Origin of the sequence: Bacillus sp. PPSBB_2, from assembly GCF_045291115.1 — a bacterium.
Taxonomy (GTDB): Bacteria; Bacillota; Bacilli; order Bacillales; family Bacillaceae_G; genus Bacillus_A; species Bacillus_A cereus.
Window position 1 is genome coordinate 3254195 of the sequence record NZ_CP147983.1, and the last position, 57671, is coordinate 3311865.

A 57671-nucleotide genomic window follows, 5' to 3' on the forward strand; every position below is an offset into this window, starting at 1 on the left:
CTCGTAGAATATAGTTTAGATCAGTATTTCTGCTTTCTAATTACCCTGATTTTAAAAAAAATAGATAACAAGATTCCTTACGGAATTTGTTTCGATATTATTGAATTTCCCAGATACAATGGATGTATGGAAAGGATCCATCGGGAATTTGCTCATTTCCCCTGTAGCTCTGTCTACGATAAAAAGTCTGTTACCCGAGCCATTGCTATCACTACCAACACACTAGCTGTTTCGATAACTGATTGGGCTTTTGGATAGTAGTTCAAAAGGTAGCCCCCAAAAGTTGTCATTGTATTCTCGTAGGCGAGGTTGTGGTTACGCAATGAGCTTCTGGGAAATCCCATAGTATCGAAGCATATTCCAAATAACCAATGAAAGGAGGTCCTTCCAAATGAACTTATTTGTCGGATTAGATGTCAGCTCTGAGAAACTAGATGTGTGCTTTTTATCAGACGATAACCAATTGACAATTCTTCTTGAAGCGAGTCTCGGAAATGACGTGAAAGGCGCTCATCAAATTAAACAAAAAATTTTAGAATTTCAAAATGTGTACTCGTTTTCTCAAATCGTCATAGGCATGGAGTCAACTTCTATGTACAGCTTTCATCCTGCTACATTTTTTAATGAGGATCGAGAATTAAAGCGTATAAATACCGTCGTTACCATCGAAAATCCTTTTCGCATCAAGCAATTCAGTCGAATATTTGATGAAGATAAAACAGATAAAAATGATGCGATGCGAATCGCTGACTTTTTAAGAATCCAAAGATTCACTACGTCTCCCATTAAAGAAGAGAAATATATGGCTCTTCAACGTTTAACTCGCACACGTTACCAATTAATTGGACAACTTGTAGAAACGAAACAACATTTTCTCGAAAATTTAACTTACAAATGCAACACGCTCACGCGTGAGTTAAAGAATAGCGAAACTCCTTCTTCTGTATTTGGAGCTACCTTAATCGCTTTAATGACAGAAGATTATGGGTTAGAAGAATTAGCTCAAATGCCTTTAACAGATTTCGCCTCTTTGCTTCAAGAAAAAGGTAACGGCCGGTTTAAAAATCCAGAAGGATTAGCGAAAACGATTCAACGAGCCATTACTATGTCTTATCGTTTAGGAGAAGTCGCTCAAGAATCCATCAATATTATCCTGAGTATTCTTGCTCGCGAAATTCGTGCACTCGAAGCCAGTATCAAAGACCTTGATAAGGCAATTGAACAGCTCGTAATGGTCCTACCAGAATACCAATGCTTGACGAGTATTCCTGGTGTTGGAAAAGTGTATGCTGCTGGATTACTAGCTGAGATCGGACAAATCCAACGATTTGAAGACCAAACGAAACTAGCTAAATATGCCGGATTAAGCTGGAAAATCAAGCAATCTGGAAATTATCAGTCTGAAAATACGCCCTTAACCAAACAAGGCAATCGTTATCTTCGCTATTACTTAGTTGAGGCTGCCAATTCAGTAAGAAGATATTTGCCTGAATATCAAGCATTTTATCAAAAGAAATACAAAGAAACACCCAAACATCAACACAAAAGAGCCATCGTCTTAACCGCAAGAAAATTTGTGCGTCTGGTGGATACGCTACTACGTAACCATCAACTCTACACGCCACCAAGGAGCGTGATAGAAAAATAACACTTTGTTATTGACGCAATCTTGGAAACGGCCCGAAAAAATTTCATTTTTGGTCGGGTCTATTTCCGTATGCTGAAAAAATCGCACCTAGAAAAAATCAGTCTTGTTTTACTCTTGACTTATTACCACTAGACTTTTGCCATACTCTTAATAACTCCTCTTCCTTATTCCACGGAAAATGTTCAAAGCTCTTATTAAGAGGTTTATATACTGTAAATGGATAATGGTATAGTAAATAATAAGAAAACTCTCGCCAAATTAATTGACGTATAAAACTATTAACTTGTTTTTCAAAAAGACTACATTGTCTTTCGGTACTTTTATTTATTAAGTAATGAAACATTAGCTTTACTGATATTTGACCAAATGAAAGATACGGTGCCAACATCGAATGGACATTTTGACCTGGAAAATCTCTTCCTTCACTATAAGAGGCTAATTTGCTAGAGAAAAACTTCTTGAATGTTTTATATGCCCCTTCTTCTGTCGGATTCCATATTGCTTCCATATGAGAGGTCCACGGTATAGTCGGCAACAAGTGTAATTCTGAAACAGATAAGCTTGCTGGTAAAGAGCTTCCCCACTTTATACTCTGCACTCTGCTAATAGGTTTAGGTATTACCTGCTTTTGAAATGCATTGTAAAAAGGCGTAAACACCTTATATTCAGTGTTATCTTTCTTTTTAATAATCCACGGTTCTAATAATAAATGCGAATTAAATTCCTTACAGATAATACCTCTATCTTCTAACATCATTTTCATTTTTTGATTAGATTGTAATCTGTCCGGATCATAACAAATATTCCAATATACAGCCGTTATATTTAATTGTTCTATGAGAGAAAGTATTTCTTCTTGTGTCTTTCCTTTACGTATTATAAAAGTAGAGCCCAATGCCTCAAGTTGCTTCTTTACATCTATTACAGCATGGTGCAACCACCACTTTGCCGCACTTCCTATTGAAAAAGTTTCATCTTGTATATATACAGGAAGAACCTCACCAGACTGAACAGCCTCAAATAGCGCTGGGTTATCATATAAACGAAAATCTTTTTGAAACATAACAATAATTTTATTTTGCATGGCTATCCTTTCTAATTTTTAAAGCACAATTCATTCTTTATTAGAACAAATACTTCTGTTATTTTTAAATGATTATAAGAATCATTTTTTGTAATTGCAAACAAACTCTTCTATTCTTTAATGGATTTTTCCAACTCTTAATAAAGATAAAAATATAATGCACTTTGTACTTATCTTAAACTCTTATAAAATAAAAAAGAAAATGGAGAGAAAGATGAAAAAACAATTTTATAAACAATCAAACTTAAATACATCTATAGATTCAACAATCCTATGGACTTTTCAAAACCAAAATGCTATAAATACACTTTTGAATGAAGGTAAGCTTATAGCCGATCCTATTTTTGTTAATAAAGAAGATTACACCGTATATAAATACATTGTAAGACACATGAAACAGAAAGGTATTGACTTTATTATAGATTTCCCCATTTGGGCATGGCATTCATGCAATGGTTACCAAAAGAAGCCTACTTATGAGACTGCAAGAGAATTACTATCAGATATTCAATTAGAAAAAGAAATATACCTCATCGAATTCACATGTCCTAATTTTTTATTCATGTTAACAAACTATAGCGGATGGTGCGACATTTATTTTAAACTTACTGGCAATCCTAAAGCAAATGTAACAAATGATGAAGAAAAATACTTATTTAATCTTTACCCTACCATTGAGGAAGAATGGGAATATCATCATATCCAAGCAACTCTACCCTACCTAAAAAAAGAATGGATTATACAAATAACTGAACTTAGTAAAATGAATGGATTTAACAAATAATATTGTTTATGAATGCTTTATTTAAGCATTCATAAACATAACAAATAGTCACATGAAACTAATACATTTAAAATAGCGTTTTTTTATAATGGAACCCTAAATAAGCTCCTTACTACTATGATTTTGTATACATGCAGTTTACTCATTTAGTTTTGGTCTAGTTTGTAAATATAAATTCAAATCTGGACTTGAACCGTTAATAATTATATCTCGAACAATTTTAGAAAGTACCATACTATAAACTAATCCATTATCTCCATACGCATAGATAAAGTGACAATTTGGAAACTCTTCATACATTCCAATTATAGGTAAACCATCATGAGTACCACCATAAAAAGCACTTAAATAAAATTCAGGTTCAACTGTTATATTGGGAAAGAGCTTATTAAATTCATTCACTAATTTCTCTTTTTTATGGATTAATTTTGAATCTCTTTCTTGAGCAATGTTTGTATCTTCATCTAATCCACCTATAATAATCCTATTATCTGCAGTAGTTCTCATATAAATATATGGTCTCGCAGTTTCCCAAATGAGAGTGCGTTTATACCAAGAAGATAAATCTTCCACAGGATTAGTAACAATTGCATATGAGCTAATCAGTGTAGCGTTCTTTTCCTTTTTAAATTCCAATCCTTCATATCCTGCAGCCACAATTACTTTATTGGCAGTAATAGAATTGCCCTCCTTTGTATAAAAGATAGCACATTCTTTCTCTAACTTTTTGCCAACAATCTCTGTATCTTCATAAATGTGAACTCCTTTATTAGAGGCTTGTTCTAATAAACTATGTGTAAATTTATAAGGATTTATTTCACCATCATTATACGTATAAATAGCTGCACGTTTTTTAAATGGATATCTCTGTCCAATTTGTTGTTCTGATAACCAAGCCGCTTTAAAATCATGCTTATGTAAATAATACAGTTCCTTTTCTAATTTCTTTATATCCTCTTCATAACTTGCATAATATAAGCTGTCACGTCGTTTAAAGTCAGAGCAATAAGGCAAGTTTTGATCAGCATATTCAATATCATTAATAGCTTGTTCACATAATTTCATATGCTTAACTGCATACTCTTCCCCAAATGTATTTACAAGTTCAAAAAACATCTTATCACCTAAATATTGAATAAGTGCTGTATTTGTAAGGTTACTTCCATGTCCTACCTTTCTTTTATCAACGATAACAATATTTAAATCTGATTCACTCAAATAGTATGCTGATTGAGCACCCGAACTTCCTGCTCCTATTATTAGTACGTCACATTTTATATCTTCGTCCAAACGAGGATAAGAAGGTGTATTAGAAAAAGTCGTGTTCCAATATAATTTCCCTTTCTGTAAATCCATTTTAATTGCACCGTCCTAAATAAAATAGTTATATCCCCATCGGTATCTCCAAATCATTCTTACTATATACTTCTTATCAAAATTATCTTGCTATCATGAATAAAGGTTTTCATAAACCTAAAAGCCTTGTCTTAAAAATTTTTTTCGAAAAAACGTCAAATAATTTTTTATTTTTATTATAAAAAGAGCAAAAGATCTCCATTTATAGAAGATTTCTTTTACTCTTTTTAAAGGAAACAACTCCAAATATTTAACATATTATAGTATCTACCAAATAAAAGTTGCTTATCTATCGATAACTTACACATAAGAATGCATTTGTTTCACTACTTTATTAACAGAAACTTTAACAACCGTTTCTTTTTCCCCTGTTCTATCAATCTTGAAACCATAAACTTTAACATCAGACGGTACTAGTGGATGATGACAAATCATATCTATACTCTTCTCAATATTTTCACTAACATTTTCTTTTCCACTTAGCCATTCATCAAGGCTACCACTTGAAAATTCAGGCATGCAATTTTCAAAGAGATAGTCTAGTTCCCTGTTATTTTTTATGGAATCACGTTGAATTTGTAGATTAACTACATCCGTTTCTTTATCCTCTATTCCTACAACAAAAATTTCTTCAACATTTTCTTGATAAATAGCAATAATAATAGATCTCATTATATCTCCATAAGGATGTACAATTACAGAATCGTAGCTGTGTATAGTCAACATGTTTTCTTGTTGAATGTTAGTTACTTGCTGGATAATAGGCTCTATTCCGTGCTTAATGTCTGTTAACAATAAAACTTTTTTATTCTTTGAATTCATATGGAGCACTCCTTCTTCATTATTGTATTTATGAAACTTTTAAGCTAGTAACATTAGTTGATAATTCATTACATGATTGTTACCAGTTTTTCCAGCGTCCCTCTGGATCAACACTTGCAAGTCTAACCCATCCATTTTGAACTTTTTCTCGAAATGTGAAATCATTATTTAGCAAACGTTCTATATATTGAATAGGCGCTTGAATTACAATTAGTAAACGAAGTGGTGAATGATACGTCTCACTATCTGACTGCATAACGGATTGCCAAGGTAAGCCTGGCAACAAATCACTTGCATTTCCCTGCATAACACCTAGACCCGCCGTTACGGTTTGGGTTGTTTTGTTTCCACTACCATAATAATGAGGAGCTACAGTTGAAGCGTAATATTGTAGATTTATCCACTGAGCTACTGTTCCTGGTCCTGCAATAATGTTAGCTAATATATCGCCACTTTCATCCTGTTTCCAATCATAATTATGGAGGAAAGCCCTACCTTCTAAGTCACAATTCTGAGTTAATTCTCGTTGCCCGATAATAAAAGATGCATTACGAGCTAATCCCCATTCTGGACGTATTTCACTCCAATCTTCTGCAAATCGATGTGCCTCTTTACTCGCATTTTTTATTTTCGTTTTAAAATTTGGTAATTGCGTTAAACGCTCTCTATTTGCATGTTGACTCACATTTGGCATAATCGACTCGATACAATCAAATGCTTCTTGCGCAGTTTCCGAAAGTTCTGGGACGTAAATCCATTCCAATTCATCCACTGTTGTTTTATGTTCAGCTGCTGCAAAAATGGTATCCTCAGGAATTTTAATACCTTCAGCAAACAACGCTTCTCTCACTTCTGGAAGATTACATAAAGTAGCAAAAACTCTTGCATTGAATCCCCCTGCTGCTCCGCCACAAGCACCACACTCAAGTGCTGCAGCATAAGGATTGTTCGTACTTTGACTACTATGTCCGCACATTACAACTAAAGGAGCAAATTTTTCTGTCAGTCCCACCATTTTTAAAGCTTGACGCACATAGTTCACTTTTTCTTCTTTCGTAAAACCGATAGGTATCTCACCCTTTGTGTCATGAACATGATTAAGCGAGAATGTTGTATCAGGTTTTTGTAACATAGTTTTACGAAGGTTACGAATGAAACTACCAACTCCTCTTGGGACAAAACTTCTTGTCACCATCTGTAGACCAAGTAAAGGACCACTTAACTCAGGTAGCGCCATACTTGTCATTACGTTCTGTTTCATCGTTTTAAATGTATAACGTACCGAACTGCCTACCCTCTTACGCTGCTCATAAGATTTAAGTTCATTTTCATTTGTGAGCTCTTTTATTTGATGTTTCGGTTTGAGTATAACTGGCAAAGAAGGGTGGTTGTTATTACTACCTAGTTCACTAGTTGCAATTGGTAATCCAAAGAAACCAGCTATTCCAAATGTTTCAAACGGACCTAATTTTTCAAGGTGGCGACGAAATGGTTCTGAACGTACATCAATACAGAATGCTAATTGAGCTAATACACGCTTTTTATCATCGGTTGCACGTTGTGTAGAAGCAATCTTCTCTCTTAATTGCTCTGCATGCGTTTGTTCCCAAGCTTCCAGCCAAAGTTTCTTGCGAATATTTTCATCAAAACGATAAGCGAATACTAATAACTCACTTTGTTCAGTAGCAGGCATTTGTAACCATTCCCGTGTTGAAATATTCCCCCAATAGATCCAAGAAGCTATAAGTGGGACGATCGAAACTTTTTTCTCAACCTTTTGATTTTTTAAAGGTAAATAAGGTTTTACAATAGCCAGCTCCATAGAAATTCGAACTGCTAAATATTCTATGAGAAGTTCCTGTTCCTGAATTGCTTGTTGTGAGCGCCATCGTATCATTCCTGCCCACCCAGGCAAAGAAAGTAAGTGCCCTTCAAGGTAAGATTGTATGTTAGATTTAGAAATTCCTAGTTCAGATAATGCTCTCGCTAAAGCTACTTCGGCATCTTGTGGCCAATCTTTTAAAACTTTACGCTCATTTTTACTGAACGCTGGATCAAATTTAATAAGGTGTTGCCATGCACGATAAAAACCTTTCTCTCGATTTGGCATCGTCCAATTTGATCCGGATTCATCAAGATATAATTTACACCATTTAATGATATGATAATTAAGAACATCAGATAGGTTTTCACTATTTTGACTCTCTATAAGCGAACTTATTGGCTGCATAACAGAGGCTTGCATACTTGCTGTATTTATATAATTCATTTCTTCTGCCAATTTATTTACTTCTGGCGATGATAATAGACTAGAAGGTAATTTTTCTAACTTTAAAGCTGCTTGGCAAAATCGCTCTGCTTTCTCTCGCGGAATATGAAAAGATTGTGAATCTATCCAACGAGACAAACTCATTTGTAAAAATGATTCCTCAATCTCACCTTTCGCTTTTGCCGAATGAATCATGGAGGCACTAGGATAAATATCCACATTACGAGCTTCTTTTAACCAATTTGCGACTTGTTCAAATGATTGCTTTTCAAGTCCCATCCAAGGGTGGTGAGCTGCAAACGTAGAGATAGGCCAAAGTGGCGCAATAACTCGGCTAGCAGATGCAACTAAATCATTTATATTATTTTCTTGCATATCAATGTTTGTATCTTTCTTTAATATTGACGGTATGCTCATCACGAATTACCTCCCTTTGATACATAATGTTTCAGATAGCTTGGGTGACTTTCTACTGACTTTCGTCTCGCCTCACCTACTCGAACTAACCAAAGATAAAGTACAGCGAATAAAGTAGAAGATTGATGACGAGTAACGAAAGTACTAATAACACTACTAAATAGTAAAATACATATAACAAAGATAACGGCTGGAGCTGAAGGTTGAACACTTTGATAAATATCAGTATGCAACCATTTATAAAGAGAATTATGAACGGTAAAGTAAATGAGAGAAAATCCAATCAAAACAATTACGCCAGCAATTCGTCCCATTCTTCCCTCTCCAAAAACAACAAGCTGTTTCCATGAAAAGTATAGTGACCAGCCTAAGATTAACGCACTAACTAGTTGATACCCCTCTCCAGAAGTCATAAACCAGAAAGTAATTGCTATAAATAATCCTAAAACACGCCCAACTATCATCCATAAATTGGACATCTTTTCATTAGACTGATTCACTACCCCAAAACGTTGCACGGAAGAACCAGCTTGTAAAAATAGTGTAGCTTTAAACAAACCATGTAAAATTAAATGAATAATAGCTGCTAAATAGGCGCCTAATGCACATTGAATAAGCATAAATCCCATTTGTGCAATAGTTGAACCTACTAGCTGACGTTTATAATCAACTTGAACTAAACTAATTCCTGTTCCGATTAAGACAGAAATACTAGAGAAAATTAGTAAAATGATTTGTGCAATATCATCATGAAAAAGTGGCGAAAATCTAGTTAATATGATACCTCCAGCATTTACTAAACCCGCATGCATAATAGCAGAAATAGGAGTTGGAGCAACAGCTGATTCAATTAACCATCTGTGAAAAGGCCATTGTGCTGCTGGAATCATCACAGCTACTATAATCAATAAGTTAATTCCTGTTTTCTCCAATGTTCCAAATTGAGCTACATTTTCATTCGTTAAAACTGATGTTAACTGCCACTGTCCTGTTACTTGAAAAAGCCAAATGATAGCTGATAGTAAGGCAATCCAACTTATTATAAATAGGTAGCCAGAGATTTTAGTTGCTTCACTAACTACTTTCCACCCTTTATTTAGCCCTATAAGTAGAACCAATCCTATAAGCGTTGCTCCCCAACAAATGAGCATTAAGCGAAGATCATCACTTAACCATGCAACCGAAGATACACCTGTAGTACATGTAAAAAGTGCAAAGTATTTTCGATATGAGTGATCCCCCATTAAATAGCGTACAGAGAAACGCTGAATGATTAAGCCAATTGTAAGAACAAAGAAAGCCATTAACCAAGCTAAAGTATCTAGATGCCAAGGCCCCACAACTCTATCTCCATTGTTATTAACAAGTGCGAGTAAAGAAACCAATGAAGGTAAAGCAGCAATACCAATATGGATATGAACAAAACGTAAAGGTATCCTTGCATTTAAAAACAATAATCCACTTAGCCAAGAAGCACTAAGCGCCATAAAAAATAAAGTTAACAGTGTTGATGAACTCAGCGAAATTAACATGTTAAATACTCCCTTCTAAGCGAAAATAGCCTATAAAAATTCCTTTTCATTACGATAGTTTTTTTAATTTCAATTTTCATTCACTCTTTTTAGTACATCGTTTTTTCCCATAAAAAAAACCGACAACTTCCATAATTCAATGATTTTATATCATCATTGAATTATGGAGATTGTCGGTTTCACTTCAACTAACTTCAATAAAGTTTTTTGAAGAGCTCCCATTTTATAGAGGATAGTAATGTATGTATTACTCCTATTAAAAATAACAGTATATCTCTGATCTCCTAGATTATGCAATCAATATATCAATTTATGTTATGCGCTATCTTTCAATTAAGAAACTTTTTCATTTAGTCAATATTACATATTAAAAAAATGCTAAAGCCTTAATTATAGCAAACAGTTAAAATAAGCATCTATTAATTTTTTAAAACAATTATAAGATAAACTATATTAAGCAGTTTGTCAATTTATTTATCAGTTTTTTTGAGCGTTATTCCAATTAAAATTCAGTATACGTAAATAATTTCAAGTTATTAATTATTATCATGTTAATAAATTTAAATAAAGCGCAAAACTTTTAGGTTTCTTAATTATCTCCCACTAACCCTACGATGGTTTTAATTTTTAAAATTTTTCCTCAAGATTATGAAACAATTTAAAAATCATTACTCGTTCACCAGTACGGGAGCTTATATCCGTATGAAAACTTTTCACTTTTTCTCCAGTTAATTCTAGTATAATCTCTTTCAAATCTTCAATTCCAGATTCAACTAGCTCCGAACGATTTTTCTTTATCGTTAGCATACCGTCTTTTGTTTCGCAAACCGTATATTCAGCTGGCGTTAAAATACCTTGTAAATTTACGATAATCATATCCCGTAATATATCTGTCTTAACGGATATAGACCCGCGTCCTAGGTAGTCCTTTTCCCAGTGAGTAATTGCTTTGCTTATCTCTGATTCAATAGAGCCTTTTGAGTTTTTCATCTTTGTATCCTCCTTCAATAAAATGTAATTACATTTATAATTACAATAACAATATAATAATCTGGATTGATTTTATTTTCAATTATTGAGAAGAATTTATAGGAATCGTTGTCATGTATCCTTTAGTATTAAGATGAATTTTTTATATTGTAATATACGTTTTTTTGATTATTCCCCGACAAAATACTCTTACTATAAAGACTCTGTTGCATAGATTTCAAAAAAGGACATTCCGGAGAAAATAAGAAAACTCTTGTAACGTAATACATAAACGAAAGAGCCGATTTCTTTATAAAATAAGAAATCGACTTTTGGCTTAGTTATTGATTTAGTAATGGAAAACACCTTTTTAAAATAATTATGTTTATACTATAGACGTTGATCTTTCTGGAAGTTTAGTTGAAAATGATCCGCTTCATTGTATACCCCGAATTCATATCCTTTTTCCTTATAAAATTTAATAATTTCCGGAAGCGCTTGTAATGTCTGTAGTTTTTCATGCATTAGAACTACTTCCACATCTTCTGTTGTTGTACGCTTTACATTTTCTATAATTTGCTGTGGGTTACCTTTTAATTTCCAATCATTTGAATCTATCGTCCAATCCCAAACTTTTATTCCTGCTTCTACAATTTTGTTACGAATGTCCTGCCCCCTTAATCCTGGTGCAGATCCATATGGGGGACGGACTAGTTTAGGAGTTGTACCTGTAATATTATGAATAAGAGCTAACGTTTCTTTCATCTCCGTTACAAATTGTCCTTTTTTGTATAGCTTATCACTATTATGTGTCATACTATGTGCACCAATATAATGTCCTTCTTTTACTGCTCGTTTTACATTTTCCTGAAAACCAGTATTCTGTAAATTGCTACCTTGCATAAAAAATGTCGAAGAAACATGTTGCTCTTTTAGTACATCTAAAAATTTTCCAGTTAATTCGCTAGGGCCGTCATCAAATGTTAAATAAACAACCTTTCCTACTGGTTTTCCATCAGGTTTTTTCTGTTTTGCCGGTGGTGTTTCTTTTTTCTTTTCTTGTTGTTGTGTATTAACTGGGTTACTACTTTCATTCGCTACCCCTTTCGCTGGGATAGCGTTCCATTTTCCTATTAAAAAGAACGTGAATAAGGTCGTTGCTAAAACAACTCCTAGAGATAGTATTGCCTTCGTTACTACACTTGTTTTTTTCTTATTTTGTGATTCTTTCATTATGTTTCGATCCTTTCCCTACTCATTTTCATCTTCATTATTTATGCAGCTAAACATTAACTTCAGCTGATATTTACAATAAATAGATTAATAGAGGAAGGTGAAGATAAAATGCAGATAATGTCGAAATTAGTTAAAGAATAGCGTATTGCATCTACTCTTTAGAAGAATATTTATTTTTCTAACATAGTTAAATTTGAAAACTGGATATACATCCAAAATAAAAAATACTACTCTTTCTAAACAATATTTTCATATCAAGATAACAGCATACTGATATAAAGATAAAATACAAAGATAGCCGTACTATTGAAATTCTATTATAATTTTGTAATTGGAATTTATTTGAACCAAATGAAGAACTAGAAGAAATATTATTATGTGGAGGTGCCCCGATGAACCTTGTAATTAGAGAGTTAGAAACAAATGATTTAGATAATCTCCCGGAGATTGATGACAGTTTTATAGTGAATGCTCGGTTAATTCTTTCTCTTTCCAAAGGAAATAGACGTATAAAATATACAGTAGAAGACGTTCCGAGTTATGAAAAAAGTTATTTACAAAATCAAGATGATAATGAACAACTGCCTTACAATGAATATATAAATAAACCTAATCAAGTCATTTACATAGCACTGTTACATAACCAAATCATTGGATTAATGGTATTAAAAAAGAATTGGAACCACTATGCTTACATAGAAGATATAACGGTAGATAAAAAATATCGTACACTCGGAGTTGGTAAAAGATTAGTTGATCAAGCAAAGCAGTGGACAAAAAAAGGCAATATGCCAGGTATCATGCTTGAAACGCAAAATAATAATGTCGCAGCATGTAAGTTCTATGAAAAATGCGGATTTGTAATTGGTGGGTTTGATTTTCTTGTTTATAAAGGTTTGGATATTGAAAATGATGAAGTTGCAATTTATTGGTATTTGCATTTCAAATGAAACTGTTTTTAACATGAAACAACGTCAAAATAAAAACCCCAATCTCTCTATATTAAAATTGAGAAACTGGGGTTAAGTTACTTAACAATATTTTTCATTTAAAACAAGTAACTAATTAATAATCCTGCTGACAACAAGAAGCCGAAAATCGTATTTGTCATCGCTGTTGATTTCATTGCGATGCGCATATATCCAGGATCCTTTGCCCCTTTTTGGAAACTTTGAATCGCAGAAATTGGCTTTCTCAAACCTAGGAACATAACTAATGCCCAATGGCTTATATAACCCATTAATACAATTACGGCAATCCATAAATACGCAATGAAAAAGGCTATCGCTAGTGTTACGACAGCTTTTTCTCTCCCAAGGAGGATTACTAATGTCTTTCTTCCACCTTTAATATCTTCTTCGATATCTCGGATGTTATTCGACATATTGATTGCACCTACTAAAATTCCAATTGGAATGGAAATTAATACACTTTCAATCGTTACAGTATTCGTTTGAATAAAGAAAGCAATGAGTACAAAACATGTTCCCATTAACAATCCAGAAACTAATTCTCCAAACGGGGTGTACGCAATTGGTAATGGACCGCCTGTATATAAATAGCCAACCGCCATTCCAATTAAACCGATGACGACTAACCACCAGCTGCTATTCATACAAATATAAACTCCAATAATTGCTGCTACGACATATAATAAAAGCGCAACTGTTAACACATTTTTTGGCTTCAATCCATGACGGACAATTCCGCCACCGATGCCAACGGATTCAGCAGTGTCTAATCCACGTTTAAAATCATAGTACTCATTAAATAAGTTCGTTGCTATTTGCAATGCTAAACATGCAGCCATCATCGCAATAAATAACAGCCAATCAATTTTGGCAACATAAAGTGATGCCACTGTTCCTAAAATTACAGGAGAAAACGTCGCCGTTAACGTATGCGGGCGCGTCATCTTCCATATTAATTTAGCGGAACTAATTTCTTTTTCTGTCCCCATAACTCTGTTCAATCTCCCTACATTTTAAGTATAAATTACTAGCAGTATCTTTCTATCTATTTCCTGCCATGCATCCATTCATTATATCAATAAATGATTATCCTTTCTAACAAATCAACTTTTAATAAGATGAAAAATTATAAAATGAAACTTTACCATCTTCACATAATATTCTGTATTATTCCTAAGAGTGGTTTTAAAGCGATGCGATAAGTAAATGAAATACATAATAAAAAAGAGCCAATCTCCAACACAATAGAAGATTGACTCTTTCCTTTATTTATTCCCCTGTTTCAGAAAATCGCTTTATACGTTCTCCAATTTCATCTCGAACACGTTGAAATTCAGACCACTCTTTTCCTGCTGGATCATCAAATCCCCAGTGAACACGATTCACATGCGTCGGAGTAGATGGGCATACAGCATCCGCATGACTACAAAGCGTAACGACTAAATCAGCACTATTTAAAATGTTTGCATCAATTATATCTGATGTTTGATTTGTTATGTCGATATTTACTTCGTTCATTGCTTTAATTGCGTTTGGATTTACTCCTTAATACACAAGCAGTTATGCATAAAAACTTGCATATTTTAGGCTATTTAATTGTATTCCTTATTTTATTAAATTTACCCGTTAGTTCCATTCAAAAGGCCTCAGCCGATGATTAACTCAAGTACCGGTTTCGGATGACTCCCATGTGATGAAATTCGTGTCCTGCGATGCCGTACGCGAGGGCGCGTGCCGTAATGCTTAGGTTGTTGGCTGTGCCCTTACGGGTCCACGCCTCCGCCGGTAGTCCGCGCAGCAATGTGATCGTTGATTGCCGTACGGCCCGGTAGTCTTCGGCCAATTGCGCGGTTGTCCAGCTTCCGAAAGGAGGTATGAACAATTCCTGATCGAAACCGGTCAGAGGCGTCCGGTCCCCTCTTGCAAACCGGAGCAGGCGGTAGGTCATGACGCGTTCCGCGTCTGCAATGTGGCCCACGACTTCTTTCAGCGTCCATTTTCCTTCCTCATACCGATATGCGGCCTGGCTTTCGGTCAACGATGCCAGGAGCTCGGTCATTCGCTTTTCCTGAGCGAGCAGAATGTCGATGATGTTACCGTCCGGCACCAAACGGATATATTCGCCGGAGCTCCCGGCGTATTCTTCTTCTGACGGTCTTTGATTCATGCGTAGTCACCTCTTTATGTATATATAGAAAATTATAGCACTCGTCTATGTCTAATTAATTCGCGAAATGATAGAACTTCCCTTCTAATAATTGAAAATAAGCAACTATTTAGTCGGTCGCCACACTATCCTGATTCGTTAGCACAATAAGCAATGCTAATCAATGATGCATAAAAATTATCTGTTATATAATATTTCGAAGTTATTAATATATATTGAGTTATTCCGAAACATACATAAATACATTTTGTCGAAATTATTAAAAAAGGAGAATTTCGCTAACTGAAGAATTAATAATTGTGTTACCAATATGTAAAAATCTCAATTTAAAACTAAAGGAGAACAAAATGGGACAAATAATTGTATCGATGTACCTCTCACTAGATGGTGTCATGGAGGAACCAGCTTGGACTGCTCCATATTTCAATGAAGAAGTAGCAAAGTTTCAATCCGATTTACTGTTTGAAAGTGAAGCTCTTCTACTAGGGCGAGTAACCTATCAAGGTTTTGCAGCTGCCTGGCCTTCTATGACTGATGAAGAAGGTTTTGCTGATAAGATGAACAGCATGCCTAAATTTGTTGCTTCAACAACTTTGGAAGAAACCGAATGGAATGCAAACCTTATCAAGGGGAATATTGTAGAAGAAATATCGAAACTGAAGGAACAGCCCGGTCAGAACCTTTTAATTTATGGTAGTGGTGAGCTTATACAGACATTGATGCAACACGACCTCATTGATGAATATCATTTTATGGTCAATCCTGTTATCGTGGGAAGCGGAAAGCATCTCTTTAAAACCGGAAACGATACAAAGGCTTTAAAACTGATCGAAACAAGAACGACCAGTTCAGGTGTCGTTATTCTTTCCTATCAGCCGGAGAAAAAAGAATAATTATTGATAAATTATATAAACAAAAAAACTCATCAGAATAAATCCTGCTGAGTTTTTTTATAAGATAATACATATATTAATTTATAAAAATCAGGGTATTATATTAACCAAAATCAAACAATATATCAATCCTTTTAAAGGGTAAAATAGGGAAAAAGGAGATTCTAAATAATGCCTTTAGAAAACTCTATTTATTACATGGGAGTTGCTATTATTTTAGTAATCATCGGTGCAGTGTTCGGGGGAATTATACGTATAATTCGGCATACTAACAATCGCAAAAAGCAAGATTCAGTTGAACAAAAATTAGATACGGTTATTCAACTATTAGAAGAACAAAACAAAGATTGACTCTTTCAGATTAGGAAAAGTTAAAAATAACTCCCAATAACGAGAATAATGTAAATAAGCTGTCCATGTGGACAGCTTATTGTTTTTTTGCTTAGCGTGCAAAATTCGCTTCTCGTTGGCGGTACCCCATCGCTATCAAGCTAACAAAATATAACGTCAATTATAGTAGAGGTTATTTCTTTTTTGGTGTAAGGAATTTAAAGATTTGCATATGAAATAAACCCTGACGGGTTTCATTTTTTTGAATTAAGCTGCTTGATTATCAGACATGGAACAATTGTAAACGACACATAATATATCAAAGACTGTTTTCTTTTCGTACCGATGAGATTTTCGCCCATTTTGCTGTATGAGGTTGAACAGGCGAATTAGAATCTTTGATAGCTCTTGGGTGTCTTTTTGTATAGCTTGGAAAAGAAGAAGAAAGTAATCTTTAATCATATAGATAGCCTTATATTCACTCAATTCTTGTTTCTTTTTCATAAGAAGTAATTGCCGCATTTGAAACATCGTAGAAGAACAGAGTAGAATGGCAATCAGTTGTCCATACAAATGGCATTCTAATCGTTCTCGTTTTATCTTTTTACAATGATGAATATGAAAGAATGATTTCCACGTTTTAAATAAAATCTCGATTTGCCAACGTAAAGAATACCAATCATGTACTTGTCATATATACATTGATACCGCTAAGTCGTTTAATACGAGCGGAATACTTCATTCCTTTCTTTTTTTCTCTTACAGTTTGATCGTGTAATCGTTTTTGTTCTTGTTCTTTTGTTAGTCGGTGAACAATCACACGAGTTGGGACTTTATCAGTCATTCCTACATAAGCGTTGGATATTTCGCCTGTTTGTCCTGGCTGAAGAGAGTTCATTAAAACCTCCATATCTATCTGTATATACTCTGTACCTTTCTTAATTCTGCCATCTTGAAAATAATCAGGATTAGGATTTTTTTGATAAATACGTGTATTCGATTTGATACGTGAGATATAATAAGCTTTTTTATCTTGTATATGTTGAAGATCTTTCAAATGAAAATAGCCTAAATCTCGGATACATAAATCATTCGCTGTTACAGTTGGGGCACACTGGGAACCGTAGGTTCGATCATGTTGTTTACCTGGTCCTGTATGAATATGAAGGAATTGTCCACTTAATAAATCATACTCAAGCTGAATCTTCACCCTCGCTGTATGACTGCATCCTCCTGCACCGGATAAACAGATGAAAAAGAATCTGGGAGTTGAAATGCAGTTGAATCTAAAATACGAATACGTTTGAAAATAGATGTATACGGAGAAGAAATCGGCATAGATGAAGCTAATTTTTGGTTTAGTAGTTTGGCTAATAGCTGTTGTAAAAAGTGAACAGCTTCCTGATTAAATCTTTGATTTAGTCCCTCAGGACTGATAAGCACTTCAGTTGATGCTTCTAAACAGCTAGATAGCTGAGTTAAAGAAGTCGTAGCAACCTTTTTGCTCATCCACACACATAAAGCGATTAAATCCTTTGCTTTGTACTTACTCATTCGCTGAACAAATCCAACATCTCTAGCAAGATTCTGTAAGGCATTTGGAGATAAAAACCTTTGAATTTCTTGAGCAAATAATTGTAATTCATCAGATATAGAAATAGACATAAAAAAACACCATCCTTTCCTATGATTCTACAAAAAGAATAGCGTATTTTTTCATTTTAGAGGGAATTTTGTTGAATTAACCTGATAGCAATTGGTGGTACCACTTATAGGATAATAGAAGTTTGCATTTTCAATTTTTTCACACTCTATTAACAAGACAGTTATAGCATTCTGGTTTAGCGTTAAGAATGTGAATATATTCCTACTTCTTTATTATCAAAAATTTCATCTATACTTACCCTTAAATTTACACCTTCTGTAGCCCTTGCTTCTACAATCATTGATTCAGCAGTGTAGAAGCGTATAGATAGATACCTATGATGTAACATAAGCGGAATTGCATTTACATCTAGTTTAGCGGTAGTTGTTCCCTTTGTATAAATATAGGACCACTTGCTTTATAAGACGAATTAACACTATGATATTGGTAATTCAGTAAGATTACCTCTGCATCCTTCAAAATAACCTGTCCATTTAATCAAGAGATTTTTATCGTTATATTTGTAATATAAAAATACTGTATTTTTGTAAATAATATAGTGCGGGGTATTATGAAATGATTGTTAAAAATTAATTATATAGAGATATAAATTCGCACGGATTTATTATCTCAAAAAAATATATTTTAAAAAAACGTATTTTATAGTATGATATACACTAAGGACCGAACGGTTCGGTCCTGATAAAATTTATAAGGAGGAGATGTTATAAAATGAGGAATTTATATAAAAAAAGGCCTATTTTAAGCATGTTATTGTTCTTTTTAGTAATTATGGTAGCTGGAAAGATCTTAGGATTGATTATTAATCCTATTGTTCCAGATCCACATGTAGCTAGTTTTATTGTACGATTGATAGTAATAGCTTTAATTATTATTATGAACATTTAAATTTTTAATATCAATATGGGGAGAGCTAGGCATAAAGCACTGTTAGGTATTATATTATTGCTACCATTATTCATCCCAATGTGGGTTAATATATCGCAATTAACCCCGGAAGATTTAGAGAAATTAAGCATATATGACTATGCTGTAGTAGGATTAGATGCATTTGCTGTAGGTGCGTTTGAAGAAATACTTATGCGTGGAATTTTATTGAATGGATTTTTAATTGCATTTAGCCATAAAAAACATGGTATTTGGTTAGCTGTTATTTCTTCAAGTATTTTATTTGGGATTGCACATTTTGTGAATTTACTGTCTGGAAGTCCATTAGATTCTACACTATTCCAAGTGTTTTATGCGACTATGTTTGGAATAGCATTTTGTGCTGCATATTTGAGAACAAATAATTTATTGATACCAATACTTATTCATGGAATTATCGATTATCTTTCTTTCTTACAAGATGCTGCAAATCCTGCAAGTACTCAGGACCCAGGAATAATGCATCTAGGTATTGTTGTGTTGACTATTTTAGTAATCCTTTTTGCTATACCAGCTATTTTTTCTGTTGTATTTTTAAGATCAAGCAAAAGAGAAGAGATAATAAATATGAATTTAAATATGAGACAAAACTAGAGTTTTTAGTTTCTCTTTAATAACTTCAATGAGGTTTGTGTATATTAAACATAAAAAATCTCATTTTAAAAAATAAATAAGACAAGAAAACTGAAGAAATATAAAAAAGCTGACAATTTTGTATCAGTTTTTTTATATTTTTTGATGTGATAAATTTTTACTCATTAGAAGAGTTAAGAAATCAAATTGAGGAAGATGAATTTGCCGGTTGAAACACTTAAGAAAGTTTTAATTTAGAAATAAAATATTTACTCTTATCTACAGAAATAAAAGATAAAATAGTAAAAAAATCAACATACCAAAATATGACATCCGAAAGGTTGAGTAATTACAACACGAATTGGATGAATTTACTGAAAGATATATTGAGTTTTCTGTAAAACTTAGATCTTAGAACCTGTCTGAAATCTATGATATAATCTATACAAAAAAGGATGTTTCCTAATGATACATGATTATACCAGTAATATTACTCGTAAACAGTTTGAACTGATTCGTGAAGATTTAGAAAATGCACGGAAAACGACGCGCCCACGCACAGTTGATTTGTACGAGGTATTCTGCGGTGTACTATATTTGCTTACGACAGGTTGTCAATGGCGTAATCTGCCAAGGGACTTTCCAAACTGGAAAACCGTCTATTCCTACTACCAGATTTGGCGGAAAGTAGACGAGAATGGCATAAGTCTTCTTGAAAAAGTGCATAAAAAAATTGATCGAAACCTATCGTGAACAAGAGGGNTGAAACAAGTCCATGAATTATACTCTTTACGCTGGCAGATCGAAATTGTTTTTAAAACGTGGAAATCATTGTTTGATATAGATCATTGTCGCACTGTCAAACAAGAAAGAATAGAGTGCCATTTATATGGAAAACTCATCGCTATTTTTTTATGTTCTTCTACGATGTTTAAAATGCGTCAACTTTTGTTACAGAAAAAACAAAAGGAATTAAGTGAATATAAAGCAATTGGAATGATTCAAGATCATCTATTTCTCCTCTATCAAGCCATAGAAAACACCCAAGAGATAACAAAGCTTCTAACCCGCCTGTTCCACCTTCTAGAGAAAAACGGACGGAAATCTCATCGATATGAGAAGAAAACAGTCTTTGATATCATGGGTGTTATCTATGAGTATAGTGGATATAGCAAACAAAAGAAAGCTGCATAAGAAAAAAATGAAACCCGTTAGGGTTTATTTCGTGTGCTTATTTTTAATAACTTGCCCCCATTTGGGGAGACTTTAGTTCAAATGAAGAAAAGTTAATTTTGTATCCATTCTTAAGTTGATGGGCATGTGTTCATATCCCCATAAATTAAAATTTTCTTTCTCTACAGATAGCTATTCTGAGAAGCCGCTCATTTTTTCGTTTTAGGGGCATTTCTTTTTCTTAAGTTGATGGGCATGGGGTACCGCCACATGTCCATCAACTTAAGAACTTTCTTTAACCCCAAGTTTAAAAATACGCCATCCTTTTCTATGATTCTACAGAAAGAATAGCGTATTTTTTTATTTTAGGGACTATTTTGTTTTATTAGCTTAATAACATTGGCTTGCCCCCGTAATTCCAAAATCCCCAAAAATTTTTTAGAATAAGTTTTTCGAACCAGAAATATATATTTCTAACTATAAAAACTATGGAAAGATTTATCTGTTTTTCCTTTTTACCTACTTGCTAAATTCAGCAAGTAAAATATTTTTAAAAGGATCAGAAGGACTATAACTAGTTTTATGGCCATTAAAATTGATGGCCAATGTATGCTTGCCTCCAAGTGTGCCTCCAGCAAAAGTAGAAAACCCTGGAGAGGCACCTGCGTGTCCCCATATCGAGACACCGTTTGGAAGTTTAGTTTCATAGATTCCAAGACCATATCTGCCGATTTCAGCAATTCCTGTAGGAACTGTAGTAAGCATTTGTTTTAGTTGCTGTTCCTTCATTAATTTTCCACTGAGTAAGTAAGAGAAGAATTTGTTTAAATCGTCAGCAGTAGAAATCATATCTCCATCCGAGCTACCTGGGTATGAATAAGTAACGTCTTTTAGCTCACTTTCTCCGTCATATCTTTCATATCCACGGGCATGATTGGTACCTGGAATAACAGTTGAATTACCAGGTAGGAATGTATTCGACAATTCGAGCGGTTCAACAATCCGATTTTCAACCTCTTCCGCATAGCTGTTTCCAGTTACTTTTTCAATAAGGATACCCAGTATTACGTATCCTGTGTTTGAATAAGACCAGCCCTTACCTGGAGCAAAGTCTGGTGGAAGAGAAATTCCCATCTTTACTAATTCTTCAGCCGTATACAATTTTTTTGTATCCATAATATCATAGTCTTTTGACTTTAAGTATTCAGCAATCCCACTTGTATGATTCAATATCTGCCGAATCGTAATCTGGTTAGCATCATATCCGTTTCCTTGAATGACGCCAGGCAACCATTTTTCGATGGAGTCATCTAGATTCAAGCGGTTCTCTCCAGCCAATTGAAGTAGAACTGTTGCAATGAATGTCTTCGTCGTACTGCCAATGCGAAAGCGAAAATCTGTTTTCATCGGCTTCTTGGTTCTCAGATCCGCTATCCCGGCGGCATAGCTCCAATTTTTGCCACCCTTAGAAATTTGAGCGAGTATTCCAGGGTATCCAAGTTGGAGTGAATCCCGTATTGCTTTCTTAACGGAAGTACGATCGCTTTGATTACTTGTTTGTAACGAACTAGATACATTTTGCGTGGGTTCTGCTTTTACAATTGAGGCTGGTGTTATGTATAACAGGGAACTTCCAGCTATTAAAAGTGATAGACTTGCACATGTAATTTTACTGCATGTTTTCATAAAGCATCCTCTCCTTTATTTAAATTGTAAAGTTAGTTGCTTGCTGTTTCGTATTAATCACACAGCTATCATCTCCAACAATGACAAAAAAGTCAGAATTAAATTCGTAATTATATTCATAATTATTATTTTTACAAAGGCTATTCTGTCTTAACAAACGGTAAATCCCTTTTCTTCCACATGTATGTTAACCCCAGAAATTACTTCTTTTCTTTGAAACACTCTTATTACTGGTTTGTTTTTTCATATATAAGTCATATCTGTTCCGCCTTTCACACCGCCTTATATTTTTATCCTACACAATGAAAATCTCTTTTTTCTTACCTATTCCTTACAAATTACTTACGTTCAAAATAGCTTCTATAATAGGATAGAAGGAGCATCTGTACCCGAAAGTTCAAAGTATTTTCCAATAAATATATTTATCAAAAAGAAAAACAGGTTTTTTTCGCTTCTATGTTTCTTTTTTTCGTTTTGGGGAACAATTAATTCTTAAGTTGATAGCGATGGGGCGGGACCCCAAACAGTACGATTTTATTTCAAAGACACAACGATCTTACTACACACTTTTTATTTATCCCACACTCTCATCTGCTAGTATTACTATTTTTTATTACTAATGTTGCCGTTTCACTCGGATGGCTAAGAGGAAAATGATGGCCATATGGAACAAAATCAACCTTACCAAGATGCGATGGAGCAGAATAGGCTCTGTCATAATTCCCCCAAATAATGTGAAGATTATACTTTGTTACTTCATTGAAATCACCTTGATCGTTTTTCAGTAGTAAACTGTTAAGCTGAACCGTAGTATTTAAAATTCTAGGAGAAGTAAAACTGTTACTTATTTTTTCAATATAATGTTCAGGGATGCTCTCCGTACTTTCAAACAAACCATTACTTAATAAATAACGCCCTATCAAATTAGTAGTTGCTAATTTTAATGTCCATTTGTTCATAAATTGAGGAACATTTAGCGATTTAGCATTTTTTTTAGCAACAGGTGGCTGAAGTAAAGTGATTGCATACTTCTTATCTATGTACTCTTGTGCCAATGCTTCCAGAAGAATAAACGCACCGAATGAATGGCCAATTAGATGTGCACCATTCGTAGCTTTCTCCAATAACTTTTTCACTACATTCAAATAGATACCTAGAAGATTTTTCTCTCGTTTAAAAGGAGAACGTCCCAAACCTGGAAGATCCAAGATCCATACAGGTTGACCAGTTTTTTCATGAAGCTCTTGTGCTAAAGGAAATAAATCCTCTCCATCACTCAATAAACCATGTAATAAAATAAACGGTTTACCCTCTCCTTGTAATTGGTAAAGGGTATTGTTATCGCATAATGTTCGTTTAAATACATGATTATGCTGGCCATTTTGATACATCATTCGATAATCCAGATCAGCTACTACGGCAGGGAAAAACTTCATTACACTCGTCTTCTTAAACCAATCTCCTCCCATAATTTTTTTCGCTGAAACATTTGAAAATTTTTGTTTTGTAATAAAATTCAGTCCATCAGAAGGAATTTTTGTTATTTTACTTACTCCACTATTCATAATTGCTTGCATAAATGGCATTGGGACAGAAATTTTGGGTGCCCTCATATTCATACTTTCCGACATGATACTTAATAATTCAGTAATGTTCTGATCGTACTGTTTGTCTTCAACAAGTGTATATGTTTGAATAGTCGGTTGCTCCAATCTGAAAACCTGCACAATAAACTTCGCAAGCTCATCGTTTGAAATAAGTGGTAACCTATATCCCTTACCTCCAGGAATCACTGGCATGAGCCCTCTTCGCATACTCATCACAAGCAAACCTAATCCTGCTATCTGCTCTGTACTCCCTGTTTTACTACTACCGACTACAGTTGGCGGATTAATTACAGAAAGCGGATAACCTACTGCTGATGCCTGCTGACGGATATAGAGATCTGCTAAAAATTTTGTTCTCTCATATGGATTTTTTATTTTCAAATAATTGTTTCCTTCTTGAAACACATCAATTGCAATCTTGCTATTTTTATCATCAAAGGGACTCATATAACCTACAACATGAATAAATTGTTGCAAGCCCTTCAATTGATGAATGCTTTTAGCTAATTCACTAATATGTTTGGCGCCATTTAAAAATACGGAAGCTGCCTCTTTACTTGTCGCTTGAATATCCATGGGGCCTCCTGCGTGAATAATCACATCCGTTTTCAATACCCTCTCCTTATCTTCAGCACTTAGACCTAAATCTATTTTCGTCAAATCACCTTCAATAAAATGCATAACTTCCTTTTTTAAGATGCCTCTTTCTTGAAAAAGGCGTATTGCTTTACTTTTCGACCTCACTAAAAGAAGAATTTTAACATCCTCTTTGGCTAATTCTTTCACTAATTGCTTTCCAATAAAGCCTGTTCCACCTGTTAAAAATACTGTTCTCATATAAAATCCCCCTTTTAGTACTACTCAGTACTAATTCGATGTAAAAAAAAATGCTTCTTTTATCGAAGCAATTTTAAAAAATGATCTGCTGTTTTCGTAATTACAGTTGCATCCTTCAATGTTTCTGAAATAAATAACGCTCCTTCAAGATTTGTAATAAAAAGTGATGCAACCTCATCAATATGAATCGTATTTCTGAATTCTCCATTCTCTACCCCTTGTTTAAGTAATAGAGAAACTTTCTTTTGTAATCCTGTAAAAAAAAGACCTATTTTTTCTTTTATTTGCGTGGCCTGTGTAGGACTTTGAATATAAAGAGTAATAAATGGACAGCTCCCCTTATACTCTCTCGACTGAACTCCTTGTGATAATTGCTTTAAAAACAGTTGGATACGATCTTCAACTAAAAATTGGTTCTGAGAAAGTACGTCATCAATTGCAGATTGATACATTTCAATCCAATAATCAACGACCCCTTCTAATAATACTTCCTTATTAGAAAAGTGATAATACACATTAGACTTTGAAACTTTGCTTACACGTACTAATTCATCCATACTTGTATAAGCAAATCCTTTTTCTAAAAATAATGTTGCAGCTACTTCAATCACACGTTTTTGATTCATTAATTTTACCTTTGTCATAATTAGAACTATATAGTACTAATTTAAATATTGCAAGTATTTATGTTAATTTTAAAAAAAGTTTGATTAAAAAAGTTCCACTAACATTGATTTTACTGCAAAAGAATCTTATTTTGAATAAAGTTGAACTGCCCCCCCGAAATTGTTCATTCACTATCGACTAATAGAGGTCACCATACATGTCCATTAACTTAAGAAAAAGAAATGCCCCCAAAACGAAAAAATGAGCGTTTTCTCAGAATAGCTATCTGTAGAAAAAGAATTTTTTAATTTAGGGATATATGAAAGTATTGGCTTGATGGTGATATGGCGGTACCTCAAATAAAGAAATTTTAAACATCTTAATCTGCCTTTCCTTTATGTAAATATGGGAATAATGAAATTACCCCAAGGATAGCTAAACAAGCTCCAATCCATAGAGGAGATACAAAACCATATCCTTTACTGATCCCAAGACCACCTAGTGACGAACCAATAACAATACCTAGCGTAATAAAAGAACTATGAACGGTATTTATCATTATTCCATTACTAGCTGTTTTCATCACCCTCGCAACCATAGCTGGATTCAATGCTACACCAGTTAAACCAATAAAAATCGTAGAAATAACTGCAATGTATTTATTCTCTGCACTTAAAGCAAATAAAGACAACGCTATGATTAATATAATTAATCCACCCATAAGTATTTTCATTGTAAATTTATCAGCGAACTTGCCAATTATTATATTCCCAATTACCGTCGCACTACCATAGAGAGCAAGTAAATATGGAATACTTGCACTTGAAAACCCTGTAACATTTGTAAAGATAGGAGTGAAATAACTAAATGCTGCAAACGTACCACCAATAATGAACATACTTGTTACGTACGCTGCCCAAAGATGAATATTCTTAAATCGCAGAAGTTCATCTTTCCAATTTAATTGCTCTTTATTTGAAGATGATGGTAACAACCGTTGAATCATAATCCCTGATACTAGCACAAGAACAGAAACAGCCCCAAAACTAATACGCCAGCCAAAATATTGCGAAATAACGGTCGTTATAGGTAAACCTAATACAGTTGCGAACATTAAACCTGCAAGTACAATTGATGCAGCTTTTCCCCTTGAATCAGAGTGAACCAATGTCGCAGAAAAGGAAATCGCAACTCCAAAAGCTGAAGCTGAAGCAATACCAGTTATAATACGTGAAATCATCATAATATCATAGTTCCAAGCAATAGCTCCGAGCGATTGACCAATTAAAAATATGAACATTAAAAACAATAATGCTTGTTTGCTGCGCATTCGTAAGAGGATTGCAGTTAAAATGGGGCCTCCTATTACCATTGCTCCTGCATAAGCTGAAATTAAATACCCAATAGATGATACAGGAACCTGGAATGCAAGAGCAAGTTCATTCATCATACCTGCAACCATAAATTCTGATGTAGTCATACAAAAGATTGCTAAAGCTAATAAATAAATAAATAATCGATGACATAAAAACACTCCTTATTCATTATTGTAATGATCGGTACAAAAATAGTGCGAAAAAAGAGCGCACTAAGCGCCACAAATAGACTCTACTGTTCCTTTGATAACTTGTTCAGACAACATCCGATTTTGCATCGATACATTAAGAACACGGAATCCGTAATAACTGCTTAAAAGCAGACTAGCTAATTCCTCAGCTGATTGCTTCTTTGAAATTTCACCTGTTTGCAATCCTTCCTCCATCACTGTTTCAATAGCTTGTTTAAGAAGGTCAACATGCTTCGAGAAAATTTCTTGTACCATTAAATCGTTTTTAGCACGTTCTATACTGGCATTAATCAATAAACATCCTTTTTGATCCATATTCTCAAAGTCTTCTTTCAATGCCCATTCAAAAAAATTACTTAATCGTTCTTTAACTGGAATTGGAGTATGTAACAATTTCCTTTGTTCCCTAATCCCAATTTCATGGTAGCGTTCTAATACTTGTTTATACAGTTCATGTTTACTACCGAAAGTATTGTATAAACTTCCTTTTCCAAGTCCTGTATCACTGCATAAATCTTGTGTAGAACACCCTTCATATCCTCTTATCCAAAATGTTTTCATTGCAACATCTACAATTGAGGAATAATCAAACTCTCGAGGTCTGCCGCGTTTATTCAATCGTATCCTCCTCTCATTTTAAAGATAACATGAATAGAATACCCTTTTTGTACCATGCGGTCAATAATTTTGTTTTATTGTACTGTAAAATAAAATTTGATTATTTTAGATTACGAATAATGAAAAATAGCCCCTTTATTCAAATTTCCTAGCGAAAAAATCACGTTTTAATAGACTTCTTTATCATCCCTACCTTTCTATAGATTACTAGTTATGAAACAAGGATCGTTTCATAACTAGTAATTTACTTGATTAGCTTGATGAGTATGGAGTAGTGCCCCTATAAGCAAAACCCTCCAGAAACATCTAAAATCTGCCCAGTTACCCAGCGGCTATCAGAAGAAGCAAGGAATACTACTGCATCTGCAATATCTTCAACTTGCCCTATTCGCCCGAACACAGATGAATTCGTAGCAAAACTTCGTATTTCCGGATCATCTAGCAATTTTGCATTAATATCTGTCTTCGTATATCCAGGCATAATTGTATTCACTGTTATACCTCTTTCTCCGAGATGTTTAGCTAGAGGAAGTGTCATCGTATTTAATGCACCTTTGCTTAAGCCGTATGCAATTGAGCCTGTAAAACCAAGTCGTACTTCAGCTGATGAAATGTTAATAATACGCCCCTCTGCTCGTAGTAACGGCAATGTTTGCTGAATTAAGAAGAACGGTGCTTTAATATTTACAGACATAATTTCATCAAAAACTTCTTCTGTCGTATTTTCAATCGTTCCTTGTGTACCTATCCCTGCATTGTTTACTAAAATATCAATCTCTGATGTACCAACTTTTATTTGTAATTCATTCTTTAACTGTTTTACTAGCTTTTTGACACCATCAATTGAATTGAGTTCAGCTTCAATTAAGAACGCTTTTCCTCCATTAGATTCAATCTCACTAATTGTTTCATCTGCAGCTGTTTTATTTCGGCCGTAGTGAATCGCAACTAATGCTCCATCTTTCGCCAATCTCATCGCAATCGCACGGCCAATTCCGCGACTCGCTCCTGTTACTAACGCTACTTTCCCATCAAGATTCTTCATTTTTTCCATCCTTCCTAAATTTCCGTTTGATAAAAACCTATACTTATATTTTCATGTAAACACCAATCATTTTAAATATAGATTTATAGGTAATTTAGTCCATTCGCTTATGATATTATAGTTATAATTCGTAATTTACTTTATAAAACAAAAATAAGGAGGCTACACAATGCAAAACGCCGTAAAACTGGATGAAATCGATCATAAAATTATGAACTTGTTGTATGAAAATGCGAGAATTTCTGTTTCAGAAATAGGACGAATTATATCCATGACGCAGCCTGCTGTAAAAGAACGTATTAACAAGCTTGAAGATCAAGGAGTTATAGCGGCTTATCGAACTAAATTTGAGCCTGCAAAAATTAATAAAAACATTCAAGCATTCATCATGTTTAAAACGAGCCAATGTACTGATTTTATTCAATATTGTAATGCCGCTCCTGAAGTAACTGATTTATACCGAATTAGCGGGGAATTTAATTATATGATGAAGGTCATGAGCGATTCGATGGATTCTCTCGCTACATTTTTAGACTCTTTAATGCAATTTGGATTATCGTCTCCTTTAATTGTTTTAAAGAGTGAGTTTGAGGAGAAATTGTCGTTCTAATAAAGGGATACGTATTATCCCCGGCTAACAGTAAAAGTTTTTTCGTTATGAGAAAAGCCAATAAAATTAATGATTAGTAAACAAAAAAGAACATTGATATTTCAATGTTCTTTTTATATCTCTACTTATGAATTAGATCTCTATTCGAAAAAAGCACCTTAATCCCCTTACCCTTGATTCCTCTGCACCTCTCTAAATTCCTCCTTCACCTTCTCTAACAACCCTTCTTCCGTAATTAATCGATACGCCGTATTTGCTAATGCTTTTGCCGATGTAATTAATGCTTTATCTCCAAGTTCTGAACGTGCTGCTTCTCTAAATTCATTCGTATGTGCGATTAAATCATCTGGTCCGATTTTAATGTACGGATGAATTGTCGGTACAACTTGACTTACGTTTCCTGCGTCGGTTGAACCGATCCCTACTCTTTCTTTACGATTTACATCTTCACCTAATAGTTCTAGTTCTTCCGCTACAATATCGTTATATGTTTTTGTTACGAGTAATTCATCGATTTCATTTTGGAATTGATGGATTTTTACTTTTGCACCTGTTGCTAACGCTGCTCCCTCAGCAATGTTTCTTACTTTTTCTGTTACTTCCGCGCATCTTTTTCGCGTTGCTGCACGGATGAAGAACCTTGCTGCGGCATAGTCAGGAATAATGTTAGGTGCTTTTCCGCCTTCTGTAATGACGCCATGAATTCTCACGTCTGACGGAAGTTGTTGGCGAAGTGCGTTAATACCGTTATAGAGCTGAATCACCGCATCTAATGCGTTAATTCCCTCTTCTGGTGAAGCTGCGGCGTGAGCTGTTTTTCCGTAAAAATGAAAATCAAGTGGATCGACTGCTAGTGAAGGACTCGTTGTCGCTGTTTTTCCGCTCGGATGAATCATAAGCGCCGCATCAATGTCTTTAAATAAACCTGCCTTTACATAACTTGATTTCGCGCTACCATTTGGCCCTCCTTCTTCTGCTGGCGTACCAAACACGACAACTTCTCCGCCAATTTCTTCAAGTGTTTCTGATAATGCGATTGCTGCTGCAACACTAATTGTGCCGATTAAATTGTGACCACACGCATGACCGAGTCCTGGTAAAGCGTCGTACTCCGCTAAAAATGCGATTGCCGGTCCTTGTTTTCCAGAGCTTTTTCGCGCGATAAATCCCGTTTCATGTCCAGCTATATTGTGCTGCAACTGAAACCCTGCACTACCTAGTAATAAACTTAACGTTCTTGATGCGTAAAACTCTTGGTTTCCAATCTCCGGATTCGCATGAATATCATGACTTGTTTCTATGTACTTTTCCTTATTTCTTTCGATACTCTCTTCAATTGTTTTTCTTTGTGACGCTACTCCTGTCGCTCCCATTTTTCTTCCTCCTTTTATTTTCACGTAAAAAAGCCTCTTTCTAAAAGATAGAAAGAGGCTTCTGTATATATACAGTCAAAATGAGCTTCTTTCTTATCTTTCAAGTTACCTTGCTGGAATTGGCACAGTATTCATAACGAATCCGCTGCCGAGGTATCATAGGGCCAGTCCCTCCACCTCTCGTGATAAGAATTTTCATAAAATTATATTAAATTATTTTTTATTCTAAGTTCATTCCAAGTAAAAGTCAAGGAATTCCTATCCGAATTTACCGAATATCTAAAAATCCTTTTAATACACCAATTGTCTCAGGTGCTTGCAGTCTTGCACATACGTACGGAAATTCCGTACTACCTTCAAACATCATTTGAGATGTAAGCGGTGCGCCTGCCCAGAAGATTTCATCATCGATTACTAGGAACGGGAATGCTTTATTTTGTCTTTGTAACTTTACATTTTTCAGTGGAACTGGTCCGTCACTATACACTGTTATTTGCGCATTTGTACGCATTAACGCTTGCCATACTCGCTTATCCACTTGTTTTGTACTTGGAAGTGAAATAATAATTTTTCGTTTTGCTGCTAAAATATCTTTTAATAGCCCTTTCGTTTCCTCAAGATTCATTTCCATAAACCAGCGTAAACGTTTCGATATTTTTCGTTCCCACAATTGTCTTGATGTCGTGCGATCATACACATCTCCGTGACGTTCTATATGAGCTGTTAATTGTGATAACGCTTGTTTTCTCGAAAGGTTTTTACGCATATAATGGCAATCTGATAATTGAATGAACTTCCCTCTCGCCCTTGTCACTGCTACATTGACGAGGCGATGGTTTTTGTGATCAAAGAATAATACGCCAGGTCGTTCTTGCGGATAACTGTCAACCGTATCAAAAATCATCATATCTCTTTCAGAACCTTGGAACTTATGAACTGTCGCCGCTAAAACTGGTATGTTTTGATATTTCGTTCTCTGCAACATTTCTCTCATACACGTTGATAAAAAGCGTGACTGCGCCCTGTAAGGTGTCACAATACCAATTGATTGCACACCATCTAACAATCCGATTAACATCATTTGCATTGCTACTAAACCAGACATAATGTTAAAACGTGAACCAGAAGCAGCATCTTTTAACGAAAAAGCTCCCATTTGGCTCGTATCAAATAAAACGCTCGCCTCATTTGCGAACGGCTGTAACTGTGCAAGTTCTTTACGCTCTGAAACAGACGGATGATCGTATACTCTATTTTTATAAATAAACGAATTCGTAAACTTCGATATATCCGCATGCATACGTCTTTGTTCCTGCAACATAAATAGGTTTGGGTGTGCTTCTGATTTATTAACAGACTCAACAATCCCAGCATGGTAAAACATATCTTCCCCAAGCCATTTGCGAACAAGTTCATGATTTGCCATCGCAATTGGAGGTAACTGTAAAAAGTCACCGCAAACGACGATACGTTTTCCAAGTGAAGCAGCTAATGCAATTTGCGGAACATATGCCATACTTACTTCATCTACAACAACTAAATCAAATGTACGCTCATAAATAAGTGAATCAATGGCACATTTCGATAAAGTTGCTCCGATTACTTTCGCATTTTCAATATATTCTTTTTCTACTTCTTTAATTTTAGCCTTTTGCTTTCGAAGATCACTTTCAATCTCTTGTATACGCTTCTTATCAGCAGATGTTGCTTTATACGATAAGATTTTTTCACGAAGCTCTTGGCGTGTCTCTTCTAAATAGAGTCTTTCCTCACCCCAAGATCCGTTCGTCGTTTCAACTAACTTCGACGCAAGTAACGTTTCATGATTTCGTATATGTTCATGTTGACTATAACCGTAACGAACAATTTCACCAGGCGTCCATTTCTTTTTCTTCTCAATTTGCTTCGTTACTTCACTCATTAATACGTCTACTGCCGCATTACTATGAGCCAACACAAGTACCGATTTTCCTTTTTGATAATGGGCCGAAATAATACGTGATAAATTGTAAGACTTCCCTGTTCCCGGCGGTCCCCATACGTACGTTGTCGGATTATAAAACGCGCGATATGCCAGTTCATTTTTTGGATTTTTCATCTTCTCAATATGTTTCGGACTGCTCGTCCCATCAACAAGACGCTTTATACGATTACGTTTCAGCTTATCTTTACGTGCTTCTTTCAATCGCTCTTGCAGTTGCTCTAAAAGTTGCCACGGTTCACTGTATAAAACCGCTTCTCTTATTTCACCTTGTATATAATCATTTAATTTCAGTTCTATTTCTAATCCATGTACAGATAATACTTCTCCTGTCGCTTCCTCACCATCGAACTCAATTCGAATTGGTGAACCTTCAGGTAAGCTTACTTCCGAAATAAGCTGAAATACATACACTGTATTCTCATAATCTGTATATAAAAAACGACCGTTCATGATAGAAATTTTACTACCACCTATCGTTTTCCAATGTTTAATTTCATATGCTAATGCATAATGCCACTCTTTCATCGTTTCTGATAATGAAGGAGTTTGAGTAGTTGTATTCATCGTATAATCTCCTTCCTTCTCCCCAAACATACTTTCTCACTATACCATACAACACGCTAAAATTTGTAAGGTTTTTATCTTGCTTATTTTCTTAATTTTCAATAATATATTGTATATAATTTTCAGAAAGAAGGAATCTACATGCCAGTTAGAAGAATTGAACACGTAGGACTTATGGTTGCAAACTTAGAAGCATCTATCTCATTTTATGAAGAAGTAGTCGGCTTACAGCTCCTTAAACGTATGGGGCACCCGAATCCAGACTTAAAACTCGCTTTTTTAGGTGTGGAAGAATCGAAGGAAACGATACTCGAACTCATTGAAGGTTATAACTCTTCTCTTCCGGCAGAGGGAAAAGTACATCACATTTGCTTTAAGGTAGATTCATTAGAGGATGAAATCGAAAGACTAAAGAAACACGCAGTAACCTTCTTACTAGGAGAAGAAATCGAAACATTACCAGATGGAACACGTTACCTATTCTTCGCTGGCCCTGATGGAGAGTGGATTGAGTTTTTTGAGACGGAGAGATAAAGTGAAACTTTAGTCAGCCCACAATAAACGGGATAATAACTTTATGAACCACATAAGGAGTAGAAACTGATGAATACAGTTTTTATTATCGTTTTTTTGGGTACTTATACTATTTCCACTTCTTAATATAATCCTGATAAAGAAGTGGAATATAAGTCCCATTGATCTCATGGGGGTATTTGGCAATTTAAAAATGCTGTTTACTTATAGCAGTATCTTTTACGAATGCAAAAATAGCCAAAATACGCAAGCAGTTTCGCATAAAAACTTGCATATTTTAGGCTGTTTAATTGTACTCCTTATTTTGTTAAAGTTACCTGTCAGTTCAATTCCAAAAACCTCAGCTGACGATTAACTCAAGTACCGATTTCGGATGACTCTCATATGATGAAGCTCGTGTTCTGTATCCGCTACACTATCTGTAGCAACAGTTGCTATCTCATTTTCTTCAACACTTGACAAGGTAACACCTTCTTTTCAAATTCAAAGAAAAGTTTTTATTTTTCAACATAAAGCATTATAACTCAACTGTTTTCATACAAAATTTTATGAAAAAAAGAAAAGCGAGGATCCCTCATATCCCCGCTATATCAATGATGTATAAAATCCTATATAAGAGATACATAGACAAAAAACAAGAACCCCTGTACATACAAGGATTCTATGAAATTATTTGCTACCGATAATGGGGCGTTGTGTTAACTATATACGAATATCATATTCATCCAAAATTGCCCTTATTGATGGTACAATTAAAGTCTTGGAGGGGGATTATGGGAATTATTTTATATTTTGCATTTTATTTTGGAGTACTGTTTCTTATAATTGGTACTGCATTAGTTTTATTTATTATGGCTGTATTACCAAAAATCTGGAGTAAAAATCTATCATTCGTAATGATCGGTTTAGGGATAAATATACTTACTATTCCGTTGTCTTTTTTTATAGGTGGGATGGCAACAGATTCTCCTGATAGTACTAGGTTAGATTTTTGGAAAGGATTTTTCTTTATTCAAAAAATACCGCTCTTTTTACTGAGCTTTTTATTATTTTTAACTGTGGTGTTGTGGTTTATTCGTAAGAACAAGAAAAAAGTAAACATATAGAATTTCAAAACGACTTCCAATAACAAGAATTATGTAAATAAGCTGTCCATGTGGACAGCTTATTTATATAATTTTCTTTATGGGAAGTACACTTAAGGCCATTTTCAACTTAATAGGAGTCTAATATCTCAAGTTTCTTAGCTAATACCCAGCTATTTAGACCTAAATATGCATAAATATTGTAATAAAAATAATTCCCGTTTATCAATGTTTCCTATAATTCTTTAGTATCTTCATAGAGCATAGGCCAACCTTGCATTAAGATATTATATATATATTTCTTACTACAAATATGGACGGTATTATCCTTGTTGCAGTTTTAATTTTAATCAAGTCTATTGTAATTACACAGATTGAAATATCTATTCAATTTTAAAAATAGTAAAGGAAATGTATATAAAAAGATCACTTGTCTTAGAACAAGTGATCTTTTTATTAGATAAACTGCAACTTGCTAACAGCAGATAATTGTTATCCTATTCATATGTTCAATAGATATTATAATACATTTTTTAGTTATATAGACGGAATTGTTTCTAATGAAATGAGACCAAAAATATTTCAAAAGGTAGCATTAATTATTTAGTGCGTTAAAAATGCAATTTTGAACCTTTCGAAGCACTAAATCAGGTAGATTTTAATAAACTTCAAACTTTGTCTGCATCTGGATCTCACAATTGAGTCTCAGTAATTAATGCTGTCAACATAACAAAAGAGTCCTGATTGAAACAAACTCTTTTATGAGTTTTTACAAGAGTAAACTTTTAAGCACATAATTACATTTCTATTATTTATTTTACCACTTGTACAGATGCTGGTTTCCACCCCTGATTCTCTACCCAATCAATATTAACCTTATATTTTTTATTACTTTGTTTATCTCGTACATTACCGTAGGCTTTATTATTACCATTATTTCCAATAAAATCGAAAATCAATTGGCTCTCTGGAACATCAACAGCATAAGAGATTGCTTTTTTCATCTCACTCCAATCTACTGTTCCTTCTTTAAATTTCATATCAGGTTTCGCTCCTTGCTCTGTACCAATTGGCTTCCATGAAGGATTAGTTTGAGGATCCTTTTCTTGAGATACCGTTTTTTCTTCCTCTTTATTTTCATTTCCGTTCGTTTTTACCGATTTTTCTACTCTTTGTTTCCCTTCTAACTGTGCTGCTTCTTTATCTTCAGTTTTCTTCTCTTCTATCTTTGCTGTTTCTTTATCTTCAGTTTTCTTCTTTCTATCTTTGTTACTTTCTTTTCTTGAGCAATTGCTTTCGTTGATGTATTAGAAGGGGTAAACAATTGGTATGTCACTATACCAACTGTCACTAATACCAAAGTAAATGCAATATTAAAAATTGCCTTTTGACGACGATTCTGTTGTTTTTCTTGAAATCTGCTTACTTGTCCCATTCTTCAAACCTCCGTGTTTACTTTCTCCTCTACTCTTTATGTATTATCCCTAAAATTCTTAATATTTTTATTAAACAATAGAAATAAACTACACTTTCCATACAGGATTTCATATCATAATATAATTTGTGTTTTTTCAAGTATCTGACATATGTTATTCAAAATAGTTTAATACATTAAAAATTGATAAGCTTCTGCACTTAAGAAACCTTCAATTTTATTCAAAGGTGATTCCAATTACGTCCACATTAGATTTCCTGTAGAAAGCTTTTTAACAATTAAGCCTCTTCTTCCCTTATTTATAATTTTCAAGTTAAATTTCCCTCTATAGTATAATAAAGATGTTTCGTTTTCTAATGGGGTATGTCGTAAAATCAAAAGAGATTTTATCTCTTTTACCTTCTTTTCAGAGTAAATTTCACCACTAGGAAATTCTATTATTCCTAATGTAATCTTTAATTCGCTCTCATCAAAAGTCCACTCTTTATTAAGTTCTCTTATCTTTTGTATAAAGCTTCTTTTGGTTTGTCCTATATAGAGCAATGTTACATTCTTAGCATATACTCTAGAGATTGCAAATATCCCCTTCTTAGAAGCTTCTTCCCTATTATAAAAGTCATTTATACTATACATGCCATACCACTTAATATGTACTGTTTCTATGAATCTCACCTAATTTTTAGACAATATTATAATTTCTGAATGTTCAAATTATTATGAGCGCATAGTCTTGATTACTTGAATTATAAATTGTGCTTTTCAATAATACATTTTATTATTACTAATTTCAATATTGAAGAAAAAATACAATACTATAGTTTAATTACAAAGCTGTATAAAAAACAAAGTGATGTCGTGCCACATATTTTCTTTTTTACAATATCAAACTATCGTGAACAAAATTTTGAAAGTTATGGAATAAAAATACAATGTGTATATACATACATTTCTATTAATTGAAGAAAAAGAGTAGAAATTTAATCTCTCTACGCTGTTAAAATTATTCAACTCCCAAAAAACTGTACATCTTCTAGAGATACTAATTTTCTAGTTTTGATGTTTTTATAGTGCTTGAGCGTGATATTATTCAAGTTTTTTCATTAAGAATGCATAAATACAAACAAAACCAGTAATACATCTTTTCTGTACCGTACTGGTTTTGTTTAAGATCATCTTAAATTATAGCTAGTTCACCGAGATTGCAAATTCCGATTTCGGTGCCCCAGCGAATACGATTGTTCCGTTCTTCGGAAGTTCCACCTTGTTATTGCCACTCACAATGGTGAAGTTGACGCAAACTCCCTTCTCATCATACACCGCAAATGAACCATTTGATGGCAGCGTCACGGTCATCCTTTTGTCTGTTGCCGCTTGTGGAATTGTAAACCATTTCGCATGCCCATTTGCATCCAACGTAACTTTGGATGATTGGCCTACATCAATTGGTTTTACATTAGATTCACTTACGTATAACAATCCAGCCATCTCCATATATTCATTGCCGCCTTCTGTATAGAAATGCGTTTCCGTCGTATCACGACCATTCATCACGGGTACTTGGATCTGATGCACTGCGGTGTTCGGACCTGTAATTTTTTTGCCATCCCAATAGCCTGCTGGGCCTTCCTTGCGAGTAATTTGAGTACTAAGATGTTTCGATTGAACAAGATATTGAATAGAACTAAATTTCTCGTTTACACGATAATACTTGACACCTTCCCTCTTTGCCCATGCAGCAGCGGTTTTCTTCGAAAGCACGTTGTCTTCTAGTTTCTCAGCTAAATAGTGGGTCATCACACTTTGCCCTAAACCTGGATGAGATTTATATGCGCTCTCCTTCAAATAAGTTCTTCCATTCTTCTCGGTTACGAAGTTGAGCTTGGAAGTACCCCCCTCATTAATAAAGCTTCCATCAGCAGTATATACATATTTTTCTTCTGGATTAGATGGTAAGAATAGTTCACCGTTCTTCGTAATTTCAATTTTGAAATGAGTTTCGCTATTGCCATAAAATCCTGCTTTCTTTGCTACGCCTTGAGGCATTTTGACTTTGACCGGCTTACCAAAGGATTTGTTCGGCTTGATTTCCTTAATCGTACCTTTTTCTTTAAGCGTAGCGAGCAGCAATTCAGTTGCCATTAGCTGATTTGTAGAGCTCCGGCCACCAGATGTCAATACAGCCGCTGCTATTTTCTGTTCCGGAAGCACGACTAATATAGCATGTTGCAATGCCGTATCGCCGCCCTTAGCCAAAGCTTTGATCCCATATTCACTGAATGGGTATAGTTTCACACTATCCCAGCCAAGACCATAGTTAAAAATATTATCTCCAGCCCCCGGCCACATTCCTTTTTTATATTCCTCTTGCTCCATTGCCTTAACTACCTTATCAGAGAGGATTCCTTTTCCCTGTCCCATAAATAGTTGTGAGAATCGCACCATATCTTCTGCCGTGGAAGAAATACCTCCCGTACCAATAACATTCACCGATTCAATTGGAAGTTGTCCTTGGTACGCCGGGTAATATAGTCCAGCCCGATTTTCATCCCTCCATTTGTCCTGCGGTGTTTTCGTATGATTCATCTTTAAAGGTCCTGTAAAGTTTTGATGTAGAAATTCAGTAAAACTCATACCACTAACTCTTTCCACCAAAATTTCGGCCAGCGTAAAACCATCGTTACAGTATACCGAGAAAGCACCAGGGTCCGCCTTCAAGTTTTGATTTGACAATTGCTGTAACAAGGTATCATGGGCATAGGTATCATTATCGTTAAATAAAAATGCATTACCTAACGTAGAACCTTGCAATCCAGAGGAGTGATTCAATAACATACGCGGTGTAATACGTTTGGATCGACCGTCTTTCATCTTAAAATCAGGAACATAGCGGACAACAGGAGCATCCAAATCGACTTTTCCTTCATCGACCAATTTCATTACAGCCGCTGTTGCATACATTTTACTGACTGAACCAATCCCATATTGAGTATCTTTGGTTAGCGGCTTTTCCCCTTCCAAATCATTCTTGCCAGCCTGACCCGACAAAATAAGTTTTCCATTATCAATTAGCGCATACTGCACGCTATTCGCTTCATAAGACTTTGTAAGTAGCTCCGCCTTCTCTGCTGCAATCTTCTTCAGTTCCTGACTAGCTACTTCTTCACCAGTTACAACTGTAGTCTCACTTTCAGAAAATGCTTTCACTCCTGTTGGTAGAATCATAGTTACCGCTAATGCAGTGGCTAACACACCAGTTAGCTTATTTTTCATCACGGAATTACCTCCTTAGATAAGTGACCGTTTTCATCATTTGTTTGTTCCACTATGAAAATATGATAAAATTTATCCGTTCTCCTCTTTGACCTACTTGCTAAATTCAGCAAGTAAAATATTTTTAAAAGGATCAGGACTATCAGCTTTAATACTGTTTAAATTGACGGCCAATGTATGCTTGCCTCCAAGTGTGCCCCCAGCAAAAGTTAAAAAACCAGGAATGGTTCCTCCATGCCCCCATATCGATTCACCGTTTGAAAGCTTCATTTTGAAAATTCCAAGCCCGGAATCACCAAGCTCATCTACTCCTGTAGGGACTGTTGTAAGCATTTGCTTTAGTTGCTGTTCTTTCAATAATTTGCCCCCAAGTAAATAAGAAAAGAATTTGTTTAAATCATCAGCTGTAGAAATCATATCTCCGGCCGAGCTCCCCATACTTGGGTTATAATAAGTAACATCTTTCGGCTCACTTGCTCCGTCTAATTGGATATATCCACGGGCATGCTTGGTTCCTGGAATGACGCTTGAATTTCCAGGTAAGAATGTATTCGCTAATTCAAGTGGTTCAATAATTCGATTTTCAATCTCTTCCGCATAGCTGTTCCCAGTTACTTTTTCAATAAGAATTCCTAGTAATACATATCCTGTATTTGAATACGACCAGCTCTTTCCTGGAGCAAAATCTGGAGGCATGGATATTCCCATCTTTACTAATCCTTCAGCAGTATAAGATTTTTTTGTATCCATCATATTAAAATCCTTTGACCTTGTGTAATTAGCGATACCACTTGTGTGGTTCAATAATTGGCGGATAGTAATCTGTTTATCATCATATCCATTTCCTTGAATGACACCAGGTATCCATTTTTCAATAGAATCGTCTAGATTTAAGCGGTTTTCTCCTGCTAATTGAAGTATAACTGTTGCAGTGAACGTCTTTGTCACGCTGCCAATTCGAAAACGAAAATCTGTTTTCATTGGTTTCTTAGTACTCAGATCAGCTACACCAGCCGCATAACTCCATGTTTTTCCACTCTCAGAAGTTTTAGCAAGTATCCCTGGATATCCTAGTTTCAATGTATCCCGCATTGCCTCTTTGACGGAATTATGATCTCTTTGGGTGCTTGTTTGTAACGAACTAGATACATTTTGAATGGACTCCGCTTTTACACTTGAGGTTGGAGTTGTATAAAGCAGGGAACCTCCAGTTATTAAAAGGGCTAAACCTGTACATGTAATTTGACGATGCTTTTTCATCAAAATAATCCTCTCCCCTATTCATATTGTATAAATGGTTATTTGCTGTTTGGAACGAATCACACGGCTTTCTGACCTAAAAAATAGTCTATCCTTTTTTTGAGATGTATGTTAACTTTTGTAATGTCTCTTTTCCTCCAAACAAGTCTTATTAATTGATTTGTTTTTTTATAGAAATATATAGTATTTTTTCTCCTCTCACTCTTCTTTACGTTTTCATCTTACACAATGAAAATCTCTTTTTTCTTACCTCTTCCTTACAAATTCCTTACGTTCAAAATTACTTTTATAATTGATTATTTTTTATTTTAATAACATTTAGCTGTATTAATTTGATAGGAATTTGACTTCACATAAAAGTTTATTTATTCTGAAAAATGAATTTAAATACAAATTAACTATTTAATATTCAACATCTCACCTATACATGTCCTAACATAAGTTCTTATCATCTATATGTATTATTTATTACAACAGCTTTCACGCTAAAAATAAGATATTTCAAAAAAGAGAAATATAGGTATCTTAACAAGAGATTACCAATATAAACAATGTGAAAATGTAAGAACCCCTGTATTACTGCTGATTTCCCTCTAACTAATACAGTTTCAAACATTAGACACAAATACTACATGTAATGTTGAATTTATTACCTATTCAAAATTCTGTTTGTTCATTTTTTCTTAAAATACAAAAATATTCAACTTATAAATATACAAGCTATAATAGGGACGTCTAGGGATAACCTATTAGCACCTTAGAAAATATCAACTTTCTAAAATTGGACAAGATGAAAAAATCACTCACAGAAAGGTGTGTAATCAAAAAGAAAATTCATTAAAAATTCTTTAGTAGCAAAAGACATCGCATTAGCTATGCCTTAGCAATTTCTACAATGTTGACGAGGTTATTGAAACGATATAAAGGGATGGAAGACAGATGTCTCACGAATTAAAAGCAATAGTTTTAGGGGGAATTCTGGACATACTTACAATTTTTTAATCCTTATTCACTTAAATATACCCATCTACAATCAAAATATTTTGAAAGCGTTAACAAACATTAGGTTTTAGATTCAATTAGAGAAGAACACACGATTTGAGGAACTTGTAGGAGATTCATTTTCCAGAACGACTTATATTCCTAAGACTTAAGAATAGGATACAAGGAGGATTTATTATATGAATGGGAATACTGCTAAAAAAATAGAATTGCAATCTGAAAATACTGTGATTACAAACGATAAATATTTGGATCCTAAAAAGTGGCATAAGCAAGATACTACGTGGGCATTGAGCCTTTTTGGGACAGCGATTGGAGCAGGAGTACTCTTTTTACCAATTAATGCAGGTTCAGGTGGTTTATTATCATTATTACTCATTACATTACTTGCCTATCCAGTTATGTATTACTCACATAGAGCGCTTGCTAAAATGATATATGCTTCCAATTCTGCCGATGAGGGAATTACGGGGACAATAAGAGAGTATTTCGGAAATAAGGCGAGTATTATTTTTAACATCGTATACTTCGTCTCAATTTATACAATTGTCTTGATGTATTCAGTTGCACTTACAAATACTGCAAGTAGTTTTATTGTGAATCAATTACATATGAAAGAGCCCTCAAGAGCCATTTTATCGCTTGTCTTAGTACTGGGTCTTATCGCTATACTAAATTTTGGTCAAGATATCACTGTAAAAATTATGAGCTTGCTAGTATACCCTTTCATAGCTTCTCTACTATTTATCACAATATCTCTAATTCCTCAATGGAACACATCAATGCTTAGTTTTTCAGATGTCTCTACTGCTTCAACCGGAACAGGTTATTTTGGAACGATATGGATGATACTACCTATCATAGTGTTTTCATTCAACCATTCTCCAATGATTTCGTCTTTTGTGATAAAACAAAGATCTACGTATGGAATAGAAGCAACTGATGCTAAATGTGCGCAAATACAAAAAGTTTGTTATATCATGACGTTCGTTGTTGTTATGTTCTTCGTTTGGAGCAGCGCACTGAGTTTGACTCCAGATGATTTAAAAGTGGCAAAAGAGCAGAACTTATCAATCCTATCCTATCTCGCTAATGAACTTAATTCGCCAGTAATTACGATTGCAGCTCCTATTATTGCTTTTATGGCTATAACAAAGTCTTTCCTTGGCCATTATATAGGATCATATGAAGTAATGCGTGACATGATTATCAAATTTGGTAAAACACGTGGAAAAGATATAGAAGAAAAAACAGTTAAGACAGTAATTCTTACTTTTGTCGTATTAACATGCTGGTATGTTGCTTATGCAAATCCAAGTATTCTTGGGCTCATTGACGCTCTAAGCGGTCCATTAGTTGCTGCTATCTTATGTCTATTACCAATGTATGCGATCCGTAAAGTACCGGTATTAGCTAAATATAGAGGTAAAATGAGCAATGTATTTGTTATTATTGTAGGAGTACTTACAATCTTAGCAAGTATTAAGTCATTTTTCTAATTTACTATTTTTTGTTCTTTTGCAAAATATAATTAAAGACGGAGACTAGCCTGGTTCTACAGTAGGTGCAACTATTTTCTCTATCTGAATATATACTTTAATGAATTTTCCGAAACTCATCTCCCACCTACTCACTGAGCTGTGACCCTTCACGCTCCTTAAGGAAGGAATCTTCTTGGTTAAAATCATAAAAAAAACACCCCACTTAGTTAAGTGTCCAAGTGGGGTGTTCCTACTTTGTATAGATTATGCTTATGAAATATTCCTCTTCTAAAACAGCAAATTGTTTCATTCATAATTGATAGACATATATAATAGGAATGAGTCGTAAATGAACACGATAATACCTAGTAATATCCCATCTCTTGTACTAGATTCTGGACTAATCGATGTAAGTTAAGATAAACCAAGTACAATCACTAATAATATAAGAAAACTTGTAAAGAGTGATTTTTTTGAATTCTTTTTCATATATTCATGTTGCACATTACTGCTCATGGATAGATACCCTTACATGACCGAAGTGATAATAAATAGCATCCATAGCGGATTCTCTCGCATATTTTCACCCCCATGGATCAAATCATATCCAAGAATGCAAAGTCTACCTATTGTTTGTACAAAGAATAGAATACGTATCGTGATGGAAACTGGTCGAAGAATGTAGAAATTACAGATAGCTATCTATATGCTACCTTTTATGTACTTAATGAAATACAACGGTTATGTGCAACCCATCTGATAGGTAAATGGTTTATGTAAAAAAGACAGTGATTTATCCACTACCTTTGTTGTATTATCCAATTGGATTCAGTCACCATATAGTATTAGATGCGTTGAGTTTGAAAAAAACTATCCAATATACATTGAATCAGGTACAGACATTAAATAATAGAAAAGGTCGCCTACTATTCCACTAGTAAAAATAATAAATCCCATATAGCGTATACCTTTAATTTTTGACCGTAATCCAATGAATGCTGCTATTAGCCCAGTTAAAGAAAATAGAATCCAATATAGTTCGGTTGGAATGGGAAGATATTTATCTCCATCAACCCCCATACCCCAAAAAACATAAGGCAGTACGACAAAAGAAACGCTGAGTAATCCCATTACACTGGCTAGTAATTTGCGATATTTAACACCAGTAATAATTAGATAGATCCCACCGACAAGACCGCATAATACAAGATAAGGTACATAGAGAATCCAAAGAAGACTTAAGATAATCATATATAATTTCCTCCTACTTATTTTCGCTCATTATAGTTTTAAGGGGTTATTTAATTGTCTGAATCGGTTGCTAGTGTATCAAGTTGTTCTAAAGCTTCTTCAAGATCGAACGAATTAAACCAACGGTAATCATATTTGTCTAAAATACGATAGTGCTGACTTATTAGATTTTGTTGTAAACGAAAGTTCCCTTTTTCTTGAATCTGTTTCCACCACACTTTTCCTCCCAATGTTTTTTCTTTGAATTTGCTAGTGCTATTGTGGGCCATTGTCTCGATTACTACTAATGGATCATCTCCAAGAGAAGACTGTAAAACCTCACTATCCCTAAACAATGCACAAATAGCAACGGTGTTGGTCCAACCTGCATTTGTTCTCCCTTTCTCAATTTGAACAAGCGTTTTTTTGAAATGCCGAGAGCTTCAGCCATTTTATCTTGTGTATACCCTTTTTCAGTACGTATTAACTTTGCTTTCGTTGAAATGAGTTCAATTATAAGCTCCTTATTCACTTTCTTCCCTCCGAGGTAACAAATGTTTATTTTAGTGTAATTTTACACTAAAATAAAACCCATTTTCAACTCCCACCTCTAAATCTTCTAAAAAATAATCGAAAAAGCTATAAAAATGCTCATTCTACAGTTATCCATGAGAAGTTAGCTCGGTTTGGAGTGTTAGAAAATTCTTAGCTGGATAGCGATGTAATCATGCCCTTTTTTAGATTCATACTATCAGTATATCTAAGATTAGGAGATCACTTGCAAGAGTCTTGGAAGTATCGCAACCGTGCTGTGTTATAATTCTAAAGTACTAACATTTCAAGTAGGACTTATAGATGTCAGTTTGACATATGAAATGTAAAACCAATCTGTTATTTTGAGGGTTCAGGCTACCAGTATCTAAACTAACATTCACACTAAAAGAAGTACAAGGAGGAAGGTATATCTATTAAAATAGTGAGGTATACCAAATTAGAAATGAACATTAAATTTAATAAAAAAGTAGTAGCATTCACGGCAGGATTAACGGTATTATCTTCACCATTAGTATCGTTTGCAGAGGAACAACAATTAGTAAACAATAAGCAACCTACAAACGTTCAGGAACAAAGTAAAACAACATCAGATGAACAGGCTTTAAAAAGTATTGAAGCTAGTTTTGAAGAGGTAGACGGACGTGGTGGAGGTACTGTCGACAATAAGAAAGTAGATAGTCTTCAACGTTCAGAAGGTATTCATGAAGAAACAGGTACACTAACTGTTCCTAACAATTCAAACAGAACAAAACGTAGTCTGTCTCCCATATCACCTAGCACCTCTAGTACAATAAATGGTGTTCCATTCACTGAATGGATTGTTCCAGCAGGTAACGATAATATTCGTCCTCAAAACTATATGAGTCCAAAATACATTACAATTCATGAGACTGATAATACAAGTGTAGGAGCAGGTGCTAGAAACCACGCCCAATACCTATATAACCAAGCAGTAGGCAACACAGACCGAGCTGCATCGTGGCATTTTACAGTAGACGATAAAGAGATTTATCAACACCTACCATTAAACGAGAACGGATGGCACGCAGGAGACGGTGATGGTCCAGGTAATAGAGAATCTATTGCAATTGAAATCGCAGTTAACAGTGACGGTAACTATAGTAAAGCGGTAGATAATGCTAAGAAACTTGTAGCTTATTTAATGAAAGAAACTGGTGTACCGTTAAATAACATTGTAAAACACCAAAAATGGAGTGGTAAAATCTGTCCTGCTAATATGATTAATAATGGACAATGGGATGCATTCGTAAATGGTGTTGGTGGGTATTATAATAATCTTTATCAACCAAAAGATGACATTACTGGAGGTTGGTATGAAGAAGCTATACGAGAGTTAAATAGAAGGGGTATTATGATAGGCGAAGGAAACGGAGTTTTCGCACCTAATAGAGCGATAACAAGAGCCGAATTTGCTCAATTAATCTCTAAATCTCTAAACCTGCCAGCTGGAGATGCTTCATTTAAAGACCTAAACGATGCAAACTCAACTTTACGAGATGGTATTAAACGTGCTGCAAGTGCAGGTATTATTCTAGGTAGAGGTGATGGTTATTTTGACCCAAACACACCCATTACAAGAGAAGAATCAGCAATTATTGTAAATAAGGCTTTACAGTATAAAGGTATATGGGGACCAGTTGTAAACCTACCATTCTCAGACAAAGACCAAATTAGCTATAAAGAAGACGTACAAAGATTGTATGGTCTAGGTATTGTAAAAGGTAAGGGTGACAATCAATACGACCCTAAAGGAACAACAACTCGTGGTGAAACAGCAACATTCATTCTAAATATGCTACAAGTAATTGAAAATGGTAGTGTTGAAAAGGTAATTGGAACGGCTCAAATTAATGGTATTGGGGTAAATGTTCGAAGCGGATCAGGTACAAACTATTCTATTGTTAGAAAGACAAGTAAAGGCGAAAAAGTTACAGTATATGAAGAAAAGAATGGTTGGCTAAGAATTGGAACAGGTCAGTGGATTTATTATGACTCTAGTTATATCGACTATAACAGATTATAAAAGACTAAATAGTTAAAAGAACAGGTCATATTTGGATATATAACCTAATCTCAGGTTGTGAAGAAGAATTTCTCCACAACCTGTTTTTGTGCCTGGCCCCCTCTTTACCTACCAATACTGATAAAAAGAAGAAAAGGAGAGATTCATTATGATGGGTGCATCGAAAAATCACCGTGATCAGCATGTATACAATTTAAAAACTAATATTTTTCTAATAATTAAGTAGGGATCACCGTACATGCCTATCCAACTCATATTTTGAAATACCTCAAAACGAAAAAATGGGCTTTTTTGTTACAAGTTAGCACAAAATTTCGTTCTGGGGGTAGTTGTATTTTCTTAGCTTGATAGTGATGTGGTGCTACCCCTATATGGACTAAATATCATAAAATGTTAATTTTCTTTTGCTTGCCTCTATATTCAATCGCCATCCAGCCATTTTTGGGTATGTTCGATAAAACGTTTTGTCGCTGGTAATGCGTGTTTAATTGAAGTAAGTGACAACCCAAGCGATCGTTTAGGTTTGTCTTCCAATTCCACAACCGTAACATTTTCGCATTGTCCTTGTAATGCGAGTTCAGACATGACACTGATTCCAAGCCCGTTCTCCACCATCGCGACAATCGCATGATCATCACCGGTTTCAAATTGGATATCGAGATGAACCCTAGCAGCTTGTAATACTTTCCTAACATCGTAACCACATGAAGAAGCAGGCATAATAAAAGGCTCTTTCTTGAGCTGATCGTACTGAATTATAGATTGTTTACTTAATGAGTGATTTTTAGGAAGGACACATAGCATTCGATCTTTTCTTAGTGGAATAGATTCTAGATGGCCAGACGACGGTAGTGACATAAAACCTAAGTCAATCACCCCTTGTTGAATCCACGTTTCAATCATTCCATAATCACCTTCCATTAATTTGATTTCAATTCGAGGATATTCCAAGTGAAATCGATGAATGATTGCAGGCAACCAGTGAATAGAAACGCTTGTAAAGGTTCCGATGCGCAAGGTTCCTGCCACTATCCCATTAATCTCTGCAACAGTTTGCTTCAATCGCTCATTATGATTTACTACTTCACGAACATGCGTTAAAACACGCTCACCATTTTCTGTTAATCGAACACCTGTTTTATTCCGGGATAACAGTTGAAAACCATACTCCAATTCAAGACTTCTAATCGCATGGCTGACACCTGACTGAGTCACATTCAGTGCTTTGGCCGCTCTTGATAAGTTCCCCATTTCAACCGTCTTCAGAAAGATTTCTAACTTAGTCAGACTCATCGATTCTCCTACTTTCTCATGTATGAATTTTGTTCAAGTATAACATTACATATATTCGTTTTACTAATACTTGAATCACAATTAAACTAAGTACATAAAAATTTTAAAGGAGAACTAAAAATGAAACCAATAAAGGCTAATCTTATGATCTTACTTGTTACAATGACCTGGGGTACTTCCTACCTTTTTATGAAAATCGGATTGGAAACTGTCCCTTCATTTTCTCTTGTTGCATTACGCTTTGGTATTGCTTTTTTGGTTTGTGCTGCTGTTTTTTTTAAACAATTTCGTTCAATTCATTTTGTCACCTTAAAATACGGCTTTATTCTAGGATTTTTACTTTTCGTTGTATCTGCTTCAGTCATCTTAGGTTTAAAAACGACATCAGCTTCAAATGCTGGTTTTCTAGCCAGTTTGACCGTAATCTTTATCCCTTTATTATCTATCGTTCTTTTTAAGGATCGACTGAGCTACAGACTAATCATTAGTTCCCTTGTGGCAATGACTGGAATTGGTTTACTGACTTTGAATAATCAATTAACACTTAATTCTGGAGATTTACTCTGTATACTCGCTGCTCTCTTTTATGCTTTTCATATTATTGTCACCGGAAGGGCGGCTAAAGTTGCCAATACATTGCAGCTTGGAATTCTTCAGTTGGGATTTGCAGGAGGGTTTGGCGTACTCTCTGCCTTGATTTTCGAAGAACCGCAACTTCCATCCACTAAAGAAAGTTGGATCGCTGTACTGGTATTAAGTATATTCTGCAGTGCTTTTGCCTACATCATTCAGGCGATGGCACAGAAATACACAACACCGACACATACAGGACTCATTTTTTCATTAGAACCTGTATTTTCTGCACTATTTGCATACCTGTTCATGAACGAAGTATTGTCACTCAAAGGGTATATCGGAGCATTACTTATTCTAAGCGGTGTTATACTTGCTGAGATAAAAGTAAAACGAAAATCTACATTATTGCTCTAAACCTAGTGGTTCTTAACATAACAGAATCGATAATTGCTGTCTCTGGTATATATATTATTAGGGCTTTATCAACATTGTTTACTAATATTTGATCAGGAAGTCTTGTAGATTGTTCAAATAAAAAATATCTCATAATAGTACTAGGTTTATTTTTTATGCGAGTCCCCTCACCATCAATTTAAGAATTAAAAAAAGAAGGGGATTATCCCCCTCCTTTTTACGCTTGCTCCGACTTTCGAAATTATTTAATATACCCACGATTCAACTTAGTTAACTTTTCATTGATGTTAAAAATTTTCACTCTAATATCTTTTACACCAGCTGCTTCAAGTCTGCTCTTGTGCATTTCCGCGTATTTTTCAGCATCTTGTTTTTCTTCAAATACATAAATGCCTCCAGCTTCTTTTGTTTCTTTATTCTCAGTCCATATTTTCCAGTGGAATCCTTCTTCTTCGTTAATACTATTTGCTAAATCCCAAAATCCTTTTTCCATTTCTTCACCAAAAGGACCCTCAAACGGAAAATCAACTTGTAATAAATATGCCATTTTCACTCACTCCTATTTTTAATATAAAATTCTTGCCATTCTTTTACTGATTATGATCCGAATGATCGTAATGTCTAAATTCGTAGTGCTATTATTATTCAAGCACTAATTTGAGAATCCCCCTATTTGTAAAATAATCACATAATGATAGTAACTTGAACGCATAAAGTGAAAATTTAATAGTTTTCGGTTATTTTTAAAAAATGTGATACAAACTTATCCCTAAACTAAGGACAAACAAAACAAGTGCAGGTATCGCTTTCTTAAAGGGATCTCTCGCTAATACAATTAGCGTTAATGCAGCTGCAAGCATCGTACCGCCTAATAACAATCCTGCCCATAAAGCTACTGTTGAAATCCAAATTCCTATCAACATTCCAATCGCTCCTACAATCTCAAAAGCTCCAGTTAAGAAATTAAAAAACGAAGGTAAACCAAATCGTTTGAACTCATCTGCCATTTTCCCGGATATAATTTTCGTTCCTGTCATTAAAAAGAACAGAAACAACACTACTTTTACAATATTGATGAAAATTAAAATAGTAATCACACCTTTCTTATTATTTGATAAAAACTCAGTATTGTTCAGATAATAGTCACTACCTTTATCCTATTTCCTGAGATTACCTGTATGGAAGTCGCTTCCATTTACATTACCCTTTTCCATATTAAAGGGCCGAAAATTACATGCTATAGCATATATAATGCGGAAATTTGACTGGTACTAGGCAAAAAAGTGAACCTGAATCAGATATGATACAAAATAAAGTTATCTTCCCATTCGTCCAAACGAAATTATATGCTGTAGCATATATAATACCTAAAACAAAGTTTGTTCCTTATGAATAGCATAGCATCAATAAGGAACAAATATTAATAGTGTGTATCATACAATTTGTTTAATAACGATTGTAATACTTTAATTTCTTCCTCGCTCAAATTACTCGTAACGAAATGGTGAGCGTCTTTCACTACAGGCAAGATTGTTTTCTTTAACTCGTCACCTTTTTGAGTTAAAAAAAGGTTATGTGAACGCCTATCTTGGTCATTCAAAGCCTTCTTTACAATCCCTTTTCTCTCCATTGACTGTATCATTCTAACAACAGTAGTTTGATCTTTATCAATAGCTTCCGCCAACTCTTTTTGAGTAGTGCTCCTTTGGCTACAAAGAACACTAATAATCCCCCACTGCTCTGGCGTAACTCCATACGGCTTTAATTTCTTCGTAAAATAATTGGTCATTTTCACATCAGTACGATGAACAAGATAGCCTATTAAATCATGTAAGTTCATATATCACCTCTATAAATTAAGATATAAAAGGATATAGCATACCAGTCAATCATTCACAATGAATGTATTTGTTTCACCATATATATGCTATGGCACATATAATAAAGTAGATTATTTTAATTGTCAAATGATTTACCTATTATTTTTCGAAAACAAAATCGCCCCCTTAGATTATAGAAGGAATGACTAATTTGACGTATTTCTCTGGCGATTTCTCCCCTGTCGTTTTATGATATGCTAATAACATTTGATAAAATATGGTATCTACAAATAGTCAAATACCTTTAAAGATACCTCGTCCAGTTCTTGCTGTTGCAAGATAAACAGCATATAATCAGTTAACCACCCTCATGAGCAACAAAAACATAAAAAAGACATTCCAAATACGGAATGCCTTCTTTCATTTTATAAACCCATCCACTTAAATCTATTTTACAACTATAACATTCAACACGCTGAAATCTTCTATTTAACGTAATCAATCAATTAACTAAAAAAATTGTTAATTGCACAATGCTCTTCTCACTTTTCTTGCAAAATTTAGTGGATCATCAACGTCTTCGATATTAACGTAAATCAAATTTGGATCATCACATAACCACTCATTGTGTATAGACGAAACGATTATTCCTTGTTTAATAATTGTCGCCACAAATTCAGTGACTTCTTTTTGTAAGAGTGCTACTCGGCCTAGGCATAATGCCCGTCCAGTTTTATTGTCTCGTGATTCGAATGAAAAAGAAGTGGTTACTCTAAAACGTTTTCCCAAGATTGTTGCTCGTATTTCATCCCTGTTTATTGTTGCCACGCATTTCCCACCGGCGAATCCTTCTTGTCCACCGATAATTCTTGCAAACTGTTGACAAATTGATTCCTCATTAACTGCCATACCTTTAATCATCCCCCCTTTTACTGTTAGATTATGAATGAATACATAGGTCTGAAACGGTAATGAATCTAATGTATTATAAAAAAATGATGACAATCTACCGAAAGCTATTAACTCAATTATTCTTGATCGTATGAATTGTTATCAGAGTTTAAATGGTGCGGAATTTTCATTTTATGTTTAATGGGCATCGGAGACTGAAAGCAAAACTCAGCTATTATACGGTAAGACATTTTTAAAAAGTATAAAAAAGACACCCTAAGGTGCCATCCTCCGACTTGAGAATCGTATCTATGTATGGAGAAATTTTGAAAAGACAAATACAAAAGAGAAGATTCTAACTATAATTTATAGAACTCTTATGCCATGAATTACTTACATATTTCCTTATTTACCAGAAGAAGAATCTCAGTTACATTATTTTCTGAACAGTCTCGTTAAAGCCATCCCAAGAAATCCAATGCCCATTCCTATTAGCCATCCAGTTTGGGCATTACCTAACATAGATCCCACTCCTCCACCAAGAAACATACAGCCAACGAATACTAATCCTCCAATTCCCCAATTTGGCCGTTCCATAATTCAATCACATCCTTTCAATAAAACATATGCGATTAGCTCCCTCAACTTTCTTCTATAGGATAGTTCATTATTTTGCTTAGGTTTAGCGGTTCAAGGAATTCATAAGATGTGAAGTTTAAGCCGTTTATATAGATTGTAGAAGTATGAAGATTTTCCACATTTCAAAATAGTAACGTATAAACATGAAAACACTATCGAAATAAAACCCCAGAAATCCAACGGTCTCTGGGGCTTCATTATATATTTAGCTCTTTTTGCTTTTTGTTTTGTTTATGTCTATACAGCAATTTTCGGCTTATTAGAGAAATCACTAATAAGGTCAGAATTAATAAGATAAGTTGCATAAATGATAAATCAAAATATTTAGCACCTGTAACGATTAAAAGTGTAGAAATCGTGCCTTTTACAACGAAAAAAATAATAACCCATAATCCGCCTTTTTTCCAGTTCATTTTATATTACCCTTTCCTACGTTTAAATTCTTAAAAGATTTAATGATAGTTCTTAAATGTGACAACTTAATAGAACTCTATTATATTAACAAAAAATTCATGTCTAATTAAATGCAACGATTCTATATTAAGTGAAAATGATATTCATTGTCAATTTTATTGACTATTTGAATACTTATTCTTAATCTCTTCCTACTTTGTTTCTTATTAACAATACACTTTTGTATTCAAACAAAAACACCTCCATTACATTTGCACACTTAGTATGCGAATGCAAGAGGTGTTTTTTCATATACCAACAGGTAAGATTTTCTGCTTTGTTTATTTCTAGATACGTAGCTATTTTTTAGTACACGATAACTGGATCATACGTGTTCAAACTATCATATACAGTTTTTGCAACATTAGGAAGAAGGTTCACACATCCACCTGATCCTCCTGTTAAATAAGCATTATTTCCCCAGTCTTTTCGCCAGCCGGCATCGTGGAATCCTTGACCACTATTTGTGAATGGAACCCAGTAATCTACTTTAACCGCATAATTAGCTTTTCCTACTGCGTTACCTCTTAGCGTATATGGTGTTCGTTTATAGAGGACGTACCACACACCTGGTGATGTATCTTCACCAGTACTATGTTTACCAGTTACTACATTTGTTGTAACAACTAATTTTCCATCTTTGTAAATCCAAATTTGTTGCTCTGCAATTGAAACTTCTGCATAAGTGTCTCCGATGCCATTATTCGATGTTGTTTTATAACCGATACCTTCCTTCTCCCAACCATTTCCGTGAATATTAGAAGCAGAAAGCGACTTTTCGCCTTTCTCAAAGGCTTGTTGAACTTGTTTAGTTTCTTTTTCAACATCTAGTGCCCAGCCGTATCCTTGTCCTTTTACTGATATGACTGAACCGGAATGCGTTTTAAATGAGAAATCTTTATTTAATGTTGATTTGGCATTATTAATTTCAGTAATTTTCTTCTTAATATCACTCGCATCAATTGTAACTTTCATATCCTTTGACATAGAGGCATTTTGAATTAAATCTTTCGCTTTTAAAGGATAAACTTCATCCTGCACTTTATACTCAACAGACTGCCCAAGAAGATTCTGTAGTGCTTTCTCCTCTTTTTTGACAATCGGATCGTCTTCTTTAATAGGTTTTATGTATGCAGACTTCAGATGAATTTCGCTTTTATATTTTTGCTTATCATAATCTTTCAGTAGACTAGTAACATCATACTGTTTCCCTTCCACACTTTTCGAAATAACAATTTTCCCTTGTTCTAGCTTCGCCATAGCATCTTGAGGCGCTTTTAATTTTTCATTCATAGAGATGAGCGTTTCTTCTACAAGTTTTTTCATCGTTTCGCTACGATACTGATCTGCCTTCTCTGGTAGCAATGAATAATTTTCTCCCTTTGAGGAAGGGAAAAATGTCCACTGACTTTTTAATAGTTTCTTAACTTGAGGCAAATCTTTTTCCGTAAGTTCCGTTTTTGTATCTTTTTCATCTAAAATTTGTTGTTGATCAACATAGACTTTGTTTGCTAGTCCAGATGCCTTTAATTTCTGTATTGCCTGATCAGCGCTCAGACCACCAACTTTTGTGTCATTAATTGTAACATTCGAATTGAAGTGAGTTGCCTGATAATAACTCATTCCCCCAATAAGAAGTGCAATTACACCAATACCCACTGCGATAAACTTCTAATTTGTATAACGTTTTTTTTGATCTTACTCGTTTTTGATCAATTTCTTCAACTGATTCATTTGTTGTATTGTTGTTCATCAATCTTTCCCCCGTATGCATTAACGTCAAACGATTTTCAACTAAAATCATAAACTAGTGTACCTTATTTTTCCTAAAATTTCATTATTTCCGACCACATTTTATCGCAATTTAATGATTAAATTTAGATTTTTTAATAGTACGATGCATTGAACAGTCACTTACAAGTCATAAAGTGAAATTTCAATCAACCGTTACACCAAGGAAATTAGCTAAACCTTCTTTGGAAAACTTTTTCTCTTTACGTAAAATACGAATTATATTATCCATTTTTATGAACATCACCCCCTAAGTTTGTCAAAAAAATAAACGATAGTCCTTCTATATTTTTGATAGAAGGACTATCGTTTTTTCAGTTAGAGTATTTGTATAATCGTTTAACTTTTTATTTCCTGAAGGTCAAACGTGATGAAGATGATAAAATTTCATCTCCAAGCCTTTAAATGAAAATATTATGTTTTTTATGGCAACCTAGTTTATTTTCTTAGCTTGATGACGATGGGATATCACCACATGTCCAGCAGCCTAAGATTAAGTAAGAGTCCGTTCAACTAGATTTTTTCTAATATTTTTAGGAGCATCTTATTTCAGCCTCGTTATATTACACTAATTGAATTTAAAACACATCCGTATGCTATTTAGTAAAATTTACGATTCGAGCCATAATTATTGCAGTAGCCAAGATAATAATAGCGGTTATCAAACCAGATTCTCCAATCCAAATCTCAGTTTGATCTCCTGTACTTGCACGTGCGAAAGGTCCTTGAATAATGGCATTCCAAGTAGTATGAATGATAACCGAAGGCCAAACGCTACCTGTGATAAGTCGTAAATAAGCTGTAATATAACTGAATGGCACAATACAAAAATAGATGCCAAGTACTGAAAGTAGGGCAGATGTTCCCTCTACATATAGACCAGCAATAACAATTGGAACATGCCACGTTGCCCAAATTAATCCGCTAATAAGAATGGGACGTGAAAACTTTGCATCGATTAGTCTTGTAAGCATATAACCTCGCCATCCTATTTCTTCCCCCATAACTGGGATTAAGTTAAGCAAGCTTCCTAAAACTCCGCTCAATACTACTATAAAAATGAAACTTAATGATATCGGTAGATACTGAAATCCAAGTATATTGTAAATAGGTTCTAGCATACCACCTTGCGGAGGCTGAAACCTCACAAGTCCGCTAAACCAGGCAATAGAATAAGTAATTCCACATATTATCATAGGTATTAACAGCGCAAAACCAATCCCCTTCCATATCTTTAAGTTACCGAGACTAAAAGATACATCTTTAAACCCTTCTTTCAATATTATGCGAGTCAAAATAGAAGAAAATGCTGGGGTAAACATATATACCACAATAAGTGGCATACTTTTAGTAATCATTACTAGTACATTTAGGATAATAGAAGTAATAGTTAAGATACTTAGAAAAAGTTGAAGTCCTATTTTAGCACGTTGGATTTTATCTTTATTGTGGAATGCTTCTCCGCGTAATAACATTGTAATCCGCCCTTCCCCTTTTATTCATTTGTTTATCAAAATTACTTCCTGTCATTTCAACAGCTACAACTTAGAATAAAGATATTTTGGCATACAGATTCATTCATCTTTACAATCCCTCCCAAATTCATAATCTAATCTTACTTGCGGCTCAACAATGTAATTATTATTTATAAGTTGTCATAACCGATAGTACAAAAGTGTAATGATTAATCTATGACCTGTGTCAATTAACCTTATGACAATATGTAACTAGAAAATATGATATGGAATAAATAACAATTGAATTAAGGCAATTGATTCGTGCAAGTACATGAATCAATTTTGCTTTTACAAATAATTCAATTGAGGTGGAAAAAAATGAATAAGAAAAGAATAATTGCAATGGTTAGTACAGCTTTATTAGTCACAGGATGTGTAGAAGTAGGAAACGCTCAAACGGTAGCAATCAAAAATTCAGGTCAATCAATCCAAAAAAATATAGTTAAATCAATACAATCACAGGCTAACCCATTAAAAACGATAGAGCCGTCAAAACCATTTGAAGATTTAAAACCACTTAAGAAAATGATTGGGAACACACAATATGTAGGATTAGGAGAGAATACCCATGGAAGCTCTGAAATTTTCACTATAAAATTTCGCCTTGTGAAATATTTGGTTACTGAGATGGGTTTTACAAATTTCGCACTGGAAGAAGATTGGGGAAACGGCTTAAAGCTAAATGAATATATCCAAACAGGAAAAGGAAACCCTAGGGAATTTTTAAAATTGTTATATCCTACTGATGAAATCATAGCCATGATTGAGTGGATGAAAGATTATAATGCTGATCCATCCAATAAAAAAAAGATCCAATTTATTGGACTCGACTTAAAAACGTTGGACCAAAGTAGCTTTAATAAAGTAATTGATTATGTAAGGGTGCATCGACCAGATTTGCTGACAGAAGTAGCAGAAAACTATAAAGAATTATCATCTTTTACCGGCAGTATACAAGAATATATGAAACTTACTCCTGAATTGAAAGAGAAGTTCAAAGCAAACGCTGAGAGAGTAGCCCGATTACTAAATGATGAGAACGAGCAAGCCAACGCAGAAATAATTCC

41 protein-coding genes, 10 pseudogenes and 1 riboswitch (1 of these 52 cut by a window edge) are annotated in these 57671 nt (G+C 34.4%); of the genes and pseudogenes, 16 read left to right on the plus strand and 35 right to left on the minus strand.

Annotated elements, in window-relative coordinates:
* Nucleotides 1-391: 391 nt before the first annotated feature.
* On the plus strand, nucleotides 392-1648 hold the full coding sequence (locus V6946_RS16145) for an IS110 family transposase (RefSeq protein ID WP_256426878.1): 1257 nt from the start codon (nucleotides 392-394) through the stop codon (nucleotides 1646-1648).
* Between the two features lie 133 nt (nucleotides 1649-1781).
* Here the strand turns inward: V6946_RS16145 and V6946_RS16150 are convergent.
* A pseudogene (locus tag V6946_RS16150) lies at nucleotides 1782-2732 on the minus strand (deoxyribodipyrimidine photo-lyase); the annotation flags it as partial.
* Between the two features lie 214 nt (nucleotides 2733-2946).
* On the opposite strand from V6946_RS16150, the gene V6946_RS16155 reads away from it, so the two are divergent.
* Entirely contained in the window at nucleotides 2947-3516 is a 570-nt protein-coding gene (locus tag V6946_RS16155) for a DUF3841 domain-containing protein (RefSeq protein ID WP_366982205.1), read from the plus strand.
* A gap of 138 nt (nucleotides 3517-3654) precedes the next feature.
* Here the strand turns inward: V6946_RS16155 and V6946_RS16160 are convergent, their stop codons facing one another.
* The 6 genes from V6946_RS16160 to V6946_RS16185 form a co-directional block, all read right to left on the minus strand.
* On the minus strand, nucleotides 3655-4872 hold the full coding sequence (locus V6946_RS16160) for an FAD-binding oxidoreductase (protein ID WP_006918153.1): 1218 nt from the start codon (nucleotides 4870-4872) through the stop codon (nucleotides 3655-3657).
* A gap of 300 nt (nucleotides 4873-5172) precedes the next feature.
* Nucleotides 5173-5694, minus strand: coding sequence for a hypothetical protein (locus V6946_RS16165; RefSeq protein WP_006918154.1), 522 nt, complete (start codon nucleotides 5692-5694; stop codon nucleotides 5173-5175).
* A 79-nt stretch (nucleotides 5695-5773) separates the two neighbouring features.
* A complete protein-coding gene (locus V6946_RS16170) occupies nucleotides 5774-8380 on the minus strand; it encodes a DUF2309 domain-containing protein (protein WP_006918155.1) in 2607 nt (868 codons plus the stop codon).
* Nucleotides 8380-9912 (minus strand): NADH dehydrogenase subunit 5, encoded by a 1533-nt coding sequence (locus V6946_RS16175; RefSeq protein ID WP_406622067.1) that lies wholly within the window; start codon nucleotides 9910-9912, stop codon nucleotides 8380-8382. Before V6946_RS16175 ends, V6946_RS16170 begins: the two co-directional genes overlap by 1 nt.
* Before the next feature lie 627 nt (nucleotides 9913-10539).
* On the minus strand, nucleotides 10540-10902 hold the full coding sequence (locus V6946_RS16180) for a DUF2294 domain-containing protein (RefSeq protein WP_000798162.1): 363 nt from the start codon (nucleotides 10900-10902) through the stop codon (nucleotides 10540-10542).
* Between the two features lie 369 nt (nucleotides 10903-11271).
* A complete protein-coding gene (locus V6946_RS16185; protein ID WP_006918160.1) occupies nucleotides 11272-12114 on the minus strand; it encodes a polysaccharide deacetylase family protein in 843 nt (280 codons plus the stop codon).
* Nucleotides 12115-12509: 395 nt separating this feature from the next.
* On the opposite strand from V6946_RS16185, the gene satA reads away from it, so the two are divergent.
* A complete protein-coding gene (gene satA / locus V6946_RS16190) occupies nucleotides 12510-13067 on the plus strand; it encodes a streptothricin N-acetyltransferase SatA (RefSeq protein WP_006918162.1) in 558 nt (185 codons plus the stop codon).
* 98 nt (nucleotides 13068-13165) lie between these two features.
* Here the strand turns inward: satA and menA are convergent, their stop codons facing one another.
* From menA to V6946_RS16205, 3 genes and pseudogenes are all read right to left on the minus strand, one after another.
* Nucleotides 13166-14077, minus strand: coding sequence for a 1,4-dihydroxy-2-naphthoate polyprenyltransferase (gene menA / locus V6946_RS16195; protein ID WP_366982206.1), 912 nt, complete (start codon nucleotides 14075-14077; stop codon nucleotides 13166-13168).
* 280 nt (nucleotides 14078-14357) lie between these two features.
* Nucleotides 14358-14633: pseudogene (locus tag V6946_RS16200) on the minus strand (arsenate reductase); the annotation flags it as partial.
* Between the two features lie 112 nt (nucleotides 14634-14745).
* Nucleotides 14746-15255 carry a DinB family protein gene (locus V6946_RS16205; protein WP_366982208.1) on the minus strand — a complete coding sequence of 170 codons (510 nt, stop codon included), beginning with the start codon at nucleotides 15253-15255 and terminating at the stop codon, nucleotides 14746-14748.
* 347 nt (nucleotides 15256-15602) lie between these two features.
* On the opposite strand from V6946_RS16205, the gene V6946_RS16210 reads away from it, so the two are divergent.
* The gene (locus tag V6946_RS16210) at nucleotides 15603-16148 is read left to right on the plus strand and encodes a dihydrofolate reductase family protein (RefSeq protein ID WP_000529754.1); all 546 of its coding nucleotides are present in this window, start codon (nucleotides 15603-15605) and stop codon (nucleotides 16146-16148) included.
* Between the two features lie 171 nt (nucleotides 16149-16319).
* Nucleotides 16320-16499 (plus strand): DUF4083 family protein, encoded by a 180-nt coding sequence (locus V6946_RS16215; protein WP_001127750.1) that lies wholly within the window; start codon nucleotides 16320-16322, stop codon nucleotides 16497-16499.
* Between the two features lie 246 nt (nucleotides 16500-16745).
* On the opposite strand, the pseudogene V6946_RS16220 reads toward V6946_RS16215, so the two are convergent.
* Both V6946_RS16220 and V6946_RS16225 read right to left on the minus strand, forming a co-directional pair.
* A pseudogene (locus tag V6946_RS16220) lies at nucleotides 16746-18143 on the minus strand (IS4 family transposase).
* 139 nt (nucleotides 18144-18282) lie between these two features.
* A pseudogene (locus V6946_RS16225) lies at nucleotides 18283-18612 on the minus strand (DUF1203 domain-containing protein); the annotation flags it as partial.
* 477 nt (nucleotides 18613-19089) lie between these two features.
* On the opposite strand from V6946_RS16225, the gene V6946_RS16230 reads away from it, so the two are divergent.
* From V6946_RS16230 to V6946_RS16240, 3 genes and pseudogenes are all read left to right on the plus strand, one after another.
* Complete coding sequence (locus tag V6946_RS16230) at nucleotides 19090-19665, plus strand: CPBP family intramembrane glutamic endopeptidase (RefSeq protein ID WP_366982210.1); 576 nt, start codon at nucleotides 19090-19092, stop codon at nucleotides 19663-19665.
* A gap of 444 nt (nucleotides 19666-20109) precedes the next feature.
* A pseudogene (locus V6946_RS16235) lies at nucleotides 20110-20379 on the plus strand (transposase); the annotation flags it as partial.
* 30 nt (nucleotides 20380-20409) lie between these two features.
* Nucleotides 20410-20838, plus strand: a pseudogene (locus tag V6946_RS16240) (transposase); the annotation flags it as partial.
* A 498-nt stretch (nucleotides 20839-21336) separates the two neighbouring features.
* On the opposite strand, the gene V6946_RS16245 reads toward V6946_RS16240, so the two are convergent.
* The 6 genes from V6946_RS16245 to V6946_RS16270 form a co-directional block, all read right to left on the minus strand.
* The gene (locus tag V6946_RS16245; protein WP_006918177.1) at nucleotides 21337-22503 is read right to left on the minus strand and encodes a serine hydrolase; all 1167 of its coding nucleotides are present in this window, start codon (nucleotides 22501-22503) and stop codon (nucleotides 21337-21339) included.
* Between the two features lie 587 nt (nucleotides 22504-23090).
* A complete protein-coding gene (locus tag V6946_RS16250; RefSeq protein WP_006918179.1) occupies nucleotides 23091-24947 on the minus strand; it encodes an alpha/beta fold hydrolase in 1857 nt (618 codons plus the stop codon).
* A gap of 59 nt (nucleotides 24948-25006) precedes the next feature.
* The gene (locus V6946_RS16255; RefSeq protein ID WP_001072322.1) at nucleotides 25007-25573 is read right to left on the minus strand and encodes a TetR/AcrR family transcriptional regulator; all 567 of its coding nucleotides are present in this window, start codon (nucleotides 25571-25573) and stop codon (nucleotides 25007-25009) included.
* Between the two features lie 359 nt (nucleotides 25574-25932).
* Nucleotides 25933-27033, minus strand: a complete 1101-nt coding sequence (locus tag V6946_RS16260) for an MFS transporter (protein ID WP_406622068.1) — start codon at nucleotides 27031-27033, stop codon at nucleotides 25933-25935.
* A gap of 108 nt (nucleotides 27034-27141) precedes the next feature.
* Nucleotides 27142-27738, minus strand: coding sequence for a TetR/AcrR family transcriptional regulator (locus V6946_RS16265; RefSeq protein ID WP_366982282.1), 597 nt, complete (start codon nucleotides 27736-27738; stop codon nucleotides 27142-27144).
* A 280-nt stretch (nucleotides 27739-28018) separates the two neighbouring features.
* Entirely contained in the window at nucleotides 28019-28783 is a 765-nt protein-coding gene (locus V6946_RS16270; RefSeq protein WP_006918186.1) for an SDR family oxidoreductase, read from the minus strand.
* A 169-nt stretch (nucleotides 28784-28952) separates the two neighbouring features.
* Here V6946_RS16270 and V6946_RS16275 point away from each other — a divergent pair, with 169 nt between their 5' ends.
* Nucleotides 28953-29393 (plus strand): Lrp/AsnC family transcriptional regulator, encoded by a 441-nt coding sequence (locus tag V6946_RS16275; protein ID WP_006918188.1) that lies wholly within the window; start codon nucleotides 28953-28955, stop codon nucleotides 29391-29393.
* A 167-nt stretch (nucleotides 29394-29560) separates the two neighbouring features.
* Here V6946_RS16275 and V6946_RS16280 read toward each other — a convergent pair whose 3' ends face one another.
* Both V6946_RS16280 and V6946_RS16285 read right to left on the minus strand, forming a co-directional pair.
* Nucleotides 29561-30766: a M20 family metallopeptidase gene (locus V6946_RS16280; protein WP_149149782.1), complete on the minus strand. Its 1206-nt coding sequence runs from the start codon at nucleotides 30764-30766 to the stop codon at nucleotides 29561-29563.
* 90 nt (nucleotides 30767-30856) lie between these two features.
* Nucleotides 30857-30958: riboswitch (SAM riboswitch) on the minus strand.
* A gap of 76 nt (nucleotides 30959-31034) precedes the next feature.
* The gene (locus tag V6946_RS16285; protein ID WP_149149783.1) at nucleotides 31035-33344 is read right to left on the minus strand and encodes an AAA domain-containing protein; all 2310 of its coding nucleotides are present in this window, start codon (nucleotides 33342-33344) and stop codon (nucleotides 31035-31037) included.
* A gap of 111 nt (nucleotides 33345-33455) precedes the next feature.
* On the opposite strand from V6946_RS16285, the gene V6946_RS16290 reads away from it, so the two are divergent.
* Together V6946_RS16290 and V6946_RS16295 are read left to right on the plus strand one after the other, a co-directional pair.
* Entirely contained in the window at nucleotides 33456-33848 is a 393-nt protein-coding gene (locus tag V6946_RS16290) for a VOC family protein (RefSeq protein WP_006918193.1), read from the plus strand.
* A 773-nt stretch (nucleotides 33849-34621) separates the two neighbouring features.
* Complete coding sequence (locus V6946_RS16295; protein WP_000511405.1) at nucleotides 34622-34954, plus strand: hypothetical protein; 333 nt, start codon at nucleotides 34622-34624, stop codon at nucleotides 34952-34954.
* Nucleotides 34955-35745: 791 nt separating this feature from the next.
* On the opposite strand, the pseudogene V6946_RS16300 reads toward V6946_RS16295, so the two are convergent.
* The 4 genes and pseudogenes from V6946_RS16300 to V6946_RS16315 all read right to left on the minus strand — a co-directional run bounded on the left by V6946_RS16300 (nucleotide 35746) and on the right by V6946_RS16315 (nucleotide 40898).
* Nucleotides 35746-36368: pseudogene (locus V6946_RS16300) on the minus strand (YrrS family protein).
* Nucleotides 36369-36605: 237 nt separating this feature from the next.
* The gene (locus V6946_RS16305) at nucleotides 36606-37040 is read right to left on the minus strand and encodes a hypothetical protein (protein WP_041184036.1); all 435 of its coding nucleotides are present in this window, start codon (nucleotides 37038-37040) and stop codon (nucleotides 36606-36608) included.
* 513 nt (nucleotides 37041-37553) lie between these two features.
* Nucleotides 37554-39638: a serine hydrolase gene (locus V6946_RS16310; RefSeq protein ID WP_006925649.1), complete on the minus strand. Its 2085-nt coding sequence runs from the start codon at nucleotides 39636-39638 to the stop codon at nucleotides 37554-37556.
* A 93-nt stretch (nucleotides 39639-39731) separates the two neighbouring features.
* Nucleotides 39732-40898 carry a serine hydrolase gene (locus tag V6946_RS16315; RefSeq protein WP_033692716.1) on the minus strand — a complete coding sequence of 389 codons (1167 nt, stop codon included), beginning with the start codon at nucleotides 40896-40898 and terminating at the stop codon, nucleotides 39732-39734.
* A gap of 1181 nt (nucleotides 40899-42079) precedes the next feature.
* Here V6946_RS16315 and V6946_RS16320 point away from each other — a divergent pair.
* Nucleotides 42080-43399 carry an aromatic amino acid transport family protein gene (locus V6946_RS16320; protein ID WP_366982074.1) on the plus strand — a complete coding sequence of 440 codons (1320 nt, stop codon included), beginning with the start codon at nucleotides 42080-42082 and terminating at the stop codon, nucleotides 43397-43399.
* Between the two features lie 852 nt (nucleotides 43400-44251).
* Here V6946_RS16320 and V6946_RS16325 read toward each other — a convergent pair.
* On the minus strand, nucleotides 44252-44632 hold the full coding sequence (locus tag V6946_RS16325) for a hypothetical protein (protein ID WP_006925704.1): 381 nt from the start codon (nucleotides 44630-44632) through the stop codon (nucleotides 44252-44254).
* Nucleotides 44633-44682: 50 nt separating this feature from the next.
* Nucleotides 44683-45143, minus strand: a pseudogene (locus V6946_RS16330) (helix-turn-helix transcriptional regulator).
* 465 nt (nucleotides 45144-45608) lie between these two features.
* Between V6946_RS16330 and V6946_RS16335 the strand changes: the two are divergent.
* A complete protein-coding gene (locus V6946_RS16335) occupies nucleotides 45609-47210 on the plus strand; it encodes an S-layer homology domain-containing protein (RefSeq protein WP_086385057.1) in 1602 nt (533 codons plus the stop codon).
* 420 nt (nucleotides 47211-47630) lie between these two features.
* On the opposite strand, the gene V6946_RS16340 is transcribed toward V6946_RS16335, so the two are convergent.
* Nucleotides 47631-48503, minus strand: a complete 873-nt coding sequence (locus tag V6946_RS16340; RefSeq protein WP_006922746.1) for a LysR family transcriptional regulator — start codon at nucleotides 48501-48503, stop codon at nucleotides 47631-47633.
* A gap of 120 nt (nucleotides 48504-48623) precedes the next feature.
* Between V6946_RS16340 and V6946_RS16345 the strand changes: the two genes are divergently transcribed.
* Nucleotides 48624-49493, plus strand: coding sequence for a DMT family transporter (locus V6946_RS16345; protein WP_000802594.1), 870 nt, complete (start codon nucleotides 48624-48626; stop codon nucleotides 49491-49493).
* Nucleotides 49475-49645: pseudogene (locus tag V6946_RS16350) on the plus strand (MFS transporter); the annotation flags it as partial. The gene V6946_RS16345 and the pseudogene V6946_RS16350, both read left to right, overlap by 19 nt.
* An 89-nt stretch (nucleotides 49646-49734) precedes the next feature.
* On the opposite strand, the gene V6946_RS16355 reads toward V6946_RS16350, so the two are convergent.
* From V6946_RS16355 to V6946_RS16390, 8 genes and pseudogenes are all read right to left on the minus strand, one after another.
* The gene (locus V6946_RS16355; RefSeq protein ID WP_006922748.1) at nucleotides 49735-50040 is read right to left on the minus strand and encodes a monooxygenase; all 306 of its coding nucleotides are present in this window, start codon (nucleotides 50038-50040) and stop codon (nucleotides 49735-49737) included.
* Nucleotides 50041-50236: 196 nt separating this feature from the next.
* Complete coding sequence (locus tag V6946_RS16360) at nucleotides 50237-50587, minus strand: DoxX family protein (RefSeq protein WP_033685496.1); 351 nt, start codon at nucleotides 50585-50587, stop codon at nucleotides 50237-50239.
* 326 nt (nucleotides 50588-50913) lie between these two features.
* Complete coding sequence (locus V6946_RS16365; protein ID WP_006922752.1) at nucleotides 50914-51333, minus strand: MarR family winged helix-turn-helix transcriptional regulator; 420 nt, start codon at nucleotides 51331-51333, stop codon at nucleotides 50914-50916.
* A gap of 502 nt (nucleotides 51334-51835) precedes the next feature.
* Nucleotides 51836-52222 (minus strand): DUF1259 domain-containing protein, encoded by a 387-nt coding sequence (locus V6946_RS16370; protein WP_002204749.1) that lies wholly within the window; start codon nucleotides 52220-52222, stop codon nucleotides 51836-51838.
* A gap of 417 nt (nucleotides 52223-52639) precedes the next feature.
* On the minus strand, nucleotides 52640-52801 hold the full coding sequence (locus V6946_RS16375; protein ID WP_000441009.1) for a hypothetical protein: 162 nt from the start codon (nucleotides 52799-52801) through the stop codon (nucleotides 52640-52642).
* Nucleotides 52802-53040: 239 nt separating this feature from the next.
* Complete coding sequence (locus tag V6946_RS16380) at nucleotides 53041-53256, minus strand: hypothetical protein (protein ID WP_001104104.1); 216 nt, start codon at nucleotides 53254-53256, stop codon at nucleotides 53041-53043.
* A 346-nt stretch (nucleotides 53257-53602) separates the two neighbouring features.
* Nucleotides 53603-55049, minus strand: a pseudogene (locus V6946_RS16385) (L,D-transpeptidase family protein).
* Nucleotides 55050-55683: 634 nt separating this feature from the next.
* Nucleotides 55684-56562: a CPBP family intramembrane glutamic endopeptidase gene (locus tag V6946_RS16390; protein WP_006922764.1), complete on the minus strand. Its 879-nt coding sequence runs from the start codon at nucleotides 56560-56562 to the stop codon at nucleotides 55684-55686.
* Between the two features lie 360 nt (nucleotides 56563-56922).
* On the opposite strand from V6946_RS16390, the gene V6946_RS16395 reads away from it, so the two are divergent.
* Nucleotides 56923-57671, plus strand: partial view of an erythromycin esterase family protein gene (locus V6946_RS16395; RefSeq protein WP_406622074.1) — the 5' portion only. It continues 589 nt past the right edge of the window; the window shows 749 of its 1338 coding nt (coding positions 1-749); it begins with the start codon at nucleotides 56923-56925; its stop codon lies beyond the right edge, outside the window.

Bases quoted from the DNA above. Each gene is read 5' to 3' on its own strand.
- V6946_RS16145 (WP_256426878.1), top strand. From the start codon at position 392: ATGAACTTATTTGTCGGATTAGATGTCAGCTCTGAGAAACTAGATGTG.
- V6946_RS16155 (WP_366982205.1), top strand. From the start codon at position 2,947: ATGAAAAAACAATTTTATAAACAATCAAACTTAAATACATCTATAGAT.
- V6946_RS16160 (WP_006918153.1), bottom strand. From the start codon at position 4,872: ATGGATTTACAGAAAGGGAAATTATATTGGAACACGACTTTTTCTAAT.
- V6946_RS16165 (WP_006918154.1), bottom strand. From the start codon at position 5,694: ATGAATTCAAAGAATAAAAAAGTTTTATTGTTAACAGACATTAAGCAC.
- V6946_RS16170 (WP_006918155.1), bottom strand. From the start codon at position 8,380: ATGAGCATACCGTCAATATTAAAGAAAGATACAAACATTGATATGCAA.
- V6946_RS16175 (WP_406622067.1), bottom strand. From the start codon at position 9,912: ATGTTAATTTCGCTGAGTTCATCAACACTGTTAACTTTATTTTTTATG.
- V6946_RS16180 (WP_000798162.1), bottom strand. From the start codon at position 10,902: ATGAAAAACTCAAAAGGCTCTATTGAATCAGAGATAAGCAAAGCAATT.
- V6946_RS16185 (WP_006918160.1), bottom strand. From the start codon at position 12,114: ATGAAAGAATCACAAAATAAGAAAAAAACAAGTGTAGTAACGAAGGCA.
- satA (WP_006918162.1), top strand. From the start codon at position 12,510: ATGAACCTTGTAATTAGAGAGTTAGAAACAAATGATTTAGATAATCTC.
- menA (WP_366982206.1), bottom strand. From the start codon at position 14,077: ATGGGGACAGAAAAAGAAATTAGTTCCGCTAAATTAATATGGAAGATG.
- V6946_RS16205 (WP_366982208.1), bottom strand. From the start codon at position 15,255: ATGAATCAAAGACCGTCAGAAGAAGAATACGCCGGGAGCTCCGGCGAA.
- V6946_RS16210 (WP_000529754.1), top strand. From the start codon at position 15,603: ATGGGACAAATAATTGTATCGATGTACCTCTCACTAGATGGTGTCATG.
- V6946_RS16215 (WP_001127750.1), top strand. From the start codon at position 16,320: ATGCCTTTAGAAAACTCTATTTATTACATGGGAGTTGCTATTATTTTA.
- V6946_RS16245 (WP_006918177.1), bottom strand. From the start codon at position 22,503: ATGAAAACATGCAGTAAAATTACATGTGCAAGTCTATCACTTTTAATA.
- V6946_RS16250 (WP_006918179.1), bottom strand. From the start codon at position 24,947: ATGAGAACAGTATTTTTAACAGGTGGAACAGGCTTTATTGGAAAGCAA.
- V6946_RS16255 (WP_001072322.1), bottom strand. From the start codon at position 25,573: ATGAATCAAAAACGTGTGATTGAAGTAGCTGCAACATTATTTTTAGAA.
- V6946_RS16260 (WP_406622068.1), bottom strand. From the start codon at position 27,033: ATGACTACATCAGAATTTATGGTTGCAGGTATGATGAATGAACTTGCT.
- V6946_RS16270 (WP_006918186.1), bottom strand. From the start codon at position 28,783: ATGAAGAATCTTGATGGGAAAGTAGCGTTAGTAACAGGAGCGAGTCGC.
- V6946_RS16275 (WP_006918188.1), top strand. From the start codon at position 28,953: ATGCAAAACGCCGTAAAACTGGATGAAATCGATCATAAAATTATGAAC.
- V6946_RS16280 (WP_149149782.1), bottom strand. From the start codon at position 30,766: ATGGGAGCGACAGGAGTAGCGTCACAAAGAAAAACAATTGAAGAGAGT.
- V6946_RS16285 (WP_149149783.1), bottom strand. From the start codon at position 33,344: ATGTTTGGGGAGAAGGAAGGAGATTATACGATGAATACAACTACTCAA.
- V6946_RS16290 (WP_006918193.1), top strand. From the start codon at position 33,456: ATGCCAGTTAGAAGAATTGAACACGTAGGACTTATGGTTGCAAACTTA.
- V6946_RS16295 (WP_000511405.1), top strand. From the start codon at position 34,622: ATGGGAATTATTTTATATTTTGCATTTTATTTTGGAGTACTGTTTCTT.
- V6946_RS16310 (WP_006925649.1), bottom strand. From the start codon at position 39,638: ATGAAAAATAAGCTAACTGGTGTGTTAGCCACTGCATTAGCGGTAACT.
- V6946_RS16315 (WP_033692716.1), bottom strand. From the start codon at position 40,898: ATGAAAAAGCATCGTCAAATTACATGTACAGGTTTAGCCCTTTTAATA.
- V6946_RS16320 (WP_366982074.1), top strand. From the start codon at position 42,080: ATGAATGGGAATACTGCTAAAAAAATAGAATTGCAATCTGAAAATACT.
- V6946_RS16325 (WP_006925704.1), bottom strand. From the start codon at position 44,632: ATGATTATCTTAAGTCTTCTTTGGATTCTCTATGTACCTTATCTTGTA.
- V6946_RS16335 (WP_086385057.1), top strand. From the start codon at position 45,609: ATGAACATTAAATTTAATAAAAAAGTAGTAGCATTCACGGCAGGATTA.
- V6946_RS16340 (WP_006922746.1), bottom strand. From the start codon at position 48,503: ATGAGTCTGACTAAGTTAGAAATCTTTCTGAAGACGGTTGAAATGGGG.
- V6946_RS16345 (WP_000802594.1), top strand. From the start codon at position 48,624: ATGAAACCAATAAAGGCTAATCTTATGATCTTACTTGTTACAATGACC.
- V6946_RS16355 (WP_006922748.1), bottom strand. From the start codon at position 50,040: ATGGCATATTTATTACAAGTTGATTTTCCGTTTGAGGGTCCTTTTGGT.
- V6946_RS16365 (WP_006922752.1), bottom strand. From the start codon at position 51,333: ATGAACTTACATGATTTAATAGGCTATCTTGTTCATCGTACTGATGTG.
- V6946_RS16370 (WP_002204749.1), bottom strand. From the start codon at position 52,222: ATGGCAGTTAATGAGGAATCAATTTGTCAACAGTTTGCAAGAATTATC.
- V6946_RS16375 (WP_000441009.1), bottom strand. From the start codon at position 52,801: ATGGAACGGCCAAATTGGGGAATTGGAGGATTAGTATTCGTTGGCTGT.
- V6946_RS16380 (WP_001104104.1), bottom strand. From the start codon at position 53,256: ATGAACTGGAAAAAAGGCGGATTATGGGTTATTATTTTTTTCGTTGTA.
- V6946_RS16390 (WP_006922764.1), bottom strand. From the start codon at position 56,562: ATGTTATTACGCGGAGAAGCATTCCACAATAAAGATAAAATCCAACGT.